The following is a 43,840-nucleotide window of genomic DNA, read 5'->3' on the forward strand; positions in this document are numbered from 1 at the left end:
CAACCCTGACAACTGGCCTAAGCAAGACGCGCCATGTGTGCTCTCACTGATAAACGTACTCCAGGCAGACGGAAGTTGCAACATTCTTAGGGTATGCCCCGTTGGTGCTGTATCAAAAATGATATGATCGTATTCCCTTTGTTTGGCTTCATCGGTGATAAAGTCCGAAAATTCATTGAACGCTGCGATCTCCACCGTACAAGATCCGGAAAGTTGTTCTTCCATATTCCGGATTACACTTTCCGGCAATTTCCCACGATAGGGGGAAATCACGCTTTCCCGGTATTCTGCGGCGGCCTTTTCCGGATCGAGGTTTACAACCACGAGGCCGGGTACTTCGGATATATCCGTACCGTGCCCGTTTAATTCCTGCCCGAACACGTCTTGCAGGTTAGAGGCCGGATCTGTACTTATCAACAATATTTTTTTACCAAGATCCGCAAGACCGACAGCCGTAGCGCAAGCGATAGAAGTTTTACCTACGCCACCCTTACCAGTGAAAAACAAATACTTTGTCAGTTGTATATCGGATAAATTAAAATTCTTCATAATCTCATTATTTAATAATTGGAACAATATCTAAATTACCCCCCGTCCATTCGCTTAATTACCCCCCGTCCATTCGCTTAACTGCTTGTTGGTCGGATACCCCTTTGTAACCACTATCTCGCCCTCTACTATGGTAATCGGCAGACCGTCCGCACCCTCTTTCATCAAATAATCATTAACCGTTTTATTGCTGACATAAAGCTGCGGTTCATCTCGCAAATTATGGCGTTCAACAATGATTCCCTGTCTTTTGAGAGTTTCCAGAACAGCCGCAATCCTCATAAGGTCAGGGTTGATATTCGGGCCACACAATCCGGTAGGACAACACATCGCCGGGTCAAAAATTTCTATCTTTTTCATATTCTGTTTTATTTTAATTATAAGTAATTGATATATGCGTAATAAATACCGACTGCAATAAACAAGGCGGCAACCATTTACCTATTCCGGCAACGCTGTACGCCAATATCCACGCAACCAGGACAACAGGCAGGCCGGTAGCCACAGCATAGACAACGGGCAAAAGGTAGCCCCCCGGTTCTGTTGCCGACATGGGTATGAGCATCCCGAAATAAAACAGTCCACTAGTAGGGCAAAACGCCAGGGCGAAAAGCACTCCAAGCAAAAGACTGCCTAAATTTCCCTTTAACTTTTCGGTCCTTCCGGTTCCTGAAAAACCAAATTTTGGCAGGTTCAAACGATCTCCGAAAAGCATGAATATCCCTACAAATATCAAGACCGGAGCGATCAGCATCTCACTGTATTCGTTTATACCTTTCTGTAAGGAAAACATACTCGATCCCTCTTTCAGTATGGAGATCAGGATGATACCCAAAACCGTATAAGCCACAACACGCCCCAAAGTATAAAGCAATCCGCCTAAAAAGATCTTATTCCGGTTGCCTATATCCTTGCTGATAAAACCTATTGCCGTTATATTCGTCGCTAAAGGACAAGGACTTATAGCTGTAAGTAAACCAAGCAAGAAAGCGGTTATTACCGGGATATTGCTATTATCCAGAAGATTTTGAAGAAAATCCATATAACAGCTATTTTAGCAATTCATTTATTTTATTCTTTATCCCCTCTTTGAACACATCCGGTGATCCTTTTGCATTGGCAAAAGAAAATTCAGTCATGTTATTGACTGCTTCCTTTCCTCCTTTCCAGCCGTTTATATACAAAGACGACCATGTAACTTCATATTTTTCTACGGTCGCCTCATTTTTAGGATCAGAAATATCTATAACCTTATAGACGACTTTTCCTTTGGCGATTTGGTCTTTAAAAGTAGCTTCGATCACTTCATTCGTTAGTTTCTCGATCGCCCGGCAGGTAACACACCTTTGTTTTCCATGAAAACAGATCACTTCTACACGATCTCCTTGTACGGAAACTTCTTGTTTGTTTTCTGTCTTTGACTTTCCGGCACAGGAAAACAAAAGCAAACTGACTATAATCAAAAATAAATGTTTCATAGGTACTTTTGGGGTTATTGTTTTAATAATTCCATTACTTCGGGTAAGGATAATTTTTTCCCGGCAGAAACGACCTTTTCATTAATTACCAATGCGGGCAAGCTAAAGATATTATACTCCATGATTTTTAAAATATCTTCTTCTTTAAGTAATGTGGCATCTAAATTCAGATCTTTTACCGCCTGTTCCACTGTTGCGTACAAGGCCTTACAATTTGCACAGCCTGTACCTAAAACTTTAATTTCCATATTTCCTGTTTTATATATTAAACGTAATTCGCAAAACAACGAACAATATATTTAAAAAAAGGGCTGCTACTCACAGCAAGCACCTTTTTTACAAGCGCAATCGCAAAATAATTGAGCGAACAACTGTCTTGCTATCTCCCAATTTTCACGATTTATACAATATTTTACTTTGGGTGTTTCTATTTCACCCTGTATCAGCCCGGCATCTTTTAATTCTTTTAGATGCTGGGAAACGGTCGCTTTGGCAATAGGTAGTTCATCATAAATCTCCCCAAAATAACAACTTTCTTGCTTGGCAAGAAAGTTCAATATCGCTATTCTGGTAGGATGTCCCAAAGCTTTGGCAAAACGGGCAATCTGTTCCTGCTGCTCCATATACTTAATTCCTCCCTTGTTTTACTTTATCGTTCGCAAATATACGAACAATAAAGTAAAAAGCAAACTAATGTTCGTTTTTTAACGAACATTCATAGTAAGAACAAATTTCTGGTAGGGAGTTACACCAAGAACTTCTGACATTCACTATGTCGACATTCCGTTTACCGTTTAATTATTTAAACGTTTAGTTATTTAACTAATTAACTAATATTGGAGTATTTCCCGAAAGAAAAGTGTTTTTCAAAATAAAAAGAAACGCTCTCTGTTTTCCACTTCCCAAGAGTTCTTGTTTCGCTATCAAAATTCACTCCCACTTTGACCACCGATGATCTATTTTGTGAGGAATGGGCAATGGCATACTTTATTTCTGTATCAACAGAGTGACGCTATCGCATACAAATAGCAACGGTATAGAGACCGGATAGCTACGCTATTCCGACCCTATACCGTCGCTATATAAAGCCCAATATAATTGTGTTGATTTCTAGTCTCAGCGCTGTGTAGGCAGGGTAAATTCCTGCGAATCGCAAATTATTCCGTTCTCATCCGCCACCGCTACACGAAATGTTACCTCACCGTCTTTCAGTTTCTCGCCTGCATGAATGGAAGCGGTGTAACGAATACCTTCCCCCGGAAGGATTTCCTCTATCATCACAGAAGGAGAAATGCCGAGATGCTTCACCTTGCCCACTGTTTCTACCAAGGGGACAATATTATAGACAGGGTTCCGTCCTTCATTCATAATCTCAAAGATGATCTTGCTATTCTCTCCCGCATCAATCACATGACTACGGTTATCATCAATAAAACGAATCCTGCGCAGTTTCAGCTGGGTAAGAGGTCGCTGCACCTGTGGCTGTTTCTTATATTTCCGGACACGAACTTCCCGTACTTCAGGAATATAAGCATCCTCCTCTATCGGTTCTTGTCTCGGCGCTGTCAATGCATTCCCTATCGCTGCACCGGCAATGGTCCCTACAATATTTCCAATAGCAGAACCGCGATAACCGCCTCTCCAGCCATGATTATTATCTCCGATAAGCCCTCCTATCGAGCCGCCCAGACTTCCTCCGATAGAAGCGCCTGCCATGATAGCTCCCGGATTTCCCATACGCCCCGATGCACACCCGCTCAAAATCAAAGCGGAAAGCAAAATTACTGTTATTTGTTTCTTCATGACCTTCTCTATTTAGTGTGTTACTATTTATTTTATCACTTTAAAACGGGCAAAACGCAATAATAGTTGTTTGTCACCCGCATTTTTGAAATGAATGGTTGCTTTCGCATTATCTCCCGTTCCTTCCACTTTCATCACTTCACCCAGTCCGAAACGTTCGTGCTCTATCATCTGTCCGGCACGTACTCCCGTCACCGACGCAGCATTCGAAGCTGCCGACTGTGCACTACTGCTTCCACTCACCGCACTCACTTTTTTCAGGTTTCTCGGCACACTGGGGGCTATAATCTGTGCTTTCGAACGTGCACGCTGTTCGGAAGAACTACTACCGAAAGAAGCACGCGACGGAGAAGCGGAACGAGTGAAGCCTCCCTCAATCTCCCTGCGGAAACGCCCTGCGCCTTCATCAACCGAACGACTCACTCCTGCCTCATGCGGTAATTGCAAATAATGAACATCAATATCACGCAAGAAGCGGCTGGGACTTCCAAATTCCATTTTTCCGTAACGAAAACGGGTCTTTGCAAACGAAAGATAGCAATGTTCTTCCGCACGGGTGATCGCCACATAGAACAAACGGCGTTCTTCTTCCAATGCACGAGGAGAATCTCCTGCCATTCCACTGGGAAAGAGATTTTCTTCCAGCCCGACCACAAATACGTTCTTAAATTCCAGTCCTTTAGCCGAATGCACGGTCATCAAAGTTATCTTTTCCCCGTCATCCACTTTATCAGAGTCCTGATCGGTAAGCAAGGCAATCTCCGAAAGAAAATCGGTCAGGGAAATGTTCGGGTTACCTTCTTCCTGCCGCAAAGCACAAAAGTCATTCATCCCGTTCACCAACTCCTCGATATTTTCTTTCCTGCTCAAGTTTTCAGGCGACGTATCCTGACAGACATCATTGATGATACCGGACTGACGGATAATATCTGTTCCTATTTCGTATGCATTCTTATCCGCCTGACCGGTAATAAAACCCTCAATCAGTTCACGGAAACCTTGCAATTTCGCATGCGTCCCTTTATTGATATTGAGCCCATAACTCAATGGTTCACAAAGTGCCGCCCAAAGGCTGACGCCATTATCGGTAGCCGCCGATATAATCTTTCCGACAGTAGTATCCCCGATACCACGGGCAGGATAATTAATGATACGTTTGAACGCTTCTTCATCATTCGGATTCACCACCAACCGGAAGTAAGCAATCACATCCTTTATCTCCTTACGCTGGTAAAACGAGAGTCCTCCATATATCTTATAGGGCATACTTCGTTTCCGAAGTGCTTCCTCAAAAACACGGCTCTGCGCATTCGTTCGATATAAGATAGCAAATTCGGCATATCCGTAACGAAACTCCCGGCGCAATTCTGCTATTTTGTTCGCCACAATATCCCCTTCTTCCACATCACTGTAAGCTTGAAATACCCCAATCGGCTCTCCCTTTTCTTTCTCCGAGAATACGGCTTTCCGTATCTGACGTTCATTCTTCTCAATCAGACTGTTGGCAGCACAGACGATCGTTTGCGTAGAACGATAATTCTGTTCCAACTTGAAGACTTTCGTATCCGGATAGATTTTTGTAAAATAAAGGATGTTGTCAATATCCGCACCCCGGAAGGAGTAGATACTCTGTGCATCATCCCCTACCACGCAGACACGCTGGTTTTCCTTCGTCAGTTGCAGGACAATGCTGTGCTGCGCATAGTTCGTATCTTGATACTCGTCCACCAACACATAACGGAACTGATCACGATAACGCGCCAGCACATCCGGGAAATCACGGAACAGGATATAAGTATACACCAGCAAATCATCGAAGTCCATTGCCCCGGCCTGGCGGCATCTCTCCCAGTAACGGGTATAAATATCACGGATAGCAGGCATTTTAGCGGCCATATCGCCTTCATAAGCCTCTTTGTTAGCGGCATATCCCGTAGGAGTGACCAGATGATTTTTGGCATTGGAAATACGTGCCTGTACGACTCCCGGCTTATAGGTCTTTTCATCCAAACCCATTTCCTTAATGATTGAACGAAGCAGACTTTTGCTATCTGCCGTATCATAAATAGTAAATTGGGAAGTAAATCCGATATATGATGCTTCGGCACGAAGGATACGGGAGAAAATGGAATGGAAAGTGCCCATCCACAAATAACGTGCCCGCTCCATACCTACCTGACGGGCAATACGCTCCTTCATCTCACGCGCCGCCTTATTGGTAAAGGTCAGTGCAAGGATGTTCCACGGGTTGTAACCGTTCTCAAGCAAATAGGCAATTTTATAAGTCAATACGCGCGTCTTTCCCGAACCGGCACCGGCTATTACCAGCGAAGGTCCGTCGTTATAAGTCACTGCAGCACACTGACTCTCATTCAACTCCTCTATATAATTGGTATTCATAACAGCATTATAAAAACTATGAGGATTTTTAACAAACCCTTGGCGTTCAATTTTGTTCTCAATACAAAAGTATAATATTCATTTGAGAATGAAGGTATTTTTATGATTTTTCATCACTAACTATTTTAACCTAACCCCCAAAAGCAATGAAAAGAGGTATATTTTTATCAATTATCTTAGGCTTGTGCCTGATTACCTGCATTCCGCAGGTCATGGCGCAAAAACAAAGCCGCATGGAAAAGTTGCTCAGGTATCTGAACGACAACGACGCCGACAAATGGCAGAAGAACCGCGAAAAGCTGGATGATGAGACGCAAACTTATTACTCTGAAGAACTGGCACTGCTGGATGTGCTCCACCAATTATGGAATGAACATAGCGAACAGGCTGCCACAAACTATTTCGGATGTTACGGGAAAGCTTTCCAAGGAAATTTTTCCACGATTTGTGACGAAGAAAAAATACAGCTTTCCGATGTACGGAACAGAGCTGAACAGTCGATTATCTACATCCTGGAAGGCTCGAAGGACAAGATTCCTTTCAGCCGGGCAGTGATAGACAGCATTTGCTCGACTGATTATCCGGCCGACTCCGTAATGCTGCAAAGGCTACGGGATATTCGCGAACTGGCATTATTGGAAGGTATGCTAAAAACACCCACGCCCGGCACTTATCAGACGTATCTCGCAGAATATCCAAACGGAAAGTTCATCGCACAAGTCAACGCTGCCGAAAACAAACGGCTCTATCAACTTGTGGAAAAAGATCCTTCTTCCGGAAATTTCAAAGCATTCTTCGACAATGCCGATATGCAGAAATTTTTCAAGGATAAAGACAGTCGTCCTTATCTTGCGGAGGTACGTTCGCTTTACGACAATTTCCTGTTCCAGCACATCGACAGTCTCCAAAAAGAAGGGAATGCCACTGCGATCCGCCAAATTATCGACGACTACAAGCATACGCCGTACCTGACTGCCGCCGCCCGTACTCATCTGGATGATTTGGAGTACTTGAGCGAGAAAGCTGATTTTGAACTGTTGAAACCGGCTATTGTCAATTCTGAGTCTTTGAGTTTACTGAAAGATTTTCTCTGTACACATCATTACAAAGAATTTCGTGACCAGGCAAATGCACTACGTAACCCATTCGTCTTGCAAGCCATTCTCGCCACTCCTACTTCTGTAAAATATTACAATCAGGGAAGGTTGATAAAGTCCGTAGAAAATGATAGTACGGGAAATATCTCAACCACTTATACATACAATGAGAAAGGACAGCTCACCTCTATGCTTTCAATCACCGAAAAAAACGGGCAAATAAGTAACGAGATACAAACGAACAGACTGTACGATCCGCAAGGGCACTGCATCTTTGAGGTGAAGACGAATCCGAAAACCAAAACGGACATTTACCGGCAAACACGCCGCATTGGTGCCGACGGAAGCATAGAAAGCGACTCGCTGAAATATACGGACGGAAGATTCGCTGTCAGCACCTACAACAAGCAGGGACAACTGACAGAAACCAAGGAATACAACAAGAACGGGGAACTTCAGGCATATAAGGCCAATAAGTATGACGAAAAAGGACGGCTGACGGAATCACAACACCAAAATCTGCTGTTCGCCAACGTACCGGATCAAATTCTTTCTCAAAAAGAATCGTATGAATATGACAAATACGGTTACCTGACCCGGATAGTTTACCAACGCATAACGGGCAATAACCAGAAAACTTCCGGTTACCTGACTTGCCTGTACGATGATTATGGTAACCGGATTGACGGTAACTCCTATTACGAATATGATAATACAGGACAATGGATCTATCGCGCAGACCGCGACAATCCGAAGGAAACAGAGCGTGTACAGTACATTTACAAATAAAATGAGATGTAGTGAACCTTTTCCGCCAACCTGCTGTTATTATAGTATAACAAGCCAATTAAAACTTGTAACATTATGAATACTATATTAATGTCTTTAATAATTATGACCATGACTTACGAAATGCCAAAACTTCCCTACGCAAACAATGCGTTGGAACCTGTAATCAGTCAGCAAACAATAGATTTCCATTACGGAAAGCATCTACAAACGTATGTAAATAATCTGAATAGCCTTGTGCCCGGAACAGAATATGAAGGTAAAACGGTAGAAGAAATCGTCGCCTCAGCACCGGACGGAGCTATATTCAATAATGCGGGACAAGTATTGAACCACAATCTGTACTTCCTGCAATTCGCCCCGAAACCTTCGAAGAAAGAACCCGGAGGCAAACTGGGAGAAGCAATCAAACGTGACTTCGGCAGCTTCGAGAACTTCAAGAAAGAATTCAATGCAGCAGCAGTCGGATTGTTTGGTTCTGGTTGGGCCTGGTTGTCCGTAGACAAGAACGGTAAACTGCATATCACCAAAGAAAGTAACGGAAGTAACCCGGTACGCGCCGGGCTGAAACCTCTTCTCGGATTTGACGTGTGGGAACACTCTTACTACCTGGATTACCAGAACCGCCGCGCCGACCACGTGAACGCCCTGTGGAATATCATCGACTGGGATGTGGTAGAAAAAAGAATGTAACCGGACGCATATAATAAACTAAACTATACTATTGAAAAGGTCGTTGTGAATTTCACAGCGGCCTTTTTTCTAGCATAAAAAAAGGTAATATATTTATTGGATATCAGCTACATAAGTTGTATTTTTGCGATACTTGAATCAACATAACAAACAATTATGACACTTTATAAAAGAAATAAGATATTGTTCATTGTCTTCATTGCTCTCCTATTCTTCTCCCCCCGTTTATGCAATGCTGCCGACACAGAAGAATCTGCAGAAGAGATACTTTTCATTACCTCCTATAATTCTGATACTAAATATACCTACGACAACATATCAACATTTATACAGACTTATACCCAACTGGGCGGAAAGTACTCCACTATCGTAGAAAATATGAATGTAACGGATTTGTCACAGGCCCATAAATGGAAAGAAACGCTAACCGAGATTCTGGATAAACATCCGGGTGCAAAATTAGTTATTTTCCTCGGCGGTGAGGCATGGAGCAGCTTCCTTCATCTCGAAGATGAGAAATACAAAAGACTCCCCGTATTCTTTGCAATGGCATCCCGCAACGGCATCCGAATTCCGGATGAGCCTATTGATATGCAACAATATGAACCCCAGAGCATTGACTTGACGGAACGAATGAAAGAATATAATGTAAAATACTGTTCTTCATACGAATACGATATTAACAAGGATATAGAAATGATGAAATATTTCTATCCGGAAATGGAACATCTGGCATTTGTTTCGGATAATACATACAACGGTCTTGCCGAACAGGCCTGGTTTAAAAAGAATCTGAAAAATCATCCGGAACTGTCTATCACTTACATCGACGGCCGAATCCATACACTTGATATGGCGGTCAACCAATTACGTGTTCTCCCCAAAAATTCGGTAATGCTGCTTGGCATCTGGCGAATCGATAACAGAGGAATCACCTATATGAATAATTCCGTTTATGCTTTCTCCAAAGCAAATCCTTTATTGCCTGTGTTCAGTCTGACGTCCACCGCAATAGGTTATTGGGCTATCGGAGGATATGTCCCCCAATATGAAGGGATAGCCAAAGGAATGGGAGAATACGCATATCAGTTTCTGGATAAAGGGAAAAATGACATCCGTAGCATTAATATATTACCCAACAAATATAAATTTGATGCCAATAAATTAAAAGAATGGGGATTTGAAGACAAGAAGTTACCCATTAATTCAATCGTAATCAACCAGCCGATCCCTTTCTTTGTGGCCTACAAAACGGAAGTACAGTTTATCCTGCTCACCTTCCTTGTATTGATAGGCGGACTGATGATTGCATTGTATTACTATTACCGGACTAAAATTCTGAAGAATCGTCTGGAAAGAACAACGAAACAACTACGGGAAGATAAAAAGAAACTGGAAGCGTCGGGGATAGAATTGCGTGACGCCAAAGAGCGTGCGGAGGAAGCCAACCAGCTAAAGAGTGCTTTTGTGTCGAATATGAGTCACGAAATACGTACGCCATTAAATGCAATCGTAGGTTTCTCCAGTTTGCTAATCAATTCCGTAGAACCTTCGGAAGAATTACAAGAATATGCCAATATCATCCAGACCAATTCTAACCTGTTGCTACAGCTTATCAGCGACGTACTGGATGTCTCGCGTCTCGAATCGGGAAAGCTGCAATTCAACTATGAATGGTGCGAACTGGTGACTCATTGCCAAAATATGATTACCCTGACCAACCGGAACAAAACAACGAATGCAGACGTCAGGCTGCAAATGCCCAAAGAGCCATATATGCTCTATACCGACCCGTTGCGTCTGCAACAAATCATCATCAACCTGCTGAATAATGCGTTAAAATTCACTCCCGCCGGAGGAAGCATTACATTGGATTACACGGTGGACAAAGAAAAACAGTGTATACTATTTTCTGTGACCGACACTGGTACAGGAATCCCCGAAGACAAGCAGGAACTTGTATTCCAACGCTTCGAGAAGTTGAATGAATTTGTACAGGGAACAGGGTTGGGACTGGCTATCTGTAAACTGACGATTCAATATATGGGAGGTGATATCTGGATTGACAAAGATTACAAAGGCGGAGCGCGATTTATCTTCTCTCATCCTATCAAAGAAAGGGAATCAACAGAAAAATGAAAAAAAATCGGTTGATTTAGTGTTTTTCTGTTTCTTTTTCGCTTACTTTGCCCCCGTAAAGACAAAGGGGTGCCCCACGAGGGGCTGAGATTATACCCTAGGAACCTGAGGCAGTTAGCACTGACGTAGGGATTGTGTTTCTTCTTATCGCCTTTCTTATAAAAGCACGCTCTTTGTATTTACTTTCAACTTATTTATTTTGATAGGACAATGAAAGTACAAGTGAACAACAAAGAGGTGGAAATAACTCCCGGCTCTACCCTTACCCAACTGACAGTGCAACTGGAGCTTCCGGTTCAAGGCATCGCTATCGCTGTAAACAACAAAATGATTCCCCGTACCGAATGGGAACGTTTTTCGTTGCACGAGAATGACAATCTGGTAATTATCAAAGCGGCTTGCGGAGGATAGTAAGATGATCAGTCTACAATTTATCACTCATCGGACCGAACGGTATTCTTACTTCGAATCGGCACGTATGGCACTCGAAGGAGGCTGCAAATGGATTCAGTTACGCATGAAGGACGCACCACTCGATGAAGTGGAAGCGGTAGCCTTGCAACTAAAACCGCTCTGCAAAGAGCATGAAGCTATCCTGATTCTGGACGACCACGTCGAACTGGCTAAGAAACTGGAAGTGGACGGTGTGCATCTGGGAAAGAAGGATATGCCTATCGATCAGGCAAGACAGATACTCGGAGAAGCCTTTATCATTGGCGGCACAGCCAATACGTTCGAGGATGTCCTACTGCATTATCGTGCCGGAGCAGATTACCTCGGTATCGGTCCTTTCCGCTTTACAACGACCAAGCAGAATCTGAGCCCTGTTCTGGGCTTGGAAGGCTATGTCTCTATCCTCGCGCAAATGCAGGAGGCACATATCGAGCTGCCGGTAGTAGCTATCGGAGGAATCACTTACGAAGATATTCCCGCCATACTACGCACGGGAGTGAACGGCATTGCCCTATCGGGAACGATTCTCCGGGCAAACGATCCGGTAGAAGAAACAAGAAGGATTTTAAATAACAACTAATTTATAGGATATGGAAAAGTTAGTAATTGCGGGACGTGAATTTAATTCCCGCCTTTTCCTGGGAACAGGAAAATTCAACTCCAACGAAGTAATGGAACAAGCTATTCTGGCATCGGGTACGGAAATGGTAACCGTAGCCATGAAGCGCATCGACATGGACGATAAAGAGGACGATATGCTGAAACATATTATCCACCCACATATCCAGCTATTACCCAACACTTCCGGCGTGCGGGACGCTGAAGAAGCTGTATTTGCCGCACAAATGGCCCGTGAGGCATTCGGTACAAACTGGCTGAAGCTGGAGATTCATCCGGACCCGCGTTATCTGCTCCCCGACTCTATCGAGACACTGAAAGCCACGGAAGAACTTGTCAAATTAGGCTTTGTGGTATTGCCTTATTGTCAGGCAGACCCTGTGCTCTGTAAACGACTGGAAGAAGCAGGTGCGGCTACGGTCATGCCTCTCGGCGCTCCGATCGGCACGAACAAAGGATTGCAAACGAAAGAATTCCTGCAGATTATTATCGAACAGGCGGGAATTCCGGTAGTAGTAGACGCCGGTATCGGCGCTCCTAGCCATGCTGCCGAAGCAATGGAACTGGGTGCATCCGCCGTATTGGTGAATACGGCAATAGCTGTTGCCGGAAACCCGGTAGAAATGGCCAAAGCTTTCAAAGCCGCTACTGAAGCCGGAAGACAGGCTTACGAAGCGGGGCTGGGACTGCAAGCCTTCAATTTTGAAGCAGAGGCAAGCTCACCATTAACTGCATTTCTTGATAAATAAAATTAAAGCGTAGTCGACAACCTGACTACTCAGTTGCTTAAAAAACAATTATGGAACAAAGAATAAAATTTCCCCGCTCCCAAAAAGTATATCTACCCGGCAAACTTTATCCGAATATCCGCGTGGCGATGCGGAAAGTAGAACAAGTGCCCAGTGTCAGTTTCGAAGGAGAAGAAAAAATAGCTACGCCTAATCCGGAAGTATACGTATATGACACCAGCGGTCCGTTCAGTGACACTGAAATGAACATCGACTTAAAGAAAGGACTGCCTCGTATGCGTGAGGAATGGATTGTAAGCCGGGGTGACGTAGAACGTCTACCTGAAATCACTTCGGAATACGGCCGAATGAGAAGGGATGATAAAAGCCTGGACCACCTGCGCTTTGAACATATCGCTCTACCTTATCGTGCCAAAAAAGGAGAAGCTATTACCCAAATGGCGTATGCGAAAAAAGGAATAATCACTCCCGAAATGGAGTATGTAGCTATTCGTGAGAATATGAACTGCGAGGAGTTAGGAATAGAAACACATATTACTCCCGAATTTGTCCGTCAGGAAATAGCAGCCGGACGTGCCATATTACCCGCCAATATCAATCATCCCGAAGCTGAGCCTATGATTATCGGCCGCAATTTCCTGGTAAAAATCAATACGAACATAGGTAATTCCGCCACTACTTCAAGTATTGATGAAGAAGTAGAGAAAGCATTGTGGAGCTGCAAATGGGGCGGAGACACACTAATGGATCTCTCGACAGGAGAAAATATCCACGAAACACGTGAATGGATTATCCGTAACTGCCCTGTGCCGGTCGGCACCGTACCTATCTACCAGGCTCTTGAAAAGGTGAACGGTGTAGTGGAAGACCTGAATTGGGAAATCTACCGTGACACCCTCATCGAACAATGCGAGCAAGGAGTGGATTACTTCACGATTCATGCAGGTATCCGCCGCCATAATGTACACCTCGCCGACAAACGTTTATGCGGTATTGTCAGCCGTGGAGGAAGTATTATGAGCAAATGGTGTCTGATGCATGACCGCGAAAGTTTCCTATATGAACACTTCGACGATATCTGCGATATTCTGGCTCAATATGACGTTGCGGTGTCTTTGGGTGACGGACTTCGTCCGGGCTCTATCCACGATGCCAACGATGAAGCGCAGTTCGCCGAGCTGGACACTATGGGCGAGTTGGTGCTCCGCGCCTGGGACAAGAATGTGCAAGCCTTTATCGAAGGTCCCGGACACGTGCCCATGCATAAGATCAAGGAAAATATGGAACGCCAAATCGAAAAATGCCATGATGCGCCGTTCTATACGCTCGGCCCATTGGTCACGGACATCGCTCCGGGATATGACCATATCACCTCCGCTATCGGTGCAGCGCAAATCGGCTGGCTCGGAACGGCTATGCTGTGCTATGTTACTCCAAAGGAACATCTCGCCCTGCCGGACAAGGAGGACGTACGTGTAGGGGTCATTACTTATAAAATAGCTGCACATGCCGCCGACCTGGCTAAAGGGCATCCGGGAGCACAGGTACGTGACAATGCGCTAAGCAAAGCCCGCTATGAGTTCCGCTGGAAGGACCAGTTCGACCTGTCACTTGATCCGGAACGGGCACAGACCTATTTCCGTGCAGGACATCATATCGACGGAGAATACTGTACCATGTGCGGACCGAACTTCTGTGCTATGAGACTATCACGTGATTTAAAGAAAAACAAGAAATAACTCTAACAATATGTTCTCAGACGAATTAGAAAAAATATCCTGGGAAGAGACGACAAAAGCCATCTATTCCAAGACAGATGCCGATGTACGCCGGGCTTTAGGCAAATCCGGGCATCTGGACGTCAATGATTTTATGGCACTCATTTCGCCCGCCGCTACTCCTTATCTGGAAGTTATGGCACGGCTCAGCCAGAAATATACCATGGAACGGTTCGGCAAGACAATCTCCATGTTCGTGCCGCTTTACATCACCAATTCATGTACCAATTCCTGTGTGTACTGCGGTTTCCATATCAGTAATCCGATGAAAAGGACCATACTGACGGAGGAAGAAATCATCAACGAATACAAAGCTATCAAACGACTGGCACCCTTCGAGAATCTTCTGCTTGTTACGGGTGAAAATCCTGCTGCTGCAGGTGTCCCTTACATTGCCCGTGCACTGGATCTGGCAAAGCCTTACTTCAGCAACCTGCAAATTGAAGTAATGCCTCTTAAAACAGAAGAATACAAGGAACTGACGCAACACGGATTGAACGGAGTGATCTGCTTCCAGGAGACTTACAACAAGGCGAACTACAAAATTTATCACCCGAGAGGAATGAAATCCAAATTCGAATGGCGCGTCAACGGTTTCGACCGTATGGGGCAGGCAGGAGTACACAAAATCGGTATGGGAGTTTTAATCGGACTGGAAGAATGGCGCACGGATGTAACCATGTTGGCCTATCATCTCCGTTACTTGCAGAAGCATTATTGGAAGACAAAATATAGCGTTAACTTCCCGCGTATGCGTCCGTCCGAAAACGGAGGGTTCCAGCCAAATGTTATCATGAACGACCGGGAACTTGCCCAACTGACGTTTGCCATGCGAATCTTCGATCACGATGTAGATATCTCCTACTCTACCCGTGAAAGTGCAGAAATCCGTAACCACATGGCAACTCTGGGTGTGACGACCATGAGTGCAGAAAGCAAAACCGAACCGGGCGGATATTATAGTTATCCGCAAACGCTGGAGCAGTTTCATGTGAGCGATGAACGGAAAGCGGTAGAAGTAGAACGTGACCTGAAAAAACTGGGACGTGAACCGGTATGGAAAGACTGGGACCAGGCTTTTGACTTTAAAAGATAAAAACGGATGCGATACGACAGACAAATGATACTCCCCGAAATCGGAGAAGAAGGTCAGCTTAAGCTGAAAAAAGCAAAAGTACTCATCGTAGGTGTGGGAGGGCTGGGCTCTCCCATTGCCCTCTATCTGGCAGGAGCAGGCGTAGGCTGCATCGGACTGGTAGACGACGACCGGGTAAGTATCAGCAACTTGCAACGGCAAGTGCTCTATTCCGAGAACGAACTGGATAAACCGAAAGCTGTATGTGCCGCAGAAAGACTTTCCGCACTAAACAGCGGAATCAGTATCCTGCCCTATTCCACCCGGCTGACAGAGGAAAATGCCGGCAATATCATCCGCAAATATGATATCGTAGTAGACGGATGCGATAATTTCGCCACACGCTATCTGATTAACGATATCTGCATTGAACAAAGGAAACCGTACGTATATGGTGCCATCTGTGGTTTTGAAGGTCAGGTTTCGGTATTTAATTACGGAGAGATGAAAAAGAGCTATCGTGACCTCTATCCCAATGAAGAGGAAATGAAGCGAATGCCACCTCCCCCTAAAGGAGTAATAGGAGTCACTCCCGCCGTCGTAGGAAGCATTGAAGCAACGGAGGTACTGAAAATAATTTGTGGATTCGGTGATATTTTAGCCGGTAAACTATGGACGATTGACCTGCGGACATTGCAATCTAACAAATTTTCACTATAAACGTTGGTTTCTGACATAGTTAATTATTAACTTTGCTAAACAATTCAATTTAGCAGAAAGAAATGAAACTAATTGTAGTTACCACCCCTACCTTCTTCGTTGAAGAAGATAAGATTATTACTGCTCTTTTCGAAGAGGGTCTGGATATTCTACATCTCAGAAAGCCGGAGACTCCGGCTATGTATTCAGAAAGACTACTGACACTTATTCCGGAAAAGTATCACCGTCGCATCGTGACACACGAACATTTTTATCTTAAAGAAGAATTTAATCTAATGGGGATTCATCTGAATGCACGTAATCCCAAAGAACCGCATGATTATGCGGGACATGTCAGTTGTTCCTGTCACTCTGTCGAGGAAGTAAAAAACAAAAAGCATTTTTATGATTATGTTTTTATGAGTCCTATCTACGACAGCATTTCTAAAGTGAATTACTACTCCACATATACTGCCGAAGAACTACGCGATGCACAAAGGACTAAGATTATTGACTCGAAAGTTATGGCATTAGGTGGTATAAATGCAGACAATTTACTGGAAATCAAAGATTTCGGATTTGGAGGAGCAGTAATATTAGGCGATCTTTGGAACAGGTTTGATGCATGTTCCGACCAAGACTATTTGGCTGTGATTGAGCACTTCAAGAAATTAAAGAAGTTAGCCGATTAAAAGAGGAGTTGATATTATTCGGATAAAGCGTAGATACGAAAAAAGCCGCTACAAATTATCTTCATAACGGCTTTCTTTATTTGCCAATATTCTGTTTTAGAACTTATATCCTACAACAATAGAAAAGTTCATATTCTTCGGATTGCCCAACTTCTGTACATCTACCAAACCGAATTGTCCATCCAAACCTGCTATGATTCTACCAAATTCCAATGCTACGCCAACACCGAGACCTGCATCAAAACGCTTAAAATCCACACCATCATCACTAAACGTTTTCACACTTTCTCCGGCTATCTTCGTTTTTCCTGCAATACCGCATGCGAAATAAGGACCTGCATTCACTACTAAATTGGTATTATCAGCGACATTGAAACGAGCTGCTCCCATTATCGGCAGTTCCAGATAATAAGCATTGACAGTAAGCGCATCTTTCTTAGCACCTTTACCGGTCAAAAACAAAGAAGGTTGCAATGACCAGGTATCATCAAAGGCATATTCAAAACCTCCGCCAAGCTTGAAACCAACCTTAGCATTCATATCAAGATCACCTGTGTAATTACTGAAGTTCATACCAACTTTTGCATTCCAACCTGTAATTTGTGAAAAGCCCGCAACTGAAATCAGGGCAAACAAAACAAACAAAATACTCTTCTTCATAATTTTAAAGTTTTAAATTAATACTTAAAGTCTTTATGACCTCATTGTTTAACAATACAAATGTATGATTGTAATTTGTATTAAACAACTTTTTCGTTAACAAGTGCATAAATTATAGAGTTTATACATAAAGAAAGGGAATTCCCTATTTTTGGGAACTCCCTTTCCTATTTTTTGTTCGATTTTTCTTATCTATCAGAATGCGTAGTGGAAACCGATTGAAAGATCTTCGCTAGTAAGTTTAAGACCGAAAGAATCTCCGGGAGTGTTTACATTTCTGCGGTATCCCAAGAAACCATATTTAGCAATAAAAGAGAAATGATCGTTCAATTTTACAGCAATACCCGGTCTAAAACCAATCTGTCCTGCCTTGCTGGTATCTCCGTCTTTTACCTTCACAAAACCAATGGCAGCAGCTCCGTCCAAGAACAAACGAACAGCATCGTTTTGATAATAAGACCAACGGATATACGGAGCAACAGAGAATGCATTTGTTGATAAGCTTCCGTTATAGTCATGTGAATAATCCAATTCAGCACCTAACGCCCATGTTTCGTTAAAGTTATATCCGATTTCCGGAGCTACTTTAAAAGACGTAGTATTGCCTGTGCTGTTACGCCAAACGTTGAAAGATCCGCCTACGTAAATGTCTTGTGCTTTTACAGCGATAGCTGCCACCATAACAACTATCAATAATAAACCCTTTTTCATCTCATTTTTTTTAAATTAAACAATTAGACCCCACTCAGGTCTGTTTTTCGAGGTGCAAATGTAAAGCTGTTTTTAGGATTAAACAAACATTTAGTTAGTTTTTTATAATAAATACCAAGGATTTCCTCAGAAGCACCGGATATCAAAGCAAAAACAAAGACAAAATAAAATAGGCTGCGAATACTTTCACAAGTATTTACAGCCTATTTCTTTAGATAGTTAAGTACCTAACCAGTGTATTTAGCTATCCCTCAATAGCAGCCTGCGCCGCCGCCAATCTTGCAATAGGCACTCGGAACGGAGAGCAGCTAACGTAGTTCAATCCTACTCTGTGACAGAATTTCACTGAAGAAGGTTCGCCACCGTGCTCACCACAAATACCACATTTCAAGTCCGGACGAATTGCACGGCCTTTTTCTGTTGCCATACGTACCAACTGTCCCACACCATTCTGGTCGAGCACTTGGAACGGGTCTACTTTCAAAATCTTCTTTTCCAGATAAACAGGAAGGAAAGAAGCAATATCGTCACGAGAATAACCGAAGGTCATCTGTGTCAAGTCATTCGTACCGAATGAGAAGAATTCGGCAGAAGAAGCAATACGGTCTGCAGTTAACGCAGCACGCGGGATTTCGATCATTGTACCTACTTTAAAGTCAATGCTGTCTCCCAGTTCCTCAAACAACTTCGCTGCTTCCGTGCGAATCACATTTTCCTGTTCCTTAAATTCATATAAGATACCAGTCAACGGAACCATGATTTCAGGATGTGTTTCTACACCTTCTTTCTTCAATTCCAATGCAGCACCCAAGATAGCACGTGTCTGCATCTGAGTGATTTCAGGATAAGTATTTCCCAGACGGCAACCACGGTGACCCAACATCGGGTTATGTTCACACAGAGACTCTACACGCTGCTGGATATATTGCAGGCTTACACCCATTGTATCCGCCATTTCCTGTTGTCCTTTCAGATCGTGAGGAACAAACTCATGCAAAGGAGGATCGAGCAGACGCACTGTCACCGGACAACCTGCCATTGCCTTAAAGATACCCTTAAAGTCGGCCTGTTGATACGGCAGAATCTTAGCCAATGCCTTACGGCGTCCTTCCGCATCTTCTGCCAAGATCATTTCGCGCATTGCCTTGATCTTTTCCCCTTCAAAGAACATGTGTTCCGTACGGCAAAGACCGATACCCACAGCACCGAAATTACGTGCTACTTCCGCATCATGAGGAGTATCCGCATTCGTACGCACTTGCAAACGGGTATATTTATCAGCAAGCGTCATCAATTCGGCAAAGTCACCGGAAAGCTCGGCAGCTTTCGTTTCTACTTTACCATTATATACTACACCCGTACTTCCGTTCAAAGAGATGTAATCACCTTCTTTCAGAACAACACCGTCAATTTCTACGGTACGAGCCTTATAATCAATATTCAAAGCACCTGCACCTGATACACAGCATTTACCCATACCACGAGCTACCACAGCAGCATGAGAAGTCATACCACCACGAGCGGTAAGGATTCCCTCAGCAACTGCCATACCGGCCAAGTCTTCAGGAGAAGTTTCGATACGAACCATTACCACACGCTTGCCGGCAGCATGCCATTCGGCAGCGTCATCAGCAAAAAATACAATCTGACCGGTTGCAGCACCCGGAGAAGCCGGAAGACCACGGGTCAGGACTTTTGCAGCTTTCAAAGCGTCCTTATCAAATACCGGATGAAGAAGTTCGTCAAGTTTATTCGGTTCAACACGCATCAAAGCTGTTTTCTCATCAATCATGCCTTGGTGGAGCAAATCCATAGCAATCTTCACCATGGCGGCACCTGTACGTTTACCGTTACGAGTCTGGAGGAACCAAAGTTTACCTTCCTGTACGGTGAACTCCATGTCCTGCATATCCTTGTAGTGATTTTCCAGCTTAGTCTGAAGCGCATCCAATTCTTGATAGATTTCCGGCATGGCTTCTTCCATAGAAGGATATTTCGCAGCACGTTCTTCTTCGCTTACTCCGGCCAACTGTGCCCAACGTTGAGAACCGATCTTGGTAATCTGTTGCGGAGTACGGATACCGGCTACCACGTCTTCACCTTGTGCGTTAATCAGATATTCACCGTTGAAAAGGTCTTCACCCGTAGCAGCGTCACGTGAGAAACAAACACCTGTCGCAGAAGTATCGCCCATATTACCGAATACCATAGCCTGCACATTTACAGCTGTTCCCCATTCGTCAGGAATGCCTTCCATTTTACGATAAAGGATAGCACGTTCGTTCATCCATGAATCGAATACGGCGCAGATAGCTCCCCAAAGTTGCTCGTATGCACAAGTCGGGAAATCCTTTCCTGTCTGTTCTTTCACGGCAGCCTTGAACTTCTTGACAAGTTCTTTCAAGTCTTCCACTTCAAGTTCATTGTCTAGTTTTACGCCTTTCGCGTGTTTCACTTCTTCAATAATTTTCTCGAACGGGTCGATATCCTCTTTATTTGTAGGCTTCATGCCCAGTACAACGTCACCGTACATTTGTACGAAACGACGATAAGAGTCCCATGCAAAACGTGCGTTACCGGTCTTGCGGATAATACCTTCTACCACTTCGTCATTCAAACCCAAGTTCAGAATAGTATCCATCATACCAGGCATAGACGCGCGTGCACCCGAACGAACCGATACCAGCAACGGGTTGTCAATGTCACCAAATTTAGATTTCATCAACGCCTCTACATTAGCAATGGCTTTTACGACATCATCTTTCAGCAACTCAACCACTTTATCACGTCCTAATGTATTGTATTCTGTACAAACATCTGTTGTTATTGTAAATCCGGGGGGAACTGGAATTCCGATTAAATTCATTTCGGCAAGATTAGCACCTTTACCGCCTAACAAATTCTTCATGTCAGCTTTTCCTTCTGCCTGACCATTTCCAAAGGTATAAACTCTTTTTTTATCCATAATATTGTGTTTAAAGTTACATTATGACTTTTTTCTGTTCGCAAATCTAATTACAATCTGGAATATTTCTGCATACACGAAAATTTTCCAAAAAAAATACCTACTTTTGCAAAGTAATTATTAGACTGGTGTAAAAGTGGCAAGAAAGAAAAAAGAGCTTCCCTTATTAGAGAAGGTAACAATCATGGATGTGGCTGCCGAAGGAAAAGCCATTGCAAAAGTAAACGACCTGGTAATTTTTGTTCCTTACGTAGTGCCGGGTGATGTCGTAGACCTGCAAATCAAGCGTAAAAAAAATAAATATGCCGAAGCCGAAGCGGTAAAGTTCCACGAACTATCGCCCAATCGTGCAGTTCCTTTCTGCCAGCACTATGGTGTTTGCGGCGGCTGTAAATGGCAAGTGCTACCCTATCCGGAGCAGATCAGATACAAGCAAAAGCAGGTGGAAGACAACCTGAGACGTATCGGAAAGATTGAACTTCCGGAGATTTCGCCGATTCTGGGTTCCGCAAAAACAGAGTTTTACCGGAACAAACTGGAATTTACATTTTCCAACAAACGTTGGTTGACGAACGAAGAAGTCCGTCAGGATGTGAAGTATGACCAGATGAATGCAGTAGGTTTCCATATTCCGGGAGCATTCGACAAGGTATTGGCAATCGAAAAGTGCTGGTTGCAGGATGATATATCCAACCGGATTCGTAATGCAATACGCGATTATGCTTATGAGCATGACTACTCATTTATCAACCTGCGCACGCAAGAAGGTATGTTACGGAATATGATTGTCCGCACTTCCTCCACAGGTGAACTAATGGTAATCGTGATCTGCAAGATTACGGAAGATCATGAAATGGAACTGTTCAAGCAGTTGCTTCAATTCGTGGCAGATTCTTTCCCGGAAATAACTTCTCTCCTATACATTATTAATAATAAGTGCAACGATACGATCAATGATCTGGATGTGTATGTGTTCAAAGGAAACGATCATATCTTTGAAGAAATGGAAGGATTGCGTTTCAAAGTGGGACCGAAATCATTCTATCAAACAAATTCAGAACAGGCATATAATTTATATAAGGTAGCCCGCGAGTTTGCCGGACTGACCGGAAATGAACTTGTATATGACCTTTACACCGGAACCGGAACTATCGCCAACTTCGTATCACGCCAGGCTCGTCAGGTGATTGGTATCGAGTATGTGCCGGAAGCCATTGAAGACGCAAAGGTGAACGCAGAAATCAACGATATTAAGAATGCCCTGTTTTATGCAGGTGACATGAAGGATATTCTGACTCAGGAATTTATCAACGAGCATGGACGTCCGGATGTTATCATCACCGACCCTCCTCGTGCAGGTATGCATCAGGATGTGGTGGATGTAATCTTGTTTGCCGAACCCAAACGAATTGTTTACGTAAGCTGTAATCCCGCCACTCAGGCACGTGACCTGCAATTACTGGACGAAAAATATAAGGTGAAGGCCGTGCAGCCGGTAGATATGTTCCCTCATACTCACCACGTGGAAAATGTGGTATTGCTGGAACTCCGATAATCTTTAATTGAATCGTCCTTAAAAGAAAAAAGAAATGGAAAAAAGACCGAGAAGAACTCCTGCTGAAAAAGCACGTGCACAATATACCAATTATGCAGTCAAAGAGCCAATGGAACTAATGGAGTTCCTGACTGCCAAAATGCCGGACGCAAGCCGTACAAAACTAAAGTCATTGCTCAGCAAACGAGTGGTATTGGTAGATAATGTAATAACCACGCAATTCAACTTTCCGTTGAAACCGGGAATGAAAGTTCAAATCAGCAAAGATAAAGGAAGGAAAGAATTTAATAACCGATTGCTGAAAATTGTGTACGAAGACGCATATATCATTGTGGTCGAAAAGATGCAAGGACTTTTGTCCGTCAATACGGAACGTCAAAAAGAGCGCACAGCCTATACCATACTTAATGAATATGTGCAACGTTCCGGACGTCAACACCGAGTGTACATTGTACATCGTCTGGACAGAGACACTTCCGGATTGATGATGTTTGCCAAGGACGAAAAAACACAACGTACTCTGCGCGACAACTGGCATGATATAGTGACCGACCGTCGGTATGTAGCCGTAGTAGAAGGAAGTATGGAAAAAGATTATGATACTGTTGTTTCCTGGCTGACGGACAAGACTTTATACGTAAGTTCCAGTGGATATGACGACGGCGGTTCAAAGTCTATCACTCATTATAGAACAATCAAACGTGCCAACGGATATTCTTTAGTGGAACTTGATTTAGAGACCGGACGTAAAAACCAGATTCGTGTACACATGCAGGATTTAGGACATCCGATTGCCGGAGACGGAAGATATGGAGGAGAAAATTACTCTAACCCGATCGGTCGATTGGCCCTTCATGCTTTCAAACTGTGTTTCTATCATCCTGTAACGGGAGATCTAATGGAGTTTGAAACACCTTATCCGGGAGAATTCAAGAAGTTGTTTCTGAAAAAATAGAATAAATACAAGTTAAAAGAAAGGAGCTATACCATTTATACACAAGTATGGCTCCTTTCTATATCTATTATATTATTTTCTTATTGCATTCTCAACTCAATATATCCGAAAAACTCGCCATCAAGATATAGATCACCTCGCATATAACGTCCGCTCACACGAACACCTCTCACCTCACGCAGAGCAAAATCATAACCATAATCAAGGTATAAAGTTCCATAATCTACCCGCCAACGAAAAGGCAAGTCACCGGCAGAAGCTCCGTCATAATCATAGACCTGATAATCAATTCCCAAGCCGTTATTATCCAAGCGAATACCGCTTTCTATCGGATCTCTGTTAGTACCAAATCCCAAATCTCCAACCCATGTTCTCCCCATGAGGTCATCATAAATATCTTCATCATCCTCACATGAAGTAAAGCCGACAAGCAACGTCAGCATCAGCAGAAAACCTGCGTATTTTTTAATCAGTTTCATAATCTTCTAGTTTATTGCGTTTATAAATACAAATTTAGCGTTTTTATTTTACTATATGCTCCAAGCCATAAGTTTTTTGTACCTTTGTTCCCGATAATATTAAAAATTCTACATGAAACTTCTTTGGCTTGATTTAAATAGCTCCTATGCACACTCATCGTTGGCGCTCCCTGCATTACACGCCCAGATAGCAGACGACACTACTATTGAATGGTGTATAGTATCAGCAACCATAAATGAAAATACCGGAATGGTTGTCAGCCGGATTCACAAACACCGGCCGGACATCATTGCCGCCACCAACTGGTTATTCAATCACGAACAGTTGCTACACATCATATCCCGTGCTAAAGCATTACTTCCGCATTGCTGCATCGTACTCGGCGGTCCGGAGTTTTTGGGAAATAATGAAGCCTTTTTATATAAGAACAAATTTGTCAGCGGAGTGTTCCGTGGAGAGGGTGAAGAAGTATTCCCCCAATGGCTGAAAGTATGGAATCACAGTAAAGAAACATGGAAATCAATAACGGGACTTTGTTACTTGGATGAAAACGGTCGCTATCAGGACAATGGAATTGCCCGCGTCATGAACTTCTCTCAACTTGTTTCCCCCGAGAAAAGTTGTTTTTTTAACTGGAGTAAACCGTTTGTACAGTTGGAAACTACCCGAGGTTGTTTCAACACGTGTGCCTTTTGCGTCAGCGGTGGTGAAAAGCCGGTGCGTACCATTCCTTTGGAAGCTATCCGTGAACGTCTGAATGACATTCACCAGCATGGCATTAAGAACGTGCGCGTACTCGACCGTACTTTTAATTACAACAACAAACGGGCTAAAGAATTACTGGACTTATTCCGGCAATATCCGGACATCTGTTTTCATCTGGAGATTCATCCGGCTCTCCTTTCCGAAGAATTAAAACAGGAATTATCGGTCTTACCCAAGGGGTTATTACATTTGGAGGCCGGCATTCAAAGTTTAAAAGAGTCGGTTCTGCAACAAAGCCGCCGTATCGGAAAGTTATCCGACGCATTGGAAGGATTAAAATATCTCTGTTCACTAAAGAATATGGAAACGCATGCTGACCTCATAGCAGGTCTCCCACTCTATCACTTATCCGAGATATTCGAAGACGTCCGTACCTTGGCAGAATATGGTGCAGGAGAGATTCAACTGGAATCCCTAAAGTTACTTCCCGGTACCGAGATGCGGAGAAGAGCAGAAGAACTAGGCATTCAATACTCGCCCCTTCCCCCTTATGAAGTCCTCCAAACACGTGAGATTTCAGTAGACGAGTTACAGACAGCGCATTATCTATCCCGCCTGTTAGACGGCTTCTATAATACTCCTACCTGGCAAAACATCACCCGGATGCTTATTCTGGAAAATCCTCATTTCTTACATGAGTTGCTCGATCATTTAGTTCAGGCAGATATCATCGACACCCCGTTAAGTCTGGAAAGAAGAGGATTGATCCTATATAATTTCTGTAAAAATCATTATCCCGATTACTTGACTCAAGTCAGTATCGCATGGATCGAAGCAGGTATGTCATTAAAGAAAGTTCCCGCCGAAAAAGTCAGAACCAAACGGCAAGTTCCCCCGGAGAGTTGGGAAGTCATCTATGGCTCCTATCGGGAAAAACTACGTCTGTGTTTTCTCCCCGTTGATGAAGACGGACATGGCTACTGGTTCGGATTTGAGTCTGAAATCCAAAAGATAGAACCCGTATTCAAAGCTATTTCATAATGATGAATAATCTACAAGAAAAGTTTTAGAAGCCAAGGAGGCACAACTTCCATTTTATTCTCTACCTTTGTAGAACGATTAAATAACATCATATAATAATGAAAAACTTTATCAAGGGATTCCGGTTTACCCCCTCCAATTATCCGGCAGCAGTAGAAGACAAAATACAGAAATATAGAAAACAAGGATACAAACTTCCGCCTCGTAAAGTGCTCCGTACCCCCGAACAACTGGAAGGAATACGTGAAAGTGCCAAAATCAACACTGCATTATTGGATCATATCGCGGAGAATATCCGTGAGGGAATGTCTACCGAGGAAATTGACAGACTAGTGTATGATTTCACAACCGGTCACGGAGCCGTTCCTGCTCCCCTCAATTACGAAGGATTCCCCAAGAGTGTCTGTACAAGCATTAACGACGTAGTATGCCATGGGATACCCAACAAGAATGAAATCCTGAAAAACGGAGATATTATCAATGTGGATGTCTCTACCATTTACAATGGATACTTCTCTGACGCCTCCCGCATGTTTATGATCGGCGACGTAAGTCCCGATATGCGCAAACTGGTCCAAGTGACGAAAGAGTGTATGGAAATTGGTATTGCCGCCGCACAACCCTGGAAACAACTGGGCGATGTGGGTGCCGCTATTCAGGAACATGCCGAGAAAAACGGATTCAGCGTCGTGCGCGACCTCTGCGGACACGGTGTAGGCATGAAATTCCATGAAGAACCGGATGTAGAGCATTTCGGACGCCGGGGAACAGGCATGATGATCGTACCGGGAATGACTTTCACCATTGAGCCGATGATTAACATGGGAACCTATGAAGTGTTTGTCGACGAAGCTGACGGCTGGACTGTCTGCACTGATGACGGATTGCCCTCTGCCCAATGGGAGAATATGATTCTGATTACTGAAACCGGAAATGAAATCCTGACTTATTAAATGGAATCGATTTTACTTATTGTTATCGCCGTATTAGTGATAGTATTACTTGTACTATCACTAACGAAAGGCAACAACCAAAATCAAGCGGAACAACTGCAAGCAGCCTTACGGCAACAAATGCAAGAAAACCGGGAAGAACTGAACCGAAGTATCCGGGAGTTGCGCATGGAAATGACGCAAGTATTAAATCAGAATATGCAGCAACTCCAGGATGTCCTCCACAAGAATATGATGACCACAGGAGAATTACAACGGCAGAAATTCGACACAATGGCCCGCCAACAGGAAACACTGATTAAATCGACCGAGAAACGCTTGGATGATATGCGTCTAATGGTTGAAGAAAAGTTGCAAAAAACGTTGAACGAACGAATTGGGCAGTCATTTGAGATTGTCCGTTCGCAACTGGAAAATGTGCAGAAAGGTCTGGGAGAAATGAAATCTCTGGCCCAGGATGTCGGCGGACTGAAGAAGGTACTGAGCAACGTAAAAATGCGGGGAACATTCGGTGAGGTACAGTTAGGTGCATTACTGGAGCAAATGATGAGCCCGGAACAATACGACGCCAATGTCAAAACGAAGAAAAGCGGAACGGAGTTTGTAGAATTTGCTATCAAACTGCCGGGAAAAGACGATGTGAACAGCACGGTCTATCTCCCGATTGATGCCAAATTCCCCAAAGACATATACGAACAGTATTACGATGCTTTCGAAGCGGGAGATACCGCTTTGATCGAATCGTCCGGCAAACAACTGGAAAACACCATTAAGAAAATGGCAAAGGATATTCACGACAAATATGTCGACCCTCCTTTTACCACAGATTTCGCAATCATGTTTTTACCGTTCGAAAGTATCTATGCAGAAGTTATCCGGCGGACAAGCCTTGTCGAAACACTTCAGAAGGAATACAAAATCGTCGTAACAGGCCCGACTACTTTAGGAGCCATTCTGAACAGCCTTCAAATGGGTTTCCGTACCTTAGCCATTCAGAAACGTACCGGAGAAGTCTGGACTGTATTGGGAGCTGTAAAAACCGAATTCAGCAAATTCGGCGGACTGCTTGAGAAAGTACAAAAGAACCTGCAAAATGCCGGTGACCAGCTTGAAGAAGTTATGGGCAAACGAACCCGTGCTATCGAACGGAAGCTACGTCAAGTAGAACAATTACCACATGAAGAAAGCCGGAAAATACTTCCAATCGAAGAAGACGGGGAACTATTTGACTAATCCGAAAAAAATAGCGCTAAAACGAATTTGTTAGGAATATCTTTCTTGAATGCTAGAGGGCGTGTCTAATAAGTCGGGGTGGTAGGTAGATGCACAATGCTGATAATAAACAATTCATGCATTCACCTACCACCTCCCCCTACGGGTACTCCTCCTTCCTGAAGGAGGAGAGTTTTAAATACTACCGACTTGTCATTCTGTTATTACTCCAGTAGTCTCTAACTATGCAGTCTCTAAACTATGCAGTCTCTAACTTTGCGATCTCTAACTATGCAGTCTCCAACTATTATCAGTGGAGAAATAAGTATTTTATTGATAGTTCAACTTTAACAAATAATTATTCCGGAGAACTGTCTTCACATCGGTCACTATCCCCATTTCACATCCCTTATCCACCTTCATACTGACAGTAATCTCATTCTTCTTATCTCCCTGTAATGTACAGAAGTCTTTCAAATCTCTCTCCAATTCAGCCAGAGTAAAATTCGTTATTTCTTTCTCTACTTTGCCTGCGGCAGAGAGTAATTTAAGCTGAATGCCGGTAATCTTCATTGTAGTAGAATTATTATATGGATTTTTCTTTCTATCCTTGATAGAAATATCGCCATAACCAATCAAAATAGGAAATTCTTTATCAAGGTATTCCTTACTGTTATTTCCCGATGTTTGGGCAATATCAGCCCGAATTTCAACAAAAGCATCCCGCATAACAGACAACAAATCTTTTACCTGTTCTTTAGGAGTATCAGGAGAAAACAAGACCCCTCCCACTTGATCCTCTGCACTGTTATACTTTTCTTTTGCCAGGCGCTTATGTTCCACCATTGTTTTTTTAAGTACCTCTTTCAGGTCTTCCTTAGCAATCGTTTTATTGTTCAAAGTCAATTGTCCATTAGCATCTACTTTTACGATATGCGCCTGTCGCTCCCGAATCTTATATTTCAGCTCCGCATTCTTAGGAGAACGATTATAATATGCCTCCATTTCATCATCAACAAACTTGAAGATATCCTGATCTTCTCCGGTTTTTGATTGCAATACTTCCCGGACCGTATTTAGTCCTAAGTCTTCTTTCACTTCCGGCTGTGCAAACGCATAAAGCGCTCCACCCATTACAGGCACCACAAACAATAGTTTCAACCGTGCCCACCGATTGGTTCTTTCTTTTAACATCATAGTAATACGTTTTTTAAGTTTAGAGTGATTAAAACCGTTGGCCATAGAGTAGAGCCTTGTACCAACAGCTTTTTTCACCAATAAAAGTTGATATCTCGTTGCATCAATGCCTGTATTAAGCACCCCATTATCCGCTTCAAACTCATGTACTTCCTGCAATTCCCGTTTCAGCAGCCAAATGGCCGGGTTGAACCAATAAAGAATTAACAAACACTGCATACATAATAAATCGAGTGTATGCCGATAACGTAAATGCATCGTCTCATGGAGTAAGATCCCGTCTGTCGACTGTTGTGAGTAGTCGGATACGGAAACAACAATATATTTTCCCCAGCAAAAAGATGAAATAGGTTCCGATACTACAATCAGTTTATACTTCCCATAGGAGCGCCTCTTTCCGTTCCGTATAAGCTGGAACATCCGATAAAAGGAAAGCAAAATCCTGCACAAAACAAACAGCCCGCCTGCCAGATAAACATATCCCAAAGCAATAGGACACCAATTTATAGCCTGCATATTTCCGGTTTCGTCCACTTGCGGCCGAACCCAAAACATTGTGTCCCAAAATATGCCGTCCGCCTGCTCAACAAAAATCCCCTGAATCGTTTGTAAAGGAACAGTTAAAAATGTCTCCTCTTGAGTGGTAAATTCTATCAAAGGGAGAAACATACATCCTATGATCCCCGCCAATATAGTCACCCGGTTGAAGCGAAAAAAAGTAGTTCCGCTCATTAATAATTTAAAGAGCAGATAGAATATTATCAGGTAACATCCGGATTTCAACAGATAAAACAATAAGTCTCCCATAGTAATGACATCTTTTTATCAATAGTGCGTTTCCCAACTATTATTGCAAAAACTATTTTTCGTTTTTCCCTCGTTGAATCTGGTCAATGAGTGCTTTAAGCTCATCAACAGACAATCCTTCTTCTTCAATAAAAGAAGACACAACATTGACATACGAATTATTATAGTATTGAGAAATCACTTCTTTAAGAGCAGAACTTTTATACTCCTTCTCCGAAACAAGTGCATAATATTGATAAGTATTTCCATAAGGCGTATAACCTACGAATCCTTTCTCCTCCAACCCGCGCACAAGAGTGGAAACGGTATTATAATGCGGTTTGGGATCTTCATAATAAGCTAATAGTCCGCGAACAAACATCGGGCCGTTTTCCCAGAAAATACGCATTATTTCTTCTTCTTTTGCTGTCAATCGTTTCATACATTTCTATATTTTCGGTTTAACTCACCAAGTATAACGCCACAAATATAGTATTTAATATCGAACAAACAACTAAAAGGTGCAGTTATTCAACTAAAGAAAACAGTTATTTAACTATTCTTATTAGTAGATCAGTTCCATACCCTATTATTTCCATATAATAACTACCGGAAATAATAGGGTATAGAGAGTTTATTTAATCAGTATAGCTCCTTAAAGCCAGGTTTTTCACCCAAAGAACAAATATTCCGGTCAAAATCAAGTTCAGTACTAAAGTAAGTACAGAAATTACCAATGCCGGACCTCCCAAATTATATCCCAATGCGATAAAAATAATTCCGGCCCCCACTTCACCACGGGTAAACATACCGATAGAAAGTGCCAGTCGTTCACTCAGCTTCCGGTCACGATAGAAAAACATAGGACATAACTTTCCCACGTTCGACAACAAAGAAACAATTACCACATGAAACAGAATCATCCCCCACGACATCATTTCCTGGGAACCTGTCACCGAATATGCCCCCGAGTGCGTTTCCGCAAAATTGACTCCGATAAAATGAGGCATACTCATTCCTACCAGGAACATAAAGAAGAAAGAGATTCCGGTAGAAACTCTCCGTTCCACAGGCGTGTCATGTTCCTTATGCTTCATAATCATACCCAATACAAATGCCGGAAGCAGCACCTCAATATGGATACTTCCCGCCTCTCCGTACAGCTCCTTGCTACCGAGATAGAGTATCTGCGTAGCCAGAAATATGATAACCGAATAGAACAGGATCGCTTTCCAGTCCTGACGCCAGTCGTATTTATTCAACTGTTGCCAACCGGCGGCCAACAGCATAAACACAATCACCACGACAATAATCAACTGCCAGCGCAATCCGATCATCATGATCTGGAGAGGAATCATCAGGATGATCGTATCCAAATCATCGAAAATAGCCAATACCTGAATCTTCTTATAAATCCAACTGGACTTCAGCCCGATAGCGGCGAGCATGGTAAACAAGATTCCCGCTGATGTCGGAGCGGCAAAACGGCTCAACAGCAGGTTCTCTTTCCATGCCTCCCAACTATTCCAATAGTCAGGCGGAAGCAAGATAAACACATAGTAGATAGCAATCATAAACCAAGGCAAAGCAGCAGTAGCCATTGCTATAAAATAATCCTCGGCATAACTTTTCCAGCGGGACTTGTCGAGCACAAATTCCCGGCCCACATTAATCATTATAAAACTAAGACATACATAGAGTAGTATATTCGATATGGACTTCACGGTTCCATACCCCTCACCTGCTATCACCGGCAGGAATTGCGATACGACGAGCCCCAACATCAGGAAGCCCGAAAAAGACAGAACTTTTCTCATATTTCTAGTTGTTTTTTCTCCAAAAGTGATTGCCAAGGAAAGCTCTGCAGACAGAAAGCAATCACCTGGTGTATTAAAAAACTAACCGCAAGGCAATTTGTTCAGAAAACCTCTCTGAAAAAACTGCTTGCGGTTCTTTTTTTTAATCCAGTTTTAATACTGCGAGGAAGGCTTTCTGCGGCACTTCCACGTTGCCAATTTGTTTCATTCGTTTTTTACCTTTTTTCTGCTTTTCAAGCAGCTTGCGCTTACGGCTCACGTCACCGCCATAACATTTGGCAGTCACATCCTTGCGAACCGCCTTAATCGTTTCGCGGGCAATAATTTTCGCCCCGATAGCGGCTTGAATAGCAATCTCAAACTGCTGGCGGGGAATCAGTTCCTTCAACTTCTCACACATCCGGCGTCCCATATCATACGCATTGTCAAAGTGGATCAGTGTAGAAAGCGCATCCACAGGCTCACCATTTAGCATGATATCCAGCTTGACCAGTTTCGAGGGACGGAAACCGTTCGGATGATAATCGAACGACGCATATCCTTTCGAAATACTTTTCAGGCGGTCATAGAAGTCAATCACAATTTCCCCCAAAGGCATATTGTAATATATCTCCACCCGGTTGCCGGAAATATATTCCTGTTTAAGCAGTTCCCCGCGCTTGCCCAGACAGAGCGTCATGATCGGACCTATATAATCGGTCGTTGTAATAATAGACGCTTTGATATACGGTTCTTCAATGTGATCTATCAACGTCGGATCAGGCATACCACCGGGGTTATGCACCTCCTTCATATTGCCTTGCTTGTCATATATATTGTAAGATACGTTAGGCACCGTAGTAATCACATTCATATCAAACTCACGATCAAGACGTTCCTGCACAATCTCCATGTGAAGCAACCCGAGAAAACCGCAACGGAAACCGAAGCCCAACGCCAACGATGATTCGGGCTGGAAAGTCAAGGAAGCGTCGTTCAACTGCAATTTCTCCAGAGAAGCACGCAAGTCTTCAAAATCTTCCGCCTCAATCGGGTAGACCCCGGCGAACACCATAGGCTTTACTTCCTCAAAACCCGCAATCGCCTTGTCACACGGACGAGCCACATGGGTAATGGTGTCTCCCACCTTTACCTCTTTCGAAGTCTTGATACCGGAAATGATATAGCCTACATCTCCCGTGCGAAGTTCATTCCGGGGAACCAGTTCCATTTTCAGCACCCCCACCTCGTCGGCGTCATACTCCTTGCCGGTATTGAAAAACTTCACTTTGTCACCTTTACGGATCACTCCGTTCTCAATCTTGAAATAAGCGATAATTCCACGGAAAGAGTTGAATACAGAGTCGAAAATCAAAGCCTGTAACGGTGCTTCCTCATCCCCTTCGGGATGCGGGATACGTTCGATAACGGCTGCCAGGATTTCTTCCACTCCCATACCCGTCTTACCGGATGCGCGGATAATTTCTTCCCGCTTGCAACCCAGCAGTTCCACAATCTCATCCTCCACTTCCTCCGGCATGGCACTGGCCATATCGCATTTGTTGATAACGGGAATAATCTCAAGGTCGTGTTCAATAGCCATATACAGGTTGGAGATCGTCTGTGCCTGTACTCCCTGCGATGCATCGACAATCAGCAATGCACCTTCGCAAGCGGCAATGGAACGGGACACCTCATACGAAAAGTCCACGTGCCCCGGAGTATCAATCAGGTTGAGTACATACTTCTCCCCCTTATAGTTATACTCCATTTGGATAGCATGGCTTTTGATCGTGATCCCTCTTTCCTTCTCCAAGTCCATATCATCAAGCATCTGCCCCGTGGTCACCTGAATGGTGTTGGTAAACTCCAACAAGCGGTCGGCCAGGGTTGACTTACCGTGGTCGATATGAGCAATAATGCAAAAGTTGCGTATATTCTTCATGCTAAATTCTTATTATTTTATCTTTTTGGTGTGCAAAGATACGTAAATGGCGGAATATAAAAAAATGCGTTGATAACATTATGACAATGTACCAACGCATTTTTTTATTGCTTAAGTGATTGCTCGCTTAGATCAATTTGATGAAGAGTTCACCTTCCACTTCTTCCACAGAGACTTTGTCTTCTCTCAATAACCAGCCAAGTCCGAGGAACAAATCTTTGTCAACCAATTTAGTTGCTTTTTTCAATTGCTTGGCAGTCATTCCTTCTGTTTCGTTCAGTGCATTCCAGATAGTACCTGCGATTACACCTGCTTTTTCTTTCAACATTTGCTTTGAAATTTTAGTTAGACATGCTTCAAATCATCCTGTCCGACGACTTTCAGATTTTATTTCGGGGACAAAGATAGATATTTTTATGTTATAGAACACTTTATTGAGTGTTTTTTTACTGATTTTGTAATAAAAAAAGCATTTTTTCCTTCATTTAGGGTGTTTTTCGAGATATTCCACCCAGATTCTTGCCGCTTCTTCCACCATTTTTGCGCACGGGCGTTTGCTATAATACTGAGCTGTACGTTCTTCCGGAATAGTGGAAACCGGTTCTTTTTTCTTTAATCCCAACAATTCCGCACAAATCAGAGAGCCGTTACGTTTTTTAAATTCGGCTGCCAGTTCCTGCACTACCGCATAATTGGCAGCTTTTCCTTCCCGGTCTGCCGCCTCCGTAGCCCCCGTTTTCAGGCCGGCCACCAGAAACAACCCGCACGCAGCCCCGCACGTCTCGCGCATGCGTCCTATTCCTCCGCCGAAAGAGGCAGCCATACGCAATGCCTGTTCCTGTGTAAATCCGTACATATCGGCAAAAGCAGCCACAACAGACTGTGAGCAATTGTATCCGCTCTTAAAAAGCTCCACCGCTTTTTGTATTCTATCTTCTTCCATAAACTATTTCGTGTTTTTTTATTTCCAACATCATCGGACAGTGGTCCGAATGCATGGCGTCATTCAAGATACGTGCGCTCATCAGTAACGGGCGGACCGGTTCGCTGGCCATGCAATAGTCGATTCTCCAACCCTTATTCTTGGCACGCGAGTTAAAACGGTAACTCCACCAGGTATACTCCTGTTTTTCCGGATAAAGCATACGGAACGAATCAATGAATCCCGCTGCAAGGAAACGGGTCATCCATTCCCGTTCTTCGGGAAGGAAACCACTGTTCTTTGCGTTCCGGACAGGGTCATGAATATCAATCGGCTCGTGGCAAATATTATAATCACCGCAAAGAATCAGGTTCGGACGAGACTTCTGCAACTCCAGCACATACTTCTGAAAGTCTTCCAGCCACACCATTTTAAAAGCCTGACGCTCATCCCCGCTTGTCCCCGAAGGATGATAAACACTGACCACGGACAAATCTCCAAAGTCCGCACGTATAAAACGCCCCTCATTGTCGTATGCCTCCATACCCATTCCGTACTCCACGTGATCCGGTTCCTGCTTCGTAAGTAAAGCCACTCCGCTATATCCTTTCTTTTGTGCCGAATACAGATAGGACTTATAGCCCAATGCTTCGAACACCTCTACCGGATACTGGTCCGGTTGCAGTTTTGTCTCTTGCAGACAAAGAATATCGGGATTCTCCTGCTCCAGCCATTCCGGCAGTCCTTTAGATACGGCAGCACGAAGCCCGTTTACATTATAAGTAATAATCTTCATCATTCTATATTTTTAATTCATGTTCATTTCAGGAGAATAGCAGCATGATGTTCAGTACCGATACTATAATCGCAATGGCATACAGCACAAATGTGCTCCAACGGCTATTGACATACTCTCCCATTACCTTCCGCGAGGAGGTCAGCCCCACTTGCAGGAATACCGTGAAAGGCAATTGGATGCTGAGTATCATCTGCGAAATAATCAGTCCTTTAAAAGGATCTCCGATAAAGAAAATCAACAACAGGGCAATTCCCAAAGACAAGAGCACGCCTACCTGCGAGTGACTGTCCTTGATATGATAAGACTCGCCGAAAATACCGGCAAAGATAGAACCTGCCGCCATTCCGCTTGTGATAGTGGACGAAATGCCCGCCATAAGCAAAGCCAGTGCAAACACGATTGCCGCATTACTTCCCAACAGCGGTTCCAGCAATGACTGAGCCTGTTGCAATTCCTCCACCTGAATGCCGCTTTTAAAGAAGGTGGCAGCCGCCAGCAGAATCATCGCGCTATTGATAGCCCAGCCCACAATCATTGAAAAAAGCGTATCAAACAACTCGTATTTCAACACCTTCTTGATAGAGGCGTCATCTTTTTTATTGTACTCGTGGCTCTGTATCACTTCCGAATGCAGGAACAGGTTATGCGGCATTACCACCGCCCCCAGTACGCTCATAATAATCAGCATACTTCCTTTCGGGAAAGCCGGAGTGACCCACCCCACCGTTGCGGCCGGCCAGTCAATATCCACCAGAAACAACTCATAAATAAACGACAGCCCGATCACCGAGACGAATGCGATAATGGAACGCTCGATCTTTTTGTAAGAGTTGGTGAAAAGCATAATGGAGACAAAAAGCGTTGTCAGCACAGCCCCCCATATAATAGGAATATCCAACAACATTTCCAATGCAATGGCACCGCCCAGGATTTCCGCCAATGAAGTGGAAATGGAAGCCAGCACCGCCGTTCCGAGTATAGGACGGGATACCCATTTGGGAGTGTATTTAGTGGCCGCTTCCGAGAGGCAGAGCCCGGTGACAATCCCCAGGTGGGCAACATTATGTTGAAGAACGATCAGCATGATAGTAGACAGGGTGACCACCCAAAGTAACGAATACCCGAATTCAGAACCTGCGGCAAAATTGGAAGCCCAGTTTCCCGGATCAATAAAACCCACAGTAACCAAAAGTCCCGGTCCGATATATTTAAAGAGATCCAGTCCGCCCAGATATCGCTTATGATCTTTTCGTTTTAAGTCTTGAAAAATATTCTTCATCTTTGCATAATAGTTTATCCAGTACAAATATACTTATAAAGTAACGATTGACAATCCATTTTAGTTCAAAATACCGACAAATTCGGAGAAGAACCGAAAGACATACAGAAGCTTTTTGCCGAACAATAAAAGAAGCCCCCGGCAAAAACAATTTGCCGAAGGCTTACAATCAACTATTAAGAACAAAAAAATTGTCAATCAATATCCCATTTCATGCAATGCACGGCATAGTTGGTCGGGACAAGACGTCGGTCTGCCACCGCAACGAACCCCTTCAAGTTTCTTTATCACTTCTTCTACCTTCATGCCTTTCACCAGGCGTGAAATTCCTTGAAGATTACCGTTACATCCTCCCCAGAAGGCCACCTCTTTCACTACACCGTCTTCCACGTTCAGTTCGATGTTCGTGCTGCAAGTCCCCTGAGTTTTATAAACATATTCCATGGCCTGTTTATTCTTCTTCTCCGCCTTCCGGTTTCATGTTCGTATAAACAGTCTGCACATCGTCAAACTCTTCCAGACGTTCGATCATCTTATCCAAAGTTTCACGTTGTTCCGGCGTCACGTCTTTCAAGTCGTTCGGGATATAAGTAAAGTCTCCACCGACATCTTCGAATCCGCATTCTTCCAGATGTTTCTGGATAGCGGCATAGCTTTTCGGATCTCCGTAGATCGTGATTGTACCTTCCTCATCATCCTGTTCGTACTCATCTTCCACGTCGTAGTCAATCAGGTCAAGGATCAATTCTTCCATATCCATGCCCTCCTTGATTTTGAAAGTGAACATACACTTATGGTCGAAAAGGAAAGCCAGAGAACCCATAGTTCCGAGGTTACCGCCGAATTTATTGAATACGGAGCGTACATCAGCCACCGTGCGGGTTGTATTATCAGTCAGCGTATCCACAAAAACAGCAATTCCGTGAGGACCGTATCCTTCGTAAGTCATGCTCTTGTAGTCGCTCTGGTCTTTACCCAATGCATTTTTGATAGCACGTTCGATATTGTCTTTCGGCATATTCTCACGCTTACAAGTAGCGATTACCGAACGCAATGTCGGGTTATTTTCAGGTTCCGGACCACCAGCCTTCACAGCAATGGCAATCTGTTTACCCAGTCTTGTAAATGTTTTAGCCATGTGGCCCCACCGTTTCAACTTTGCGGCTTTTCTATATTCAAATGCTCTTCCCATTGGTTTATATTTTTAGATTGAAATTTAAAGTTTATCTAAGTTTAGCACCCAGTTTATCTTCCAGATTCTTCACCAGTTTCGACATAATCTTATCAATCATCTTGTCGTTCAGAGTCTGGCTTTCATCTTGAAGCAGGAAGCTGACTGCATACGATTTCTTGCCCGGTTCCAGGTTCTTGCCTTCGTATACGTCAAAGAGTTCCACTTCTTTCAGCAACTTTTTCTCCGTATCATAAGCGATCTTCTCGATTTCGGCAAACTGCACATTCTTGTCAAGCAACAATGCCAGGTCACGTTTCACGGCCGGGAACTTGGATATTTCCTTGTAGCTGATTTTCACCGAACGGATCGCTTTCATCAGCTCCTTCCAGTTCAAGTCAGCATAATACACTTCATTGTCAATATCAAATGCCTTCAGCAGTTTCTTAGTCACCACGCCGAACGATGCGAGACGCTTGCCTCCCTTGGTATGTACAGAAAGTGCCGCAGCAAAAATGTCATCAGTCAGATTACCTACAACCAGATTGTGCAAATCCAGTCCCAAGCGTTTCAGGATATTCTCCACGTAAGCTTTCAGTTCATACACCGAACTGCTCTCATCCGGATGTGCCCACGAGTTAACCACCTTCTTGCCGGTCACCCATAAGCCCAGATGATAGTCTTCCGTATAAGGAGCCAACACCTTTTCCGGATTCTTCTTGTCGGCATCGAAATAGTAGCAGTTACCGAATTCAAAGAATTTCAGATCCGCATTCTTGCGGTTGGCATTATGCGCAATGCTTTCCAGTCCGCCGAACAACAAAGTCTGGCGCATACAGTTCAAGTCCGCACTCAACGGATTCAGCAACATCACCAGGCGGTTGGACGGATAAGCTTCCAGTCCGTCATAATAAGCGGCGCGAGTCAGCGAGTTATTCAATATTTCATTGAATCCGCAACCCACGAGTTGCTCTGCAACCAGATTCTGCAATTTATTTGATTTATCATTTTCGCCTTTTGTAGTCAGGCTCGACTTCAGCGTAGACGGAATTTCCACATTATTATATCCGTAGATGCGGAGAATATCTTCGATTACGTCACAATCACGCTGCACGTCCACACGATAAGGAGGAACCGACAATGTCAGCCCTTCGGCAGTTTCGTTGGTGATCTTCATTTCGAGGCTGGTTACAATACTCTTGATTGTTTCCACCGGAATCACTTTACCTACCAGTGAATGCACCTTCCCGTAATTCAGTTCCACTACGAAATCCTTCGCAGGAGCAGTAAACACATCTTTAATTTCAGAAGAGATCGTGCCTCCTGCCAATTCTTTCACCATGATAGCAGCCAGTTTCAGGCAGTATATCACTCCGTTCGGGTCGATACCACGTTCGAAGCGGAAAGAAGCGTCCGTATTCAGTCCGTGACGGCGGGCAGTCTTGCGCACCCATGTCGGGTGGAAATAGGCGCTCTCGATGAACACATCCGTCGTAGCTTCGGTAGAACCGGAATCCAGTCCGCCGAACACACCGGCAATGCACATCGCTTCTTCTTTATTGCAGATCATCAGGTCGCGTTCGTTCAACTTGCGTTCCACTTCGTCCAGTGTGACGAACGGAGTACCCTCGGGCATTGTCTTCACAATCACCTCGTTGCCTTTTATCTTGCCTGCATCAAAGCAGTGCAACGGCTGACCGAAAGCATGAACGATATAATTGGTGATATCCACTACATTATTAATAGGACGCACGCCGATCAGACGCAGTTTATTCTGCAACCATTCGGGGCTTTCCTTCACGGTCACTCCTTTCACGGTCACACCGGCATAATGCGGGCAAGCCTCGCTGTTCTCTACTGTGACTTCAATATCCAGGTCGTGGTTTTCCACCTTGAAGGCGTCTACCGAAGGACGTTGCAGAGTAGCCTGTTTGCCGTTCTGAATGAGATAAGCATACAAGTCGCGGGCTACGCCATAGTGTGAGCACGCATCAGCACGGTTGGGCGTGATGTCCACTTCGAGCACGTAGTCGCTCTTGATATTATAATAATCCTTGGCGAGCGTACCCGGAACAGCTTCTGCCGGCAAAACGATAATGCCCGCATGGTCCGTACCGATACCGATTTCATCTTCGGCACAGATCATGCCGGTAGATTCCACCCCACGGATTTTTGATTTTTTGATCGTAAAACATTCGTCACCGTCATAGAGTTTCGTACCTAAGGTAGCCACTACTACTTTTTGTCCGGCAGCCACATTCGGGGCTCCGCAAACGATTTGTACCGGTTCGCCGTCTCCCAGGTTGACAGTCGTAATGTGTAAATGATCAGAGTTAGGGTGTTCAACGCAAGTCAGCACTTCGCCGATTACAAGCCCTTCCAAACCGCCTTTAATGGTTTGTACTTCTTCCACACCACCTGTTTCCAGGCCGATTGATGTCAGCGCAGCCGCCGTTTCATCAGGCGTCAAATCGAAGTTGACATACTCTTTCAGCCAGTTATAAGAGATATTCATATAATTAATTTTTTATTGTTTCTCAAAAAGATTTGCAAAGTTAATAAGTTTTTTCGGTTGACCGAAAAGGTTTGAAAGAAAATTGAGAGTTATTTCACCACAGAGTAACACTGCCTGCCGCATGGTTTCCCCTCTTTCCGGAAGAAGGGGTGGCTGAAAGCCGGGGTGGTAGGTAGAAACATGGTATATTCCTTATTTAAAAAAAGGTAAAATCATTATTTTTCCTACCACCTCCCCCTACGGGTACTCCTCCTTCCAGAAGGAGGAGAAACTATGCAGAAAACTTATCTACAATAGTAAAACTATAAAGTAACGACTAAAAAGTAACAACTATAAAGTAACGACTAAAAAGGCAACGGCCCGTCTCCTCCTATCGGTGTCGCAAACGGATTCCCCGACTGCGGCTCAAAATCGGGTGCCGGCGGCGGAGGGACAGAACCAACACTATCGCGATTCATCTTCGACCCCAGCATAGGCCCGACAGTCTCGCCCGGCATCGGAATAACCATATCGTCCTCCGGATTCGAGAAACGGGTAAACTCACCCTTGAACCGGAGCAGCACCTCGCCTACCGCACCGTTACGATGCTTGGCAATCACGATTTCCGCCATACCACGGAGGTCGTTGCCACGATCGTCCTGGTAAATCTTATAATATTCCGGACGGTGAATAAAGCACACCATATCCGCATCCTGTTCAATGGCTCCCGATTCACGAAGGTCACTCAACTGGGGACGTTTTCCGTCGATACCTTCACGGCTCTCCACTCCACGATTCAACTGTGACAGTGCGATGATCGGAATATTCAACTCTTTCGCCAATCCTTTCAACGAACGGGAGATCGTACTCACCTCTTCCTGACGGCTGCCGAATGCCATACCACTCGCGTTCATCAGCTGAAGGTAGTCGATAATAATGATTTTCACCCCGTGTTCACGTACCAGACGGCGCGCCTTTGTCCGGAGCTCGAAAACCGAAAGAGAAGGAGTGTCATCCACATAAAGCGGTGCATCCAGCAGATTTTTCAGTTTATAGTCCAACTGCTGCCATTCGTGTCCGGCCAACTGCCCGCTCTTAATCTTTCCGCTCTCGATTTCACAAACATTCGATATCAAACGGTTGACCAGCTGGACATTACTCATTTCAAGAGAGAACAGTGCTACCGGATTCCGGAAGTCCACAGCGATATTCTTGGCCATGGAAAGCACGAAAGCCGTCTTACCCATGGCGGGACGGGCGGCAATAATAATAAGGTCTGAATTCTGCCAGCCGGAAGTCATCTTGTCCAGTTTCGTAAAACCACTCTCAAGACCACTCAAACCGTCGGTTCGTGCCGCAGCCTTCTGAATCAGTTTGTAGGCCTCGTCAATGACCGGATTAATCTGCGTGTAATCCTTCTTCATATTCTGCTGCGAGATCTCAAACAGCTTGCCTTCCGCTTCCTGCATCAAGTCGTCCACATCCAGCGTTTCATCAAAAGCCTTGCTTTGAATATTACTTGTAAACGTAATCAGTTCGCGTGCCAGTGACTTCTGCGCAATGATACGCGCATGATACTCAATATGCGCCGAAGAAGCCACCTTACTGCTCAGCTGGGTGATATAGAAAGGACCTCCCACTTCTTCCAGTTCCCCGCGTTTACTGAGCTGTTCTTTCACCGTCAGGATATCCACCGGTTTCTGATTGACAGCCAGGTCGGTTATAGCGGAATAGATTAACTGATGTCGATGTTCATAAAAAGATTCAGGACGAAGGATCTCACTCACTAACGAATAAGCGTCTTTCTCAATCATCAAAGCTCCCAATACAGCTTCTTCCAACTCAGGTGCCTGCGGTTGGATACGACCATAATCATTCACCGGTTGTACTTTAGCAGACTTTGTGTTACGGGTATTTCTTTTCTGTTCGGCCATTAGGATTGTTTCTGTTTTTACGATTTATCATTTTACGATTCGATTGGGGCGGTCTTTTCCGACAGGCCCTCTTTCAATCGGGACGACAAAGATAAAATATAATAATGAAGAATGAATAAGGAAAAATGAAGATTTTAGTAACTTTGCCCCCGAATACATAATCGTAGCATAAAAAATAAATAACACCATGATTACTTTCCCGAATATCAAAATAAACCTGGGGCTGTCCATTACGGAAAAACGTCCTGACGGATACCATAATCTGGAAACTGTTTTCTATCCCGTCGCTCTCGAAGACGCTTTGGAAATCAGAACCAATCCCGAAGCCCAACAGAAATTCACGCTCCACCAGCACGGAATGGAAATAGCCGGCAATCCGGAAAATAATCTGGTAGTAAAAGCTTATTTGTTATTAGACAAGGAATTTCACCTGCCTCCTGTCGAGATTCATCTGTACAAACATATCCCTTCAGGAGCCGGACTGGGAGGCGGTTCGTCGGATGCCGCCTTTATGTTGAAGTTGCTCAATGAACATTACAACCTCCAATTGTCCGACAACCAACTGGAGGACTACGCCGCTACCCTGGGAGCCGACTGTGCCTTTTTCATCAAAAACACACCGACTTACGCCGAAGGTATCGGAAATATCTTCTCCCCGATAGAGCTATCCCTGAAAGGTTACCGGATTATGATTGTGAAGCCGGATGTTTTCGTATCCACCCGGGAAGCCTTCGCCAATATCCGTCCCCACCGTCCCGAATATCCGGTCAGAGAGGTTATCCGTCGTCCGGTCGCAGAGTGGAAAGATACATTAATCAATGACTTCGAAGCGAGTGTCTTCCCGCAATACCCCGTTATCGGAGAAATAAAAGAAGAACTCTATCACCAGGGAGCAATCTATGCCTCCATGAGCGGTTCAGGTTCTTCCGTATTCGGCTTGTTCGCCGCCGGCACCACACTGCCGGAGATAGATTGGGGGACTAATGCATTTTGTTTTAAAGGTACGCTAAGCGAATAGTCCTTCACCAACATAGACTCTTTTGCAAATCTTAGAAGCCCAACATTGCAGCGGGTTGTATATTCAACACGTTTGATACAAAAATACTAAATAGGGTTCTTCTTCAAATTTGGTGGTAAACTTACTTAGGAAAATAATAATTTGATAGCTTATAGTCGATAGTATTCAACAATAATTTGATAGTCGATAGTATTCTCCATTCTCCTCCTTCGGGAAGGAGGAGTCCCCGTAGGGGGAGGTGGTAGGTGAA

At 44.0% G+C, this 43,840-nt stretch carries 39 protein-coding genes, 1 pseudogene and 1 riboswitch; of the genes and pseudogenes, 16 read left to right on the top strand and 24 right to left on the bottom strand.

Translation table 11 applies throughout. From position 1 onward, the window contains the following. The 8 genes and pseudogenes from BHV72_RS16870 to BHV72_RS16905 form a co-directional block, all read right to left on the bottom strand. Positions 1–549, bottom strand: a 549-nt coding sequence (locus BHV72_RS16870) for a TRC40/GET3/ArsA family transport-energizing ATPase (RefSeq protein WP_286856961.1), incomplete at its 3' end; no start/stop codon positions are given. Between the two features lie 54 nt (positions 550–603). After that, entirely contained in the window at positions 604–909 is a 306-nt protein-coding gene (arsD, locus tag BHV72_RS16875) for an arsenite efflux transporter metallochaperone ArsD (protein ID WP_286856964.1), read from the bottom strand. Between the two features lie 17 nt (positions 910–926). Beyond that, a pseudogene (locus BHV72_RS16880) lies at positions 927–1,591 on the bottom strand (aromatic aminobenezylarsenical efflux permease ArsG family transporter). Positions 1,592–1,598: 7 nt separating this feature from the next. Then, complete coding sequence (locus BHV72_RS16885) at positions 1,599–2,027, bottom strand: nitrophenyl compound nitroreductase subunit ArsF family protein (protein ID WP_122264721.1); 429 nt, start codon at positions 2,025–2,027, stop codon at positions 1,599–1,601. A gap of 14 nt (positions 2,028–2,041) precedes the next feature. Further along, on the bottom strand, positions 2,042–2,275 hold the full coding sequence (locus tag BHV72_RS16890; RefSeq protein ID WP_122364798.1) for a thioredoxin family protein: 234 nt from the start codon (positions 2,273–2,275) through the stop codon (positions 2,042–2,044). Positions 2,276–2,341: 66 nt separating this feature from the next. Then, on the bottom strand, positions 2,342–2,650 hold the full coding sequence (locus BHV72_RS16895) for an ArsR/SmtB family transcription factor (protein WP_122264723.1): 309 nt from the start codon (positions 2,648–2,650) through the stop codon (positions 2,342–2,344). A gap of 493 nt (positions 2,651–3,143) precedes the next feature. Beyond that, positions 3,144–3,830: a YMGG-like glycine zipper-containing protein gene (locus tag BHV72_RS16900; protein ID WP_005676159.1), complete on the bottom strand. Its 687-nt coding sequence runs from the start codon at positions 3,828–3,830 to the stop codon at positions 3,144–3,146. A 27-nt stretch (positions 3,831–3,857) separates the two neighbouring features. Then, the gene (locus BHV72_RS16905) at positions 3,858–6,230 is read right to left on the bottom strand and encodes an ATP-dependent helicase (RefSeq protein WP_286856970.1); all 2,373 of its coding nucleotides are present in this window, start codon (positions 6,228–6,230) and stop codon (positions 3,858–3,860) included. A 146-nt stretch (positions 6,231–6,376) separates the two neighbouring features. On the opposite strand from BHV72_RS16905, the gene BHV72_RS16910 reads away from it, so the two are divergent. The 10 genes from BHV72_RS16910 (at position 6,377) to BHV72_RS16955 (ending at position 17,012) form a co-directional block, all read left to right on the top strand. Continuing rightward, entirely contained in the window at positions 6,377–8,116 is a 1,740-nt protein-coding gene (locus BHV72_RS16910; RefSeq protein WP_286856972.1) for an RHS repeat protein, read from the top strand. Positions 8,117–8,191: 75 nt separating this feature from the next. After that, positions 8,192–8,809 carry a superoxide dismutase gene (locus tag BHV72_RS16915; RefSeq protein ID WP_005676162.1) on the top strand — a complete coding sequence of 206 codons (618 nt, stop codon included), beginning with the start codon at positions 8,192–8,194 and terminating at the stop codon, positions 8,807–8,809. A gap of 156 nt (positions 8,810–8,965) precedes the next feature. Further along, positions 8,966–10,948: a sensor histidine kinase gene (locus tag BHV72_RS16920; RefSeq protein ID WP_195651668.1), complete on the top strand. Its 1,983-nt coding sequence runs from the start codon at positions 8,966–8,968 to the stop codon at positions 10,946–10,948. A gap of 55 nt (positions 10,949–11,003) precedes the next feature. Continuing rightward, a riboswitch (TPP riboswitch) is annotated at positions 11,004–11,097 on the top strand. Positions 11,098–11,158: 61 nt separating this feature from the next. Further along, entirely contained in the window at positions 11,159–11,359 is a 201-nt protein-coding gene (gene thiS / locus BHV72_RS16925; protein WP_005676164.1) for a sulfur carrier protein ThiS, read from the top strand. Positions 11,360–11,363: 4 nt separating this feature from the next. Continuing rightward, positions 11,364–11,981, top strand: coding sequence for a thiamine phosphate synthase (locus BHV72_RS16930; protein ID WP_055170914.1), 618 nt, complete (start codon positions 11,364–11,366; stop codon positions 11,979–11,981). 10 nt (positions 11,982–11,991) lie between these two features. Then, positions 11,992–12,768 (top strand): thiazole synthase, encoded by a 777-nt coding sequence (locus BHV72_RS16935; protein WP_005680887.1) that lies wholly within the window; start codon positions 11,992–11,994, stop codon positions 12,766–12,768. A gap of 50 nt (positions 12,769–12,818) precedes the next feature. Next, the gene (thiC, locus tag BHV72_RS16940) at positions 12,819–14,507 is read left to right on the top strand and encodes a phosphomethylpyrimidine synthase ThiC (RefSeq protein ID WP_005676167.1); all 1,689 of its coding nucleotides are present in this window, start codon (positions 12,819–12,821) and stop codon (positions 14,505–14,507) included. Positions 14,508–14,517: 10 nt separating this feature from the next. Beyond that, positions 14,518–15,642: a 2-iminoacetate synthase ThiH gene (gene thiH / locus BHV72_RS16945; protein WP_202191592.1), complete on the top strand. Its 1,125-nt coding sequence runs from the start codon at positions 14,518–14,520 to the stop codon at positions 15,640–15,642. A 6-nt stretch (positions 15,643–15,648) separates the two neighbouring features. After that, positions 15,649–16,341 (top strand): HesA/MoeB/ThiF family protein, encoded by a 693-nt coding sequence (locus tag BHV72_RS16950; protein WP_005676169.1) that lies wholly within the window; start codon positions 15,649–15,651, stop codon positions 16,339–16,341. Between the two features lie 62 nt (positions 16,342–16,403). Continuing rightward, positions 16,404–17,012 (top strand): thiamine phosphate synthase, encoded by a 609-nt coding sequence (locus BHV72_RS16955; protein WP_005676170.1) that lies wholly within the window; start codon positions 16,404–16,406, stop codon positions 17,010–17,012. Positions 17,013–17,108: 96 nt separating this feature from the next. Here BHV72_RS16955 and BHV72_RS16960 read toward each other — a convergent pair whose 3' ends face one another. The 3 genes from BHV72_RS16960 to ppdK all read right to left on the bottom strand — a co-directional run bounded on the left by BHV72_RS16960 (position 17,109) and on the right by ppdK (position 21,348). After that, the gene (locus BHV72_RS16960; RefSeq protein WP_005676171.1) at positions 17,109–17,672 is read right to left on the bottom strand and encodes a porin family protein; all 564 of its coding nucleotides are present in this window, start codon (positions 17,670–17,672) and stop codon (positions 17,109–17,111) included. Positions 17,673–17,867: 195 nt separating this feature from the next. Further along, the gene (locus tag BHV72_RS16965; RefSeq protein WP_005676173.1) at positions 17,868–18,383 is read right to left on the bottom strand and encodes an outer membrane beta-barrel protein; all 516 of its coding nucleotides are present in this window, start codon (positions 18,381–18,383) and stop codon (positions 17,868–17,870) included. A gap of 244 nt (positions 18,384–18,627) precedes the next feature. Beyond that, a complete protein-coding gene (gene ppdK / locus BHV72_RS16970) occupies positions 18,628–21,348 on the bottom strand; it encodes a pyruvate, phosphate dikinase (protein ID WP_005676174.1) in 2,721 nt (906 codons plus the stop codon). A 190-nt stretch (positions 21,349–21,538) separates the two neighbouring features. Between ppdK and rlmD the strand changes: the two genes are divergently transcribed. Continuing rightward, the gene (rlmD, locus tag BHV72_RS16975; RefSeq protein ID WP_149921635.1) at positions 21,539–22,903 is read left to right on the top strand and encodes a 23S rRNA (uracil(1939)-C(5))-methyltransferase RlmD; all 1,365 of its coding nucleotides are present in this window, start codon (positions 21,539–21,541) and stop codon (positions 22,901–22,903) included. A 34-nt stretch (positions 22,904–22,937) separates the two neighbouring features. Next, a complete protein-coding gene (locus tag BHV72_RS16980; protein ID WP_005676176.1) occupies positions 22,938–23,858 on the top strand; it encodes an RluA family pseudouridine synthase in 921 nt (306 codons plus the stop codon). Between the two features lie 80 nt (positions 23,859–23,938). Here BHV72_RS16980 and BHV72_RS16985 read toward each other — a convergent pair whose 3' ends face one another. Further along, positions 23,939–24,337, bottom strand: a complete 399-nt coding sequence (locus tag BHV72_RS16985) for a hypothetical protein (protein ID WP_005676177.1) — start codon at positions 24,335–24,337, stop codon at positions 23,939–23,941. Between the two features lie 112 nt (positions 24,338–24,449). On the opposite strand from BHV72_RS16985, the gene BHV72_RS16990 reads away from it, so the two are divergent. The 3 genes from BHV72_RS16990 (at position 24,450) to BHV72_RS17000 (ending at position 28,270) form a co-directional block, all read left to right on the top strand. Beyond that, positions 24,450–26,084 (top strand): B12-binding domain-containing radical SAM protein, encoded by a 1,635-nt coding sequence (locus tag BHV72_RS16990; RefSeq protein WP_005676179.1) that lies wholly within the window; start codon positions 24,450–24,452, stop codon positions 26,082–26,084. A gap of 98 nt (positions 26,085–26,182) precedes the next feature. Next, positions 26,183–27,037, top strand: a complete 855-nt coding sequence (gene map / locus BHV72_RS16995; protein ID WP_149922400.1) for a type I methionyl aminopeptidase — start codon at positions 26,183–26,185, stop codon at positions 27,035–27,037. Beyond that, positions 27,038–28,270 carry a DNA recombination protein RmuC gene (locus tag BHV72_RS17000; RefSeq protein ID WP_005676181.1) on the top strand — a complete coding sequence of 411 codons (1,233 nt, stop codon included), beginning with the start codon at positions 27,038–27,040 and terminating at the stop codon, positions 28,268–28,270. A gap of 309 nt (positions 28,271–28,579) precedes the next feature. Here BHV72_RS17000 and BHV72_RS17005 read toward each other — a convergent pair whose 3' ends face one another. The 12 genes from BHV72_RS17005 to dnaB all read right to left on the bottom strand — a co-directional run bounded on the left by BHV72_RS17005 (position 28,580) and on the right by dnaB (position 42,572). Continuing rightward, the gene (locus BHV72_RS17005; protein WP_122336852.1) at positions 28,580–30,253 is read right to left on the bottom strand and encodes a M56 family metallopeptidase; all 1,674 of its coding nucleotides are present in this window, start codon (positions 30,251–30,253) and stop codon (positions 28,580–28,582) included. A 52-nt stretch (positions 30,254–30,305) separates the two neighbouring features. After that, positions 30,306–30,674, bottom strand: a complete 369-nt coding sequence (locus BHV72_RS17010) for a BlaI/MecI/CopY family transcriptional regulator (RefSeq protein WP_005676185.1) — start codon at positions 30,672–30,674, stop codon at positions 30,306–30,308. Positions 30,675–30,870: 196 nt separating this feature from the next. Beyond that, positions 30,871–32,049, bottom strand: a complete 1,179-nt coding sequence (locus BHV72_RS17015) for a cation:proton antiporter family protein (RefSeq protein WP_022042969.1) — start codon at positions 32,047–32,049, stop codon at positions 30,871–30,873. 142 nt (positions 32,050–32,191) lie between these two features. Beyond that, complete coding sequence (gene lepA / locus BHV72_RS17020; RefSeq protein ID WP_005676190.1) at positions 32,192–33,973, bottom strand: translation elongation factor 4; 1,782 nt, start codon at positions 33,971–33,973, stop codon at positions 32,192–32,194. Positions 33,974–34,100: 127 nt separating this feature from the next. Further along, the gene (locus BHV72_RS17025) at positions 34,101–34,301 is read right to left on the bottom strand and encodes a winged helix-turn-helix domain-containing protein (protein ID WP_004295603.1); all 201 of its coding nucleotides are present in this window, start codon (positions 34,299–34,301) and stop codon (positions 34,101–34,103) included. A gap of 153 nt (positions 34,302–34,454) precedes the next feature. Next, on the bottom strand, positions 34,455–34,916 hold the full coding sequence (locus BHV72_RS17030; RefSeq protein WP_005676197.1) for a C-GCAxxG-C-C family protein: 462 nt from the start codon (positions 34,914–34,916) through the stop codon (positions 34,455–34,457). Further along, positions 34,903–35,691, bottom strand: coding sequence for an exodeoxyribonuclease III (locus tag BHV72_RS17035; RefSeq protein ID WP_032855045.1), 789 nt, complete (start codon positions 35,689–35,691; stop codon positions 34,903–34,905). The genes BHV72_RS17030 and BHV72_RS17035 overlap by 14 nt, the downstream gene beginning before the upstream one ends. Before the next feature lie 28 nt (positions 35,692–35,719). Continuing rightward, the gene (locus BHV72_RS17040; RefSeq protein ID WP_005676199.1) at positions 35,720–36,973 is read right to left on the bottom strand and encodes an Nramp family divalent metal transporter; all 1,254 of its coding nucleotides are present in this window, start codon (positions 36,971–36,973) and stop codon (positions 35,720–35,722) included. Positions 36,974–37,171: 198 nt separating this feature from the next. After that, positions 37,172–37,417 carry a TIGR03905 family TSCPD domain-containing protein gene (locus BHV72_RS17045; protein WP_005676200.1) on the bottom strand — a complete coding sequence of 82 codons (246 nt, stop codon included), beginning with the start codon at positions 37,415–37,417 and terminating at the stop codon, positions 37,172–37,174. A gap of 7 nt (positions 37,418–37,424) precedes the next feature. Then, positions 37,425–38,165, bottom strand: coding sequence for a YebC/PmpR family DNA-binding transcriptional regulator (locus BHV72_RS17050; RefSeq protein WP_005676202.1), 741 nt, complete (start codon positions 38,163–38,165; stop codon positions 37,425–37,427). Between the two features lie 31 nt (positions 38,166–38,196). Then, entirely contained in the window at positions 38,197–40,659 is a 2,463-nt protein-coding gene (gene pheT, locus BHV72_RS17055) for a phenylalanine--tRNA ligase subunit beta (RefSeq protein ID WP_005676203.1), read from the bottom strand. 344 nt (positions 40,660–41,003) lie between these two features. Further along, positions 41,004–42,572 carry a replicative DNA helicase gene (dnaB, locus tag BHV72_RS17060; protein WP_005676204.1) on the bottom strand — a complete coding sequence of 523 codons (1,569 nt, stop codon included), beginning with the start codon at positions 42,570–42,572 and terminating at the stop codon, positions 41,004–41,006. A 187-nt stretch (positions 42,573–42,759) separates the two neighbouring features. Between dnaB and ispE the strand changes: the two genes are divergently transcribed. Then, positions 42,760–43,590 carry a 4-(cytidine 5'-diphospho)-2-C-methyl-D-erythritol kinase gene (ispE, locus tag BHV72_RS17065; RefSeq protein WP_149928209.1) on the top strand — a complete coding sequence of 277 codons (831 nt, stop codon included), beginning with the start codon at positions 42,760–42,762 and terminating at the stop codon, positions 43,588–43,590. Positions 43,591–43,840: the final 250 nt, after the last annotated feature.

This window comes from Bacteroides sp. 43_46 (assembly GCF_001915455.1).
Lineage (GTDB): Bacteria > Bacteroidota > Bacteroidia > Bacteroidales > Bacteroidaceae > Bacteroides > Bacteroides caccae.

Excerpts from the sequence above, each read along its gene's own strand:
- thiH (WP_202191592.1), top strand. The coding sequence starts at position 14,518 with ATGTTCTCAGACGAATTAGAAAAAATATCCTGGGAAGAGACGACAAAA.
- BHV72_RS16990 (WP_005676179.1), top strand. The coding sequence starts at position 24,450 with ATGAAACTTCTTTGGCTTGATTTAAATAGCTCCTATGCACACTCATCG.
- thiS (WP_005676164.1), top strand. The coding sequence starts at position 11,159 with ATGAAAGTACAAGTGAACAACAAAGAGGTGGAAATAACTCCCGGCTCT.
- ispE (WP_149928209.1), top strand. The coding sequence starts at position 42,760 with ATGATTACTTTCCCGAATATCAAAATAAACCTGGGGCTGTCCATTACG.
- BHV72_RS16955 (WP_005676170.1), top strand. The coding sequence starts at position 16,404 with ATGAAACTAATTGTAGTTACCACCCCTACCTTCTTCGTTGAAGAAGAT.
- BHV72_RS16915 (WP_005676162.1), top strand. The coding sequence starts at position 8,192 with ATGAATACTATATTAATGTCTTTAATAATTATGACCATGACTTACGAA.
- BHV72_RS17045 (WP_005676200.1), bottom strand. The coding sequence starts at position 37,417 with ATGGAATATGTTTATAAAACTCAGGGGACTTGCAGCACGAACATCGAA.
- BHV72_RS16980 (WP_005676176.1), top strand. The coding sequence starts at position 22,938 with ATGGAAAAAAGACCGAGAAGAACTCCTGCTGAAAAAGCACGTGCACAA.
- BHV72_RS17050 (WP_005676202.1), bottom strand. The coding sequence starts at position 38,165 with ATGGGAAGAGCATTTGAATATAGAAAAGCCGCAAAGTTGAAACGGTGG.
- BHV72_RS17005 (WP_122336852.1), bottom strand. The coding sequence starts at position 30,253 with ATGGGAGACTTATTGTTTTATCTGTTGAAATCCGGATGTTACCTGATA.
- BHV72_RS16920 (WP_195651668.1), top strand. The coding sequence starts at position 8,966 with ATGACACTTTATAAAAGAAATAAGATATTGTTCATTGTCTTCATTGCT.
- BHV72_RS16910 (WP_286856972.1), top strand. The coding sequence starts at position 6,377 with ATGAAAAGAGGTATATTTTTATCAATTATCTTAGGCTTGTGCCTGATT.
- BHV72_RS17010 (WP_005676185.1), bottom strand. The coding sequence starts at position 30,674 with ATGAAACGATTGACAGCAAAAGAAGAAGAAATAATGCGTATTTTCTGG.
- lepA (WP_005676190.1), bottom strand. The coding sequence starts at position 33,973 with ATGAAGAATATACGCAACTTTTGCATTATTGCTCATATCGACCACGGT.
- BHV72_RS16890 (WP_122364798.1), bottom strand. The coding sequence starts at position 2,275 with ATGGAAATTAAAGTTTTAGGTACAGGCTGTGCAAATTGTAAGGCCTTG.
- BHV72_RS16905 (WP_286856970.1), bottom strand. The coding sequence starts at position 6,230 with ATGAATACCAATTATATAGAGGAGTTGAATGAGAGTCAGTGTGCTGCA.
- ppdK (WP_005676174.1), bottom strand. The coding sequence starts at position 21,348 with ATGGATAAAAAAAGAGTTTATACCTTTGGAAATGGTCAGGCAGAAGGA.
- BHV72_RS16965 (WP_005676173.1), bottom strand. The coding sequence starts at position 18,383 with ATGAAAAAGGGTTTATTATTGATAGTTGTTATGGTGGCAGCTATCGCT.
- thiC (WP_005676167.1), top strand. The coding sequence starts at position 12,819 with ATGGAACAAAGAATAAAATTTCCCCGCTCCCAAAAAGTATATCTACCC.
- pheT (WP_005676203.1), bottom strand. The coding sequence starts at position 40,659 with ATGAATATCTCTTATAACTGGCTGAAAGAGTATGTCAACTTCGATTTG.
- arsD (WP_286856964.1), bottom strand. The coding sequence starts at position 909 with ATGAAAAAGATAGAAATTTTTGACCCGGCGATGTGTTGTCCTACCGGA.
- BHV72_RS16930 (WP_055170914.1), top strand. The coding sequence starts at position 11,364 with ATGATCAGTCTACAATTTATCACTCATCGGACCGAACGGTATTCTTAC.
- BHV72_RS16895 (WP_122264723.1), bottom strand. The coding sequence starts at position 2,650 with ATGGAGCAGCAGGAACAGATTGCCCGTTTTGCCAAAGCTTTGGGACAT.
- BHV72_RS17015 (WP_022042969.1), bottom strand. The coding sequence starts at position 32,049 with ATGAGAAAAGTTCTGTCTTTTTCGGGCTTCCTGATGTTGGGGCTCGTC.
- BHV72_RS16935 (WP_005680887.1), top strand. The coding sequence starts at position 11,992 with ATGGAAAAGTTAGTAATTGCGGGACGTGAATTTAATTCCCGCCTTTTC.
- BHV72_RS16985 (WP_005676177.1), bottom strand. The coding sequence starts at position 24,337 with ATGAAACTGATTAAAAAATACGCAGGTTTTCTGCTGATGCTGACGTTG.
- BHV72_RS16900 (WP_005676159.1), bottom strand. The coding sequence starts at position 3,830 with ATGAAGAAACAAATAACAGTAATTTTGCTTTCCGCTTTGATTTTGAGC.
- dnaB (WP_005676204.1), bottom strand. The coding sequence starts at position 42,572 with ATGGCCGAACAGAAAAGAAATACCCGTAACACAAAGTCTGCTAAAGTA.
- BHV72_RS16960 (WP_005676171.1), bottom strand. The coding sequence starts at position 17,672 with ATGAAGAAGAGTATTTTGTTTGTTTTGTTTGCCCTGATTTCAGTTGCG.
- BHV72_RS16885 (WP_122264721.1), bottom strand. The coding sequence starts at position 2,027 with ATGAAACATTTATTTTTGATTATAGTCAGTTTGCTTTTGTTTTCCTGT.
- BHV72_RS16950 (WP_005676169.1), top strand. The coding sequence starts at position 15,649 with ATGCGATACGACAGACAAATGATACTCCCCGAAATCGGAGAAGAAGGT.
- BHV72_RS17040 (WP_005676199.1), bottom strand. The coding sequence starts at position 36,973 with ATGAAGAATATTTTTCAAGACTTAAAACGAAAAGATCATAAGCGATAT.
- map (WP_149922400.1), top strand. The coding sequence starts at position 26,183 with ATGAAAAACTTTATCAAGGGATTCCGGTTTACCCCCTCCAATTATCCG.
- BHV72_RS17030 (WP_005676197.1), bottom strand. The coding sequence starts at position 34,916 with ATGGAAGAAGATAGAATACAAAAAGCGGTGGAGCTTTTTAAGAGCGGA.
- BHV72_RS17025 (WP_004295603.1), bottom strand. The coding sequence starts at position 34,301 with ATGTTGAAAGAAAAAGCAGGTGTAATCGCAGGTACTATCTGGAATGCA.
- BHV72_RS17035 (WP_032855045.1), bottom strand. The coding sequence starts at position 35,691 with ATGAAGATTATTACTTATAATGTAAACGGGCTTCGTGCTGCCGTATCT.
- BHV72_RS17000 (WP_005676181.1), top strand. The coding sequence starts at position 27,038 with ATGGAATCGATTTTACTTATTGTTATCGCCGTATTAGTGATAGTATTA.